The organism is Pseudomonas sp. 05N36, from assembly GCF_056397385.1.
In genome coordinates this window covers 169,474-225,766 of the sequence record NZ_JBFTNH010000007.1, presented here as the reverse complement: position 1 = coordinate 225,766, position 56,293 = coordinate 169,474, and the positions used below count along the sequence as shown (strand labels likewise).

The 56,293-nt window shown below is 60.0% G+C and carries 53 protein-coding genes and 2 pseudogenes (2 of these 55 running past the window's edge); 29 read left to right on the top strand and 26 right to left on the bottom strand.

All coding sequences use genetic code 11. From position 1 onward, the window contains the following. Positions 1-830: the 3' portion of a D-hexose-6-phosphate mutarotase gene (locus tag AC1DIH_RS12475; RefSeq protein WP_477771887.1), read on the top strand. The gene continues 70 nt to the left of window position 1, outside the view; only the last 830 of its 900 coding nucleotides appear in the window; the start codon falls outside the window, past its left edge; the stop codon is at positions 828-830. A 135-nt stretch (positions 831-965) separates the two neighbouring features. Here AC1DIH_RS12475 and AC1DIH_RS12470 read toward each other — a convergent pair whose 3' ends face one another. From AC1DIH_RS12470 to AC1DIH_RS12450, 5 genes are all read right to left on the bottom strand, one after another. After that, a complete protein-coding gene (locus AC1DIH_RS12470; protein WP_216740919.1) occupies positions 966-1,502 on the bottom strand; it encodes a DUF3299 domain-containing protein in 537 nt (178 codons plus the stop codon). A gap of 87 nt (positions 1,503-1,589) precedes the next feature. Beyond that, the gene (locus AC1DIH_RS12465; protein WP_477767272.1) at positions 1,590-1,835 is read right to left on the bottom strand and encodes a GlsB/YeaQ/YmgE family stress response membrane protein; all 246 of its coding nucleotides are present in this window, start codon (positions 1,833-1,835) and stop codon (positions 1,590-1,592) included. Between the two features lie 106 nt (positions 1,836-1,941). Beyond that, the gene (locus tag AC1DIH_RS12460; RefSeq protein ID WP_477771886.1) at positions 1,942-3,024 is read right to left on the bottom strand and encodes a 5-(carboxyamino)imidazole ribonucleotide synthase; all 1,083 of its coding nucleotides are present in this window, start codon (positions 3,022-3,024) and stop codon (positions 1,942-1,944) included. 11 nt (positions 3,025-3,035) lie between these two features. Beyond that, complete coding sequence (gene purE / locus AC1DIH_RS12455; protein ID WP_019694319.1) at positions 3,036-3,527, bottom strand: 5-(carboxyamino)imidazole ribonucleotide mutase; 492 nt, start codon at positions 3,525-3,527, stop codon at positions 3,036-3,038. Positions 3,528-3,856: 329 nt separating this feature from the next. Beyond that, entirely contained in the window at positions 3,857-4,765 is a 909-nt protein-coding gene (locus AC1DIH_RS12450) for a LysR substrate-binding domain-containing protein (RefSeq protein WP_477771885.1), read from the bottom strand. Positions 4,766-4,945: 180 nt separating this feature from the next. Between AC1DIH_RS12450 and AC1DIH_RS12445 the strand changes: the two genes are divergently transcribed. The 6 genes from AC1DIH_RS12445 to AC1DIH_RS12420 all read left to right on the top strand — a co-directional run bounded on the left by AC1DIH_RS12445 (position 4,946) and on the right by AC1DIH_RS12420 (position 12,978). Continuing rightward, positions 4,946-6,370 (top strand): aspartate ammonia-lyase, encoded by a 1,425-nt coding sequence (locus AC1DIH_RS12445; protein ID WP_477771884.1) that lies wholly within the window; start codon positions 4,946-4,948, stop codon positions 6,368-6,370. Between the two features lie 485 nt (positions 6,371-6,855). Beyond that, positions 6,856-8,313, top strand: a complete 1,458-nt coding sequence (locus AC1DIH_RS12440; protein ID WP_477771883.1) for an alanine/glycine:cation symporter family protein — start codon at positions 6,856-6,858, stop codon at positions 8,311-8,313. 57 nt (positions 8,314-8,370) lie between these two features. After that, positions 8,371-9,375, top strand: a complete 1,005-nt coding sequence (locus AC1DIH_RS12435) for an asparaginase (RefSeq protein WP_477771882.1) — start codon at positions 8,371-8,373, stop codon at positions 9,373-9,375. Between the two features lie 163 nt (positions 9,376-9,538). Beyond that, positions 9,539-10,531 carry an AraC family transcriptional regulator gene (locus AC1DIH_RS12430; RefSeq protein ID WP_477771881.1) on the top strand — a complete coding sequence of 331 codons (993 nt, stop codon included), beginning with the start codon at positions 9,539-9,541 and terminating at the stop codon, positions 10,529-10,531. A gap of 302 nt (positions 10,532-10,833) precedes the next feature. Beyond that, positions 10,834-11,865, top strand: coding sequence for a histone deacetylase family protein (locus tag AC1DIH_RS12425; protein ID WP_477771880.1), 1,032 nt, complete (start codon positions 10,834-10,836; stop codon positions 11,863-11,865). A gap of 12 nt (positions 11,866-11,877) precedes the next feature. Beyond that, positions 11,878-12,978, top strand: coding sequence for a polyamine ABC transporter substrate-binding protein (locus tag AC1DIH_RS12420; RefSeq protein ID WP_477771879.1), 1,101 nt, complete (start codon positions 11,878-11,880; stop codon positions 12,976-12,978). A gap of 81 nt (positions 12,979-13,059) precedes the next feature. Here the strand turns inward: AC1DIH_RS12420 and pdxR are convergent, their stop codons facing one another. After that, the gene (gene pdxR, locus AC1DIH_RS12415) at positions 13,060-14,604 is read right to left on the bottom strand and encodes a MocR-like pyridoxine biosynthesis transcription factor PdxR (RefSeq protein ID WP_477771878.1); all 1,545 of its coding nucleotides are present in this window, start codon (positions 14,602-14,604) and stop codon (positions 13,060-13,062) included. A 104-nt stretch (positions 14,605-14,708) separates the two neighbouring features. Here pdxR and AC1DIH_RS12410 point away from each other — a divergent pair, with 104 nt between their 5' ends. From AC1DIH_RS12410 to AC1DIH_RS12400, 3 genes are read left to right on the top strand one after another with little or no spacing between them, the layout of a single operon-like run. Further along, on the top strand, positions 14,709-15,338 hold the full coding sequence (locus AC1DIH_RS12410) for an FMN-binding negative transcriptional regulator (protein WP_477771877.1): 630 nt from the start codon (positions 14,709-14,711) through the stop codon (positions 15,336-15,338). Positions 15,339-15,340: 2 nt separating this feature from the next. After that, on the top strand, positions 15,341-15,787 hold the full coding sequence (locus AC1DIH_RS12405) for an N-acetyltransferase family protein (RefSeq protein ID WP_477771876.1): 447 nt from the start codon (positions 15,341-15,343) through the stop codon (positions 15,785-15,787). 17 nt (positions 15,788-15,804) lie between these two features. Further along, positions 15,805-16,476 carry a GNAT family N-acetyltransferase gene (locus tag AC1DIH_RS12400; RefSeq protein WP_477771875.1) on the top strand — a complete coding sequence of 224 codons (672 nt, stop codon included), beginning with the start codon at positions 15,805-15,807 and terminating at the stop codon, positions 16,474-16,476. Positions 16,477-16,509: 33 nt separating this feature from the next. Here AC1DIH_RS12400 and AC1DIH_RS12395 read toward each other — a convergent pair whose 3' ends face one another. Continuing rightward, positions 16,510-17,409, bottom strand: a complete 900-nt coding sequence (locus AC1DIH_RS12395; RefSeq protein WP_477771874.1) for a homocysteine S-methyltransferase family protein — start codon at positions 17,407-17,409, stop codon at positions 16,510-16,512. Between the two features lie 113 nt (positions 17,410-17,522). Between AC1DIH_RS12395 and AC1DIH_RS12390 the strand changes: the two genes are divergently transcribed. Both AC1DIH_RS12390 and AC1DIH_RS12385 read left to right on the top strand, forming a co-directional pair. Beyond that, positions 17,523-18,344: an ABC transporter substrate-binding protein gene (locus tag AC1DIH_RS12390; RefSeq protein WP_427532884.1), complete on the top strand. Its 822-nt coding sequence runs from the start codon at positions 17,523-17,525 to the stop codon at positions 18,342-18,344. Next, on the top strand, positions 18,341-19,177 hold the full coding sequence (locus AC1DIH_RS12385; protein WP_477771873.1) for an amino acid ABC transporter permease: 837 nt from the start codon (positions 18,341-18,343) through the stop codon (positions 19,175-19,177). Before AC1DIH_RS12390 ends, AC1DIH_RS12385 begins: the two co-directional genes overlap by 4 nt. A 4-nt stretch (positions 19,178-19,181) precedes the next feature. Here the strand turns inward: AC1DIH_RS12385 and AC1DIH_RS12380 are convergent, their stop codons facing one another. After that, entirely contained in the window at positions 19,182-19,460 is a 279-nt protein-coding gene (locus AC1DIH_RS12380) for a helix-turn-helix domain-containing protein (RefSeq protein WP_477771872.1), read from the bottom strand. Beyond that, on the bottom strand, positions 19,457-20,782 hold the full coding sequence (locus tag AC1DIH_RS12375) for a HipA domain-containing protein (protein ID WP_477771871.1): 1,326 nt from the start codon (positions 20,780-20,782) through the stop codon (positions 19,457-19,459). Before AC1DIH_RS12375 ends, AC1DIH_RS12380 begins: the two co-directional genes overlap by 4 nt. A gap of 721 nt (positions 20,783-21,503) precedes the next feature. Between AC1DIH_RS12375 and AC1DIH_RS12370 the strand changes: the two genes are divergently transcribed. Then, positions 21,504-22,685 (top strand): autotransporter outer membrane beta-barrel domain-containing protein, encoded by a 1,182-nt coding sequence (locus tag AC1DIH_RS12370; protein ID WP_477771870.1) that lies wholly within the window; start codon positions 21,504-21,506, stop codon positions 22,683-22,685. A 77-nt stretch (positions 22,686-22,762) separates the two neighbouring features. Here AC1DIH_RS12370 and oadA read toward each other — a convergent pair whose 3' ends face one another. Both oadA and AC1DIH_RS12360 read right to left on the bottom strand, forming a co-directional pair. Further along, positions 22,763-24,571 carry a sodium-extruding oxaloacetate decarboxylase subunit alpha gene (gene oadA / locus AC1DIH_RS12365; RefSeq protein WP_103314812.1) on the bottom strand — a complete coding sequence of 603 codons (1,809 nt, stop codon included), beginning with the start codon at positions 24,569-24,571 and terminating at the stop codon, positions 22,763-22,765. 11 nt (positions 24,572-24,582) lie between these two features. After that, the gene (locus AC1DIH_RS12360; RefSeq protein ID WP_019694334.1) at positions 24,583-25,998 is read right to left on the bottom strand and encodes an acetyl-CoA carboxylase biotin carboxylase subunit; all 1,416 of its coding nucleotides are present in this window, start codon (positions 25,996-25,998) and stop codon (positions 24,583-24,585) included. A gap of 189 nt (positions 25,999-26,187) precedes the next feature. On the opposite strand from AC1DIH_RS12360, the gene AC1DIH_RS12355 reads away from it, so the two are divergent. Continuing rightward, the gene (locus AC1DIH_RS12355; RefSeq protein ID WP_477771869.1) at positions 26,188-27,150 is read left to right on the top strand and encodes a LysR family transcriptional regulator; all 963 of its coding nucleotides are present in this window, start codon (positions 26,188-26,190) and stop codon (positions 27,148-27,150) included. On the opposite strand, the gene AC1DIH_RS12350 is transcribed toward AC1DIH_RS12355, so the two are convergent. From AC1DIH_RS12350 to AC1DIH_RS12340, 3 genes are all read right to left on the bottom strand, one after another. Next, on the bottom strand, positions 27,092-27,301 hold the full coding sequence (locus tag AC1DIH_RS12350; protein ID WP_477771868.1) for a PA3496 family putative envelope integrity protein: 210 nt from the start codon (positions 27,299-27,301) through the stop codon (positions 27,092-27,094). The genes AC1DIH_RS12355 and AC1DIH_RS12350 overlap by 59 nt on opposite strands. A 232-nt stretch (positions 27,302-27,533) precedes the next feature. Continuing rightward, positions 27,534-28,400, bottom strand: coding sequence for a transcriptional regulator HexR (hexR, locus tag AC1DIH_RS12345; protein WP_007954250.1), 867 nt, complete (start codon positions 28,398-28,400; stop codon positions 27,534-27,536). A 235-nt stretch (positions 28,401-28,635) separates the two neighbouring features. Beyond that, a complete protein-coding gene (locus AC1DIH_RS12340) occupies positions 28,636-31,506 on the bottom strand; it encodes a putative bifunctional diguanylate cyclase/phosphodiesterase (RefSeq protein WP_477771867.1) in 2,871 nt (956 codons plus the stop codon). A gap of 261 nt (positions 31,507-31,767) precedes the next feature. Here AC1DIH_RS12340 and uvrD point away from each other — a divergent pair, with 261 nt between their 5' ends. The 4 genes from uvrD (at position 31,768) to AC1DIH_RS12320 (ending at position 36,152) form a co-directional block, all read left to right on the top strand. Continuing rightward, entirely contained in the window at positions 31,768-33,951 is a 2,184-nt protein-coding gene (gene uvrD / locus AC1DIH_RS12335; protein WP_054594789.1) for a DNA helicase II, read from the top strand. 165 nt (positions 33,952-34,116) lie between these two features. Beyond that, a complete protein-coding gene (locus AC1DIH_RS12330) occupies positions 34,117-34,557 on the top strand; it encodes an EamA family transporter (RefSeq protein ID WP_019694338.1) in 441 nt (146 codons plus the stop codon). A 178-nt stretch (positions 34,558-34,735) separates the two neighbouring features. Further along, a complete protein-coding gene (locus AC1DIH_RS12325; protein WP_477771866.1) occupies positions 34,736-35,608 on the top strand; it encodes a Tim44 domain-containing protein in 873 nt (290 codons plus the stop codon). Between the two features lie 136 nt (positions 35,609-35,744). Beyond that, on the top strand, positions 35,745-36,152 hold the full coding sequence (locus AC1DIH_RS12320) for an SMI1/KNR4 family protein (protein ID WP_019694340.1): 408 nt from the start codon (positions 35,745-35,747) through the stop codon (positions 36,150-36,152). 21 nt (positions 36,153-36,173) lie between these two features. Here the strand turns inward: AC1DIH_RS12320 and AC1DIH_RS12315 are convergent, their stop codons facing one another. Then, positions 36,174-37,937, bottom strand: coding sequence for a cation:proton antiporter (locus AC1DIH_RS12315; protein ID WP_477771865.1), 1,764 nt, complete (start codon positions 37,935-37,937; stop codon positions 36,174-36,176). 259 nt (positions 37,938-38,196) lie between these two features. Between AC1DIH_RS12315 and AC1DIH_RS12310 the strand changes: the two genes are divergently transcribed. Further along, positions 38,197-38,679 (top strand): acyl-CoA thioesterase, encoded by a 483-nt coding sequence (locus AC1DIH_RS12310; RefSeq protein ID WP_019694342.1) that lies wholly within the window; start codon positions 38,197-38,199, stop codon positions 38,677-38,679. A 65-nt stretch (positions 38,680-38,744) separates the two neighbouring features. On the opposite strand, the gene pdxY is transcribed toward AC1DIH_RS12310, so the two are convergent. Beyond that, positions 38,745-39,617 (bottom strand): pyridoxal kinase PdxY, encoded by an 873-nt coding sequence (pdxY, locus tag AC1DIH_RS12305; RefSeq protein WP_477771864.1) that lies wholly within the window; start codon positions 39,615-39,617, stop codon positions 38,745-38,747. Positions 39,618-39,732: 115 nt separating this feature from the next. Between pdxY and AC1DIH_RS12300 the strand changes: the two genes are divergently transcribed. Continuing rightward, the gene (locus tag AC1DIH_RS12300; RefSeq protein WP_477771863.1) at positions 39,733-40,131 is read left to right on the top strand and encodes a DUF3301 domain-containing protein; all 399 of its coding nucleotides are present in this window, start codon (positions 39,733-39,735) and stop codon (positions 40,129-40,131) included. A gap of 13 nt (positions 40,132-40,144) precedes the next feature. On the opposite strand, the gene AC1DIH_RS12295 is transcribed toward AC1DIH_RS12300, so the two are convergent. Continuing rightward, on the bottom strand, positions 40,145-41,116 hold the full coding sequence (locus AC1DIH_RS12295; RefSeq protein ID WP_477771862.1) for a CobW family GTP-binding protein: 972 nt from the start codon (positions 41,114-41,116) through the stop codon (positions 40,145-40,147). A 27-nt stretch (positions 41,117-41,143) separates the two neighbouring features. On the opposite strand from AC1DIH_RS12295, the gene AC1DIH_RS12290 reads away from it, so the two are divergent. Continuing rightward, positions 41,144-41,500: an NADH:ubiquinone oxidoreductase gene (locus AC1DIH_RS12290; RefSeq protein ID WP_477767247.1), complete on the top strand. Its 357-nt coding sequence runs from the start codon at positions 41,144-41,146 to the stop codon at positions 41,498-41,500. A 1-nt stretch (position 41,501) separates the two neighbouring features. Here AC1DIH_RS12290 and AC1DIH_RS12285 read toward each other — a convergent pair whose 3' ends face one another. Further along, positions 41,502-42,143, bottom strand: a complete 642-nt coding sequence (locus AC1DIH_RS12285; RefSeq protein WP_477771861.1) for a DUF1826 domain-containing protein — start codon at positions 42,141-42,143, stop codon at positions 41,502-41,504. Beyond that, complete coding sequence (zigA, locus tag AC1DIH_RS12280) at positions 42,143-43,351, bottom strand: zinc metallochaperone GTPase ZigA (RefSeq protein ID WP_477771860.1); 1,209 nt, start codon at positions 43,349-43,351, stop codon at positions 42,143-42,145. The genes AC1DIH_RS12285 and zigA overlap by 1 nt, the downstream gene beginning before the upstream one ends. 136 nt (positions 43,352-43,487) lie before the next feature. On the opposite strand from zigA, the gene AC1DIH_RS12275 reads away from it, so the two are divergent. Then, a complete protein-coding gene (locus AC1DIH_RS12275; protein WP_477771859.1) occupies positions 43,488-43,865 on the top strand; it encodes a glutamine synthetase in 378 nt (125 codons plus the stop codon). On the opposite strand, the gene AC1DIH_RS12270 is transcribed toward AC1DIH_RS12275, so the two are convergent. After that, positions 43,862-45,073 carry an N-acetylmuramoyl-L-alanine amidase gene (locus tag AC1DIH_RS12270; protein WP_477771858.1) on the bottom strand — a complete coding sequence of 404 codons (1,212 nt, stop codon included), beginning with the start codon at positions 45,071-45,073 and terminating at the stop codon, positions 43,862-43,864. The two genes, AC1DIH_RS12275 and AC1DIH_RS12270, sit on opposite strands and share 4 nt — an antisense overlap. Before the next feature lie 85 nt (positions 45,074-45,158). On the opposite strand from AC1DIH_RS12270, the gene folE2 reads away from it, so the two are divergent. The 6 genes and pseudogenes from folE2 (at position 45,159) to AC1DIH_RS12240 (ending at position 49,818) form a co-directional block, all read left to right on the top strand. Next, positions 45,159-46,055, top strand: coding sequence for a GTP cyclohydrolase FolE2 (gene folE2, locus AC1DIH_RS12265; RefSeq protein ID WP_477771899.1), 897 nt, complete (start codon positions 45,159-45,161; stop codon positions 46,053-46,055). Then, entirely contained in the window at positions 46,052-46,720 is a 669-nt protein-coding gene (locus tag AC1DIH_RS12260) for a metal ABC transporter ATP-binding protein (protein WP_477771857.1), read from the top strand. Before folE2 ends, AC1DIH_RS12260 begins: the two co-directional genes overlap by 4 nt. Next, a complete protein-coding gene (locus tag AC1DIH_RS12255) occupies positions 46,720-47,586 on the top strand; it encodes a metal ABC transporter permease (protein ID WP_347928459.1) in 867 nt (288 codons plus the stop codon). Before AC1DIH_RS12260 ends, AC1DIH_RS12255 begins: the two co-directional genes overlap by 1 nt. Before the next feature lie 11 nt (positions 47,587-47,597). Beyond that, the gene (locus AC1DIH_RS12250) at positions 47,598-48,482 is read left to right on the top strand and encodes a metal ABC transporter substrate-binding protein (protein ID WP_477771856.1); all 885 of its coding nucleotides are present in this window, start codon (positions 47,598-47,600) and stop codon (positions 48,480-48,482) included. Then, positions 48,479-49,039 carry a gamma carbonic anhydrase family protein gene (locus tag AC1DIH_RS12245; RefSeq protein ID WP_477771855.1) on the top strand — a complete coding sequence of 187 codons (561 nt, stop codon included), beginning with the start codon at positions 48,479-48,481 and terminating at the stop codon, positions 49,037-49,039. Before AC1DIH_RS12250 ends, AC1DIH_RS12245 begins: the two co-directional genes overlap by 4 nt. Positions 49,040-49,041: 2 nt before the next feature. Next, positions 49,042-49,818 (top strand): annotated as a pseudogene (locus tag AC1DIH_RS12240) (amidohydrolase family protein). On the opposite strand, the gene AC1DIH_RS12235 reads toward AC1DIH_RS12240, so the two are convergent. Next, a complete protein-coding gene (locus tag AC1DIH_RS12235; protein WP_145018267.1) occupies positions 49,815-50,336 on the bottom strand; it encodes a DUF3617 domain-containing protein in 522 nt (173 codons plus the stop codon). The pseudogene AC1DIH_RS12240 and the gene AC1DIH_RS12235 sit on opposite strands and share 4 nt — an antisense overlap. Positions 50,337-50,467: 131 nt before the next feature. Between AC1DIH_RS12235 and cls the strand changes: the two genes are divergently transcribed. Continuing rightward, positions 50,468-51,907 (top strand): cardiolipin synthase, encoded by a 1,440-nt coding sequence (gene cls, locus AC1DIH_RS12230; protein WP_477771854.1) that lies wholly within the window; start codon positions 50,468-50,470, stop codon positions 51,905-51,907. Here the strand turns inward: cls and cfaB are convergent. The 5 genes and pseudogenes from cfaB to hflC form a co-directional block, all read right to left on the bottom strand. Further along, positions 51,904-53,091, bottom strand: a complete 1,188-nt coding sequence (gene cfaB / locus AC1DIH_RS12225) for a C17 cyclopropane fatty acid synthase CfaB (protein ID WP_477771853.1) — start codon at positions 53,089-53,091, stop codon at positions 51,904-51,906. The genes cls and cfaB overlap by 4 nt on opposite strands. Positions 53,092-53,175: 84 nt before the next feature. Continuing rightward, positions 53,176-53,292, bottom strand: a pseudogene (locus AC1DIH_RS12220) (HvfC/BufC N-terminal domain-containing protein); the annotation flags it as partial. A gap of 16 nt (positions 53,293-53,308) precedes the next feature. Then, a complete protein-coding gene (locus AC1DIH_RS12215) occupies positions 53,309-55,219 on the bottom strand; it encodes a cation-translocating P-type ATPase (protein WP_477771852.1) in 1,911 nt (636 codons plus the stop codon). Further along, positions 55,216-56,274: a protease modulator HflK gene (hflK, locus tag AC1DIH_RS12210; RefSeq protein WP_477771851.1), complete on the bottom strand. Its 1,059-nt coding sequence runs from the start codon at positions 56,272-56,274 to the stop codon at positions 55,216-55,218. The genes AC1DIH_RS12215 and hflK overlap by 4 nt, the downstream gene beginning before the upstream one ends. Continuing rightward, on the bottom strand, positions 56,271-56,293 hold the final stretch of the coding sequence (gene hflC, locus AC1DIH_RS12205) for a protease modulator HflC (RefSeq protein WP_477771850.1). 1,027 nt of this gene lie beyond the right edge of the window; only the last 23 of its 1,050 coding nucleotides appear in the window; its start codon lies beyond the right edge, outside the window; its stop codon occupies positions 56,271-56,273. Before hflC ends, hflK begins: the two co-directional genes overlap by 4 nt.

Genomic DNA, 56,293 nt, shown 5'->3' with positions numbered 1-56,293 from the left:
CCGAATTGCTGGTGGCCCAACAAGGCGCACACATCCTCAGTTATCAACTGGCCGGGCAACCGCCGCTGATCTGGCTCAACGATGAGGCGGTGTTCAAAACCGGCAAAAGCATCCGCGCCGGTGTTCCGGTGTGCTGGCCGTGGTTTGGCAACCTGGACCGCAATCCGCCGAGCGTTCAGGCAATGCGCGTCAGCAGCGAACCGCCGACCGCCCACGGTTTAGTGCGGGCGATGGACTGGGAACTGGGCGCCATTGAAGCCGAAGGCGAAAGCCTGAAGGTCGAGTTCCTCCTGCCCTACCTCGAAGGCGGCCTGCCGGGTTGGCCGTATGCGGTGGATCTGAAACTGAGCATTCGCCTGGATGAGCAACTGCATATCAACCTGACCAGCCAAAACCAGGGCAGTACGCCCGTCACCATCAGCCAGGCGCTGCACAGCTACTACGCCGTCAGCGATGTACGCAATGTGCACGTCGAAGGCCTGGACGGGCTGAGCTACATCGAAACCCTGGATAACTGGAAAACCGTGACTCAAACCGGCGACCTGCGTTTTGCCGGGGAGACCGACCGGATCTACCTGAATACACCAGCGCAATTGAGCATCGTCGATCCTGCCTGGGAGCGGCGTATCGAGCTGACCAGCAGCGGCTCACGCTCGGCGGTGATCTGGAACCCGTGGATCGCACGGGCGGCGCAATTCAGTGACATGGCCGACGACGGCTGGCAGCGCATGCTGTGCATCGAAACGGCGAATGTGATGGATGACATCGTGACCCTGGCGCCGGGGGCGAGTCATACGCTGGGCGTGAGCATCGCCAGCAAACCTCTATAAGCAACACCATAAACAACTGTGGGAGCGAGCCTGCTCGCGATGGCGGTGTAACAGTCAACATAGACGTTGGATGTTATGGCCTCATCGCGAGCAGGCTCGCTCCCACATTTGATCAGTGCCAAGCCAGCTGGCGCGTTACAAATCCGACTCTTTGACCACCCGTACTTTCGCCGCATCCAGTGCATAGGCCGCATCGGCCAGGTCGTTGTTGACCTTCTCGATCTTCAGCGTGCCGGTGACCCACAGCGGTGTGTAGATATCGTCCAGCTTCAAGCCCTTCGGATAGCGCACCAGCACCAATTGGTTAGGCGGTGGTGGCGGCACGTGGATGCAGGCGCCTGGGTACGGCACCAGGAAGAACAGCGTGCTGCGACCTTTGGCGTCGGTTTCCAGTGGCACGGGATACCCGCCGATGCGGATGTTCTTGTCGTTCATCGACGCCACGGTCTTGGTCGAATACATCACCGCCGGCAACCCCTTGCTCTGCTTCAAGCCACCCTTGTCGGTAAAGGTGCCGTTGGCTTCGGGCGAGTTGTGGTCGATTTCAGGCATGGCCTCAAGGGCTTTTTGATCCGACTTGGGCATCAGTTCGAGCCAGTCGGTTTCCGGCAGTTCGCCGGCATGGGCCAGGCCAGTGCCCAGCAATAGGAGAGTCAACAGAAGACGGCGCATGAAAATGCTCGGCAAAGGGAAGTCAGTAAGTCGTCGAGCATTCTAGCCCTCTCGGCCCGTGCGGCAGAGAGGGCTTTGTCGCTTGAATCAGCTCTTTTTGACGAAGCCGTAGATCACCAGCAAAACAATCGCGCCCACCAGTGCACCGATGAAGCCCGCACCCTGGCCAGCCTGATAGATACCCAGCGCCTGGCCGCCGTACGTGGCCGCCAGCGAACCGCCGATGCCGAGCAGGATGGTCATGATCCAGCCCATGCTGTCGTCACCTGGCTTCAGGAAACGAGCCAGCAGGCCAACGATCAATCCGATGAAGATGGTTCCAATTATGTGCATGGCGTTTCCCTCTGAATGATGTAGGTATGCCAAAGCCTAGTCGGGCTTTGGCATCCTGCCATCAGAGAACGACGGCGACCGAAGGTTCCGTCGTTGCCAGATGAAACTATTCGGCAATCAGTGCTTCGACCTTGAGGATCTGCTGCGCAAGCGTCTCCCTGTCGGCGCAACGCAGGTTGGCGTGACCGACCTTGCGGCCGACCTTGAACGCCTTGCCGTAGTGGTGCAGATGGCAATCAGCGATGGCGATGACCTTCTCGACCGGCGGGACAACGCCGATGAAGTTGAGCATCGCGCTCTCGCCAACCTTGGCGGTCGAACCCAGCGGCAGGCCGGCGACGGCACGCAGGTGGTTTTCGAACTGGCTGCACTCGGCACCTTCGGTGGTCCAGTGCCCGGAATTGTGGACACGCGGGGCAATTTCGTTGGCCTTGAGGCCACCGTCGACTTCAAAGAATTCGAATGCCATCACGCCGACATAATCCAGCTGCTTGAGCACGCGGCTGGAGTAATCCTCGGCCAGGGCTTGCAGCGGGTGGTCGGTGCTGGCCACGGACAGCTTGAGAATGCCACTGTCGTGGGTGTTGTGGACCAGCGGGTAGAATTTCGTTTCACCATCGCGAGCGCGTACGGCGATCAGCGAGACTTCACCGGTGAACGGCACGAAGCCTTCCAGCAAACAGGCCACGCTGCCCAGCTCGGCGAACGTGCCGTCCACATCGACCGGTGTGCGCAGGACTTTCTGGCCCTTGCCGTCGTAACCCAGGGTGCGGGTTTTCAGCACGGCGGGCAGGCCGATGCTGGCTACCGCGGCTTCCAGGTCGGCTTGCGAGTGGATATCGGCGAAGGCCGGGGTCGGAATGCCCAGGTCCTTGAACATGCTCTTTTCGAACCAGCGATCGCGGGCGATGCGCAGCGCTTCGGCACTCGGGTAAACCGGAACGAATTGCGACAGGAAGGCCACGGTTTCGGCAGGGACGCTTTCGAACTCGAAGGTCACCAGGTCGACTTCATCGGCCAACTGACGCAGGTGGTCCTGATCGCCGTAATCGGCACGCAGGTGTTCACCCAGCGCGGCTGCACAGGCATCCGGCGCGGGGTCCAGAAAAGCGAAGTTCATTCCCAGCGGCGTACCTGCCAGGGCCAACATGCGACCCAACTGGCCGCCACCGATTACACCGATCTTCATCGTCAACAACCTCAGGCGATGCGTGGGTCTGGATTGTCCAGGACGCTGTCTGTCTGCTCAGCACGGAAGGTTTTCAGCACCGCATGGAATTGCGGGTGCTTGGCGCCCAGGATACTCGCCGAGAGCAGGGCTGCGTTGATCGCGCCGGCCTTGCCGATGGCCAGGGTAGCGACCGGGATGCCCGCAGGCATCTGCACGATCGACAGCAGCGAATCGACGCCCGAAAGCATCGACGACTGCACCGGTACGCCCAGCACCGGCAGGTGGGTCTTGGCCGCACACATGCCGGGCAAGTGGGCCGCGCCGCCGGCACCGGCGATAATCACCTCGATGCCACGGGCCTCGGCCTCTTCGGCGTACTGGAACAGCAGGTCCGGGGTGCGGTGGGCAGAGACCACTTTCACCTCGTAAGGGATGCCGAGCTTTTCCAGCATATCGGCGGTGTGGCTAAGGGTGGACCAATCGGACTTGGAGCCCATGATCACGCCAACCAGTGCGCTCATCGTCGTGCCTCTTCTCTCTGGGCGCCCGCAGGCGCGTCAAAAAACAACAAGCCACGCGGAATGCGTGGCTTGATTGTACGAATTATGGCCAGACGAACCGGCCGAAGGCCGCGCAGTATACCTCAATGAAGCAGATAAACAGCCCCCCGCGCGACCATCTGTCATACGGCGCAAAGTACCGGTTTTATTGACTTGAAGGTCAATCCAATACGACACGAATCCCTTGTGGGAGCGAGCCTGCTCGCGATAGCGTCAGGACATTCACTATTGATGTTGAATGTTAGTCCGTCATCGCGAGCAGGCTCGCTCCCACAGGTTGGTCGATGTGCTCAAGAACCCTGCGCCGCGCCACTTTCCAGCTTGCGCCACAACAACCGCACATTCGCCTTGCGCACCAGCGCGCAGCGATACAGGCGAATCTCCAGCGGCACATGCCATTGCGGGCCACCGCAGACCACCAGCTCGCCGCGCGCCAGTTCGGCGCGCACGCTGAGTTGCGGCACCCAGGCGATGCCCAGCCCTTCCAGCGCCATGCTTTTCAGGCTGTCGGCCATGGCGGTTTCATAAATGGTGGTGAAACGCAGCGCGCGCTGGCGCAGCAGCATGTTCACCGAACGCCCGAGAAAAGCCCCGGCGCTGTAGGCCAGCAACGGCACGCTGGCCTCGCCCTCGAGGTCGAATAGCGGCTTGCCGTCGGCATCGGCCGCGCAGACCGGAAGCATCTCGGTATCGCCCAGGTGCAGTGACGGGAAAATCTCCGGATCCATTTGCATGGCCGCATCCGGGTCATAAAACGCCAGCATCAGGTCGCAGCCGCCTTCGCGCAGGGCGTGCACAGCGTCGCCCACGTTGGTCGCTACCAGCCGCGTGGCAATGTTCAGGCCTTCATTGCGCAGTTGCGCAATCCAGCGTGGAAAGAAACCCAGGGCCAGGGAGTGAGCGGCAGCGACTTGCATCACTTCACCCTGCCCGCCTTCAAGGTGATGCAAATGCCGCAGCACTTCGCCGAGCTGCTCGACCACCGTGCGAGCCGTGACCAGAAACAGCTGACCCGCCGCCGTCAATTCGATGGGCGTGCGCGAGCGATTGACCAGGGTCAGCCCCAGCGCGGCTTCCAGGCTGCGGATCCGCCGGCTGAATGCCGGCTGAGTCACAAAGCGCCGTTCGGCGGCCTGCGAAAAGCTGCGGGTGGCGGCCAGGGCACTAAAGTCCTCGAGCCATTTGCTTTCCAGATTCATCACGTCCTCCCGGACACGCACCAATTTAGGTCACACGCTTGCCGTACACACGGCGTCACACGGGCATTATGCCGAATGTGCATAGGGCAGTGCTTAACAGCATTGGCCCAAAATTTTCCACAAGCCTAGCATTCGCAGCGTTCCGGCACAGACCGGGTCCATATCGAGATGATTTCTATCATGTCCTCCGCTGCATCTTTCCGCACAGAAAAAGACCTGCTTGGCGTACTCGAAGTACCGGCTCAAGCGTATTACGGCATCCAGACCCTGCGAGCGGTGAACAACTTCCGTCTCTCCGGCGTTCCGATTTCGCATTACCCGAAGCTGGTTGTGGGTCTGGCAATGGTCAAGCAGGCTGCTGCTGACGCCAACCGCGAGCTGGGTCACCTGAGCGACGTCAAGCACGCTGCCATCAGCGAAGCGTGTGCCCGTCTGATCCGCGGCGATTTCCACGAAGAGTTCGTGGTGGACATGATTCAAGGCGGCGCTGGCACTTCAACCAACATGAATGCCAACGAAGTCATCGCCAACATCGCGCTGGAGGCCATGGGCCACAGCAAGGGCGAATACCAATACCTGCACCCGAACAACGACGTGAACATGGCGCAGTCGACCAACGACGCCTACCCGACGGCCATCCGCCTGGGTCTGCTGTTGGGTCACGACGCCCTGCTCGCCAGCCTCGACAGCCTGATCCAGTCGTTCGCTGCCAAAGGTGAAGAATTCAGCCACGTTCTGAAGATGGGTCGTACCCAGCTGCAAGACGCCGTGCCGATGACCCTTGGCCAGGAATTCCGCGCCTTCGCCACTACCCTGAGCGAAGACCTGGCACGCCTGAAGACACTGGCACCGGAACTGCTGACCGAAGTGAACCTGGGCGGCACCGCGATCGGTACCGGCATCAACGCCGACCCGCGCTACCAGCACCTGGCCGTTGAGCGTCTGGCACTGATCAGCGGTCAACCGCTGGTACCGGCCGCCGACCTGATCGAAGCCACTTCCGACATGGGCGCCTTCGTGCTGTTCTCCGGCATGCTCAAGCGTACCGCGGTCAAGCTGTCGAAGATCTGCAACGACTTGCGTCTGCTGTCCAGCGGCCCACGCACCGGCATCAATGAAATCAACCTGCCAGCGCGTCAGCCAGGCAGCTCGATCATGCCAGGCAAGGTCAACCCGGTTATTCCGGAAGCTGTTAACCAGGTGGCCTTCCAGATCATCGGTAACGACCTGGCACTGACCATCGCGGCCGAAGGCGGTCAACTGCAACTGAACGTGATGGAGCCGTTGATCGCCTTCAAGATCTTCGACTCGATCCGCCTGCTGCAACGCGCCATGGACATGCTGCGCGAGCACTGCATCGTCGGCATCACCGCCAACGAAGCCCGCTGCCGCGAACTGGTCGAACACTCGATCGGCCTGGTCACCGCGCTGAACCCGTACATCGGCTATGAAAACGCCACCCGCATCGCCCGTGTTGCTCTTGAAAGCGGCCGCGGCGTGCTGGAACTGGTGCGCGAAGAAGGCCTGCTCGACGACGCGATGCTCGCCGACATCCTGCGCCCGGAAAACATGATTGCTCCGCGTCTGGTACCACTGAAAGCCTAACGCTGTAGTTACTGCTCACCAGGTCGAGGGACTAGACACCTCTCACCTTTTGAGGGCCTGGAGTTCATTCTCCAGGCCCTTTTTTTTAACTCTTTTGCAGGAAAAAAGACTTCTGTGGGAGCGAGCCTACTCGCGATGAGCAATAACGCGGAGCCTCTGATAAACCGCGGTGTCTGCATCGCGAGCAGGCTCGCTCCCACATGAGCCTGACCCGAAAAAGTCAGGTGTTTCAAAGCTTCGTTTTATCGCTTGCACCACAACTGTGCAGACGGGCGCCGCACTGATCGGTATAGTGCCGCCCCTCTTCGCGTGAGCGGTCGTCGGTAACGAGGCCATAACCCATGCGGAACCCGAACTAATAACAAACCCGCGATTTGCATCCGGGACGAACATCGCCCCATCCGTTGTGCCGTGCACAGGCCGGTGTAACGCGATGTTTCGAACCGCCAACAATCGCCTACACAAAAAACAGCGAGGAATACTCCATGCTCGAAGTCATCAACGACTTCCTCTCAGGGAAAGTACTGATCGTGCTCATTGTCGGGCTCGGTAGCTACTTCACGATCCGCTCGCGTTTCGTCCAATTGCGTCACTTCCTTCACATGTTCTCGGTCTTCAAGGACAGCCTGCGTAGTAGCAGCGAGCAACTCAGCTCGTTCCAGGCCCTGATGCTGAGCCTCGCCGGCCGAGTCGGTGCAGGCAACATCGCGGGTGTCGGCATCGCCGTGACCCTCGGTGGCCCGGGCGCAGTGTTCTGGATGTGGGTAACCGCACTGGTCGGCATGTCCAGCAGCTTCTTCGAATGCTCCCTCGGCCAGCTCTACAAGCGCTGCGACTCCGAAGGCCAGTACCGTGGCGGCCCGTCCTACTACATCCAGCACGGCCTGCAGAAGCGCTGGTTGGGCATGATCATGGCATTCCTGTTGCTGGTGACCTTCGGGTTCGCCTTCAACGGTCTGCAATCCCATGCCGTGACCCACTCGCTCAATAACGCCTTCGGCCTGAACACCACCTACACCGGCCTGGGCCTTGCGGTGCTGTTGGGCCTGGTGTTTATCGGCGGGATCAAGCGGATCGCCAAAGTGGCCGACCTGCTGGTACCGGTGAAGACCCTGGTCTACATCGGCGTGACCATCTACGTGATCGTGCTGCAATTCGACCATGTGCCGGGCATGCTGGTGACCATCGTCAAGAGCGCATTCGGTCTGGACCAGGCCTTCGGCGGCCTGATCGGCAGCGCCATCGTCATGGGCGTGAAGCGCGGCGTGTTCGCCAACGAAGCCGGCCTGGGCAGTGCGCCTAACGTTGCAGCCGTGGCTTCGGTCGAGCACCCGGTCGCACAAGGCGTGGTTCAGGCGTTCAGCGTGTTCCTCGACACCTTCGTGATCTGCACCTGCACTGCATTGCTGATCTTGCTGTCGGGCTTCTACACACCAGGCTTCGAAGGCGACGGCATTGCCCTGACCCAGAACTCCCTGGCTGCCGTAGTCGGTGATTGGGGCCGGATGTTCATCAGCGTAGCGCTGGCGTTGTTCGTGTTCACCTCGATCCTCTACAACTACTACCTGGGCGAGAGCAACCTGCGTTTCCTGGTCGGTGAAAACCGCAAGGTGCTGATCGGCTACCGCGCAATGGTGCTGGCGTTGATCTTCTGGGGTGCCATCGAAAACCTGAGCACCGTGTTCGCCTTCGCCGACATCACCATGACCATGCTCGCGTTCGTGAACCTGATCGCCTTGTTCCTGCTGTTCAACGTTGGCATGCGCATCCTGAATGACTACGACGCTCAACGCCGCGCCGGGATCAAGACCCCAGTGTTCGACTCCAGCAAATTCCCGGACCTGGACCTGGACCTCAAAGCCTGGCCAGCCAACCCGCCAGCCGCCGCTCCGAAAGCCGAAGCCGAGCCGCAGGGCGTGACCAGTCGACATAGTGGTGTCTGACATGCCGCTATCGCGAGCAGGCTCGCTCCCACAGTCATCTCTTGCGGAGACCACCTGATGATTTCCAATTCCTACCCTGCTGCGCAGCATGTCATGGTGCTCTACACCGGTGGCACCATTGGCATGCAAGCCAGCGCCAACGGTCTGGCCCCCGCGTCCGGTTTCGAAGCCCGGATGCGCGACTACCTGCATAGCCAGCCTGATCTGGTGGTGCCGAACTGGCGCTTCCGAGAAATGACCCCGCTGATCGACAGCGCCAACATGACCCCGGCCTACTGGCAGCGCCTGCGCGACGCGGTCATCGAAGCGGTCGACGTCGACGGCTGCGACAGCGTGCTGATCCTGCACGGCACCGACACCCTGGCCTACAGCGCCGCCGCCATGAGCTTCCAATTGCTCGGCCTGCACGCACGGGTGCTGTTTACCGGCTCCATGCTGCCGGCCGGTGTGCCTGACAGCGATGCCTGGGAAAACCTCAGCGGTGCACTGGTCGCCCTCGGCCAAGGCCTGGCACCGGGCGTGCAGTTGTACTTCCACGGCGAGCTGCTGGACCCGACCCGTTGCGCGAAGATTCGCAGCTTCGGCCGGCACCCGTTTGCTCGTTTGAAACGCCAGGGCGCAGGCGTCAAAGCACCTGTTCTGCCGGCAGCGCTTGAGTACCGTCGGCCCAAGCAACTGGCCAAGGTCGGCGTGCTGCCACTGTTCCCCGGCATCGGCGCGCAGCAGCTCGATGGTGTGCTGAACAGCGGCATCCAGGGGCTGGTGCTGGAATGCTTCGGCAGCGGCACCGGGCCGAGCGATAACCCTGAGTTCCTCGCCAGCCTCGCGCGTGCGCGGGATCAGGGGATCGTGGTGGTCGCGATCACCCAGTGCCATGAAGGCGGGATTGAACTGGATGTCTACGAGGCCGGCAGTCGCTTGCGTGGCGTGGGCGTGTTGTCCGGCGGCGGCATGACCCGTGAAGCGGCGTTTGGCAAATTGCATGCGCTGTTGGGTGCAGACCTGGATACGGCAGAGGTTCGGCGGTTCGTTGAGCTGGACCTCTGCGGCGAACTGATCTGACACCACACAAAACCTGTGGGAGCGGGCTTGCTCGCGAATACGGTGGCACATCCAACATTGATGTGACTGACACTCCGCTTTCGCGAGCAAGCCCGCTCCCACAGGATTGTGGCTCGGCATACAACTTGCTCCCCTTTCCGGCACTCTCACGCCGGAATCGCCCATGCTCCACTCCCACCTCACCACCCTCAACGCCGTTTCCCTGGTGCTCAACGCCTTCAAGGCCGACGGGCTTTCAAGTGAGGCGCTGCTGGCCGGCAGCGGCATCAGCGCGGCGGATCTGAGCCGCGCCGACACCCGAATCACCACCAACCAGGAAATGCAGGTCTGTGCCAACGCGGTCGCGCTCAAGCGTGACATTGGCCTGGAACTGGGCCGGCGGATGCACGTTTCGTCCTACGGCATACTCGGTTATGCCCTGCTCACCAGTGCCACCTTCGGTGACGCTTTGCGCCTGGCGCTGCGCTATCCGGCGCTGTTGGGAACACTGTTCGAGCTGAGCCTTGAGGAAGATGGCGAGCGAATCTGGTTCGCCGCCGCCGACTACCGGGAAAATCCGGCACTGGCGGTGTTCAACGCCGAGTTCTGCCTGGTCTCGCTGAAAGTCATCTGCGACGACCTGCTCGGTCATCCCCTGCCGCTGCTGGGTGCCCGTTTCGAACATTCGGCACCGGATTATCAGGCCAGCTATGCGACGCACTTTGATTGCTCCCTGCGCTTCGACAGCTCCGATAACGCCTTCGCCTTCGACAAACACTGGCTGGACCAGCCCTTGCCGCTGGCCGACAGCATCACCCATCAGGCCATGGCCGAACGCTGTCGCAAGCAGAACACCGAATTCACCGGCCGCCAGGCGTGGCTGGGGCGGATCCGCCAACTGCTCACCGCTCAACTCGACGCCGCGCCAGGCCTGGAAGGCCTGGCCGAACAGATGAACTGCTCGGCGCGGACTCTGCGTCGGCACCTGAAGGATCTGGGGTGCAGCTATCAGGAATTGCTCGACGAACTGCGCTTTGAGCGGGCCAAGCAGATGCTGTACGAAGATCAACTGCCGATCTATCGCATCGCCGAGGCGCTGGGCTTCAGCGAGACTGCAAGCTTCCGCCATGCGTTTGTGCGCTGGAGCGGCGTGGCGCCGAGCCAGTTCAGGCCTTGAGTGCTGTGGTTTCCTGGCCACCGTCATCGCGAGCAGGCTCGCTCCCACAGAGGATTTGCGTTGATCACAGATCCAATGTGGGAGCGAGCCTGCTCGCGATAGCGCCCTCAAGAACACTCGGAATCCCGCAGACAGCTCAGCATTCCATGCCCTGAGCCGGGGCACACTCGCGCCAATAAGGGGCGAATTTCGGTCATAGGTTTTGGCCATATTGATCCCCTTTTGGCCTTTCCTGCCGTTCTCTGAATTGCCGCACGCCGCAAGACTGTGTTCAACCGAATCAGCCTGCGGAGAACAAGAAAATGCTGACGATCTACTCGGACGATCACCACCTGCACCACGGACGCTGCGAATTGATGGACGGGCAACTGATGCCCTGCTTCGAAATGCCCTCGCGCGCCGACCACGTTCTGGCACGCGTTCAATCCCGCAACCTGGGGCCGGTGCAAGCGCCGCAGGATTTTGGCCTGGGGCCGATCCAGCGCATCCACAGCGACGACTACCTGACCTTCTTCAAAGGCGCCTGGCAGCGCTGGACCGAGTTCGAACGCGACGGCGATTTGCTGCCGTACACCTGGCCGGCACGCACCCTGCGCACGGTCATCCCGAAAAGCCTGCACGGCCAACTCGGCTATTACAGCTTCGACGGCGGCGCACCGATCACCGCCGGCACCTGGCAAGCAGCGTATAGCGCAGCGCAAGTGGCGCTGACCGCCCAGGCCGCGATTCAACGCGGCGCCCGCAGTGCGTTTGCCCTGTGCCGTCCACCGGGACATCACGCTGCCTGCGACTTGATGGGCGGTTATTGCTACCTCAACAACGCCGCCATCGCCGCCCAGGCATTCCTCGATCAAGGCCACCAGAAAGTCGCGATCCTCGACGTCGACTACCACCACGGCAACGGCACCCAATCGATTTTCTATCAGCGCAGCGATGTGCTGTTCACCTCGATCCACGGCCACCCGGAAGCTGAATTTCCATTCTTCCTCGGTTACGAAGACGAGCGCGGCGAAGGCGCAGGAGAAGGTTTCAACTTCAACTACCCGCTGCCCGCAGGTTCCGGCTGGGACACCTGGAGTGCGGCGCTGGAGCAGGCCTGCAAAGAGATCGAACGCTACGGCGCCGACATCGTGGTCGTGTCCCTGGGCGTGGACACCTTCAAGGACGATCCGATCTCCCAGTTCAAGCTCGACAGCCCGGATTACCTGGCGATGGGCGAACGCATCGGCGCCCTTGGCAAGCCGACCCTGTTCGTGATGGAAGGCGGCTACGCGGTGGAAGAAATCGGCATCAATGCCGTGAACGTTCTCGAAGGTTTCAAAAGCGCCCAATGAGGAATTAGAACAATGAATCAACTCAAGCGTTTTATCATCCCGGCTCTGTGCACAGCAGTTCTCAGCACTGCTGTGCATGCCGAAGAGCGCACCTTGCGGGTCTACAACTGGTTCGACTACATCACCCCCAAAGCCCTGGAAGACTTCAAGGCCGAGAACACCAAGGTCAAACTGGTCTACGACATTTTCGACACCAACGAAGCGCTGGAAGCCAAACTGCTCACCGGCAACTCCGGTTACGACGTGGTGGTGCCGTCCAACGTGTTTCTCGCCAAGCAGATCGAAGCCGGGGTATTCCAGCCGCTGGACCGCAGCAAACTGCCGAACTGGAACCACCTCGATCCCAAGCTGATGAAGCTGATCGAAGCCAACGACCCAGGCAACAAATTCGCCGTGCCGTACATGTACGGCACCATCCTGATCGGCTTCAACCCGGACAAAGTCAAGGCCGCGCTGGGTACCAACGCACCGGTAGACAGCTGGGACCTGATCTTCAAGGAAGAGAACATCAGCAAACTCAAGCAGTGCGGCGTGGCCCTGCTCGACTCGCCGTCGGAGATCCTGCCGCTGGCCCTGCAGCACCTGGGCCTGGACCCGAACAGCAAAAAGCCTGCGGACTACGACAAGGCTGAAGCGTTGCTGATGAAGATTCGCCCGTACATCACCTACTTCCACTCGTCCAAGTACATGGCCGACATCGCCAACGGTGATATCTGTGTCGCCGTCGGTTACTCCGGCAGCTTCTCCCAGGCCGCCAACCGCGCCAAGGAAGCCAAGAACGGAGTGATCGTCGACATGCGGCTGCCGAAGGAAGGCGCGCCGATCTGGTTCGACATGCTTGCGATCCCGAAAGGGGCAAAAGACCCGGAAGACGCCTACACCTTCATGAACTACCTGTTGCAACCGAAAGTCATTGCGCCGGTCAGCGACTTTGTCGGTTATCCGAACCCGAACAAGGACGCTACGGAAATGGTTGACCCGGCGATCCGCACCAACCCGAACCTGTACCCGACCGAAGCGGCCATGAGCATGCTCTACACCCTGCAACCGTTGCCGCGCGATGCGGAACGGGCGCGGACCCGGGCCTGGACCAAGATCAAGTCCGGTACCTGAAACGCTCAATACGCTGAAACCGGAGACCCGCACTCGTGCGGGTCTTTTTGTGACGGAGACTCAACCCTTCAGGCATCAACGTCACCAGACCTTTTTCAACCGCCCGAGCGCTGCCTTGATCGCCTCCTCGGGCACCGCCGCGAAACCCAGCACCAGCCCGGCGCGCTGGTCTGGCGGGGTGCATGACTCCGGCAGCCAATAGCGGCTCAGGCCACTGATCTCGACATCGACACTCGCCGCGGCGTCGATCAATTCACGTTCACGGGCCTGAGAGTCGACCGCCACCGTCAAGTGCAGACCCGCCGCGACACCTGGCAGGCTGCCAACCCCTGGGATATCCACAGGCCAACCCGCCAACAGCGTGTTGCGCCGACTCAAGGCCGCGCGCCGCATACGGCGAATATGCCGCTGAAAATGCCCGGCAGCCATGAACTCGGCCATCACCGCCTGAGTGCTCACCTCGGAATGGCGCACATCCACCGCACGACGCTGGGCAAACGCCTCTACCAGGCCCATCGGCAACACCAGATAACCCAGGCGTAATGCCGGAAACGCGACTTTGCCGAAGGTGCCGACGTAAAGCACCCGGCCCTGTCGATCCAACGCCGCCAAGGGCGCCAGAGGGGCGCCGCTGTAGCGATACTCGCCGTCGTAGTCGTCCTCGATGATCCAGCCGTCAGTGCGTTCAGCCCAGGCGAGCAATTCCAGACGCCGCGCCAGGCTCATGATCACCCCGGTCGGATATTGATGAGACGGCGTGACGTAGGCCAATCGACAGTCGCTCACCTCAGCCAGTTCGGCACAATTGATGCCTTCGTTGTCCACCGAGACCCCATGCAAATGCGCCCCTGCTACGGCAAAGGCATGCCCAGCCGCGCGATAGCCGGGGTTTTCCACAGCCACCCCATCGCCGGGCTCCACCAGCAGCTGTGCACAAAGGCTAATCCCCTGCTGTGCGCCACTGGTGATCACAATTTGCTCAGCACTGCACTGCATGCCGCGCGCGCTGCGCAGATAGGCCGCGATCAATCCGCGCAAGCGTTCGTCACCTTCGGGCGCGCCGTAACACAGCTGCTGTAAATCCGGCTTGCGCCAGAAAGCCGCATTCAGCTTGGCCCAGACCTCGAACGGGAACAGGTCAAAGGCCGGTACACCGACCCGAAAAGCCCTCGGCGGACCACCCGCGGGCCTGGTCAAATGATGCTTCTCGATCCGCTCCAAAGCACCGCTGTGGATAACTTTACTGGATGTAATCACAGGTAAATCCAGCATTTTTGTGGATAACCCTGTGGGTAAGCCTGTTGATAACCCTGTGGATACTTTTGTGGATAATTTTCTCGCGGGCAACGCGGTTTGCGGCAATTGCGCCACGTAGGTGCCATCACCGACCCGCCCCTCGATGAAACCTTCGGCATAGAGCTGATCGTACGCACGGACCACGCTATTGCGCGAAATCGACAACGCCGCAGCCAGATCGCGGCTGGCAGGCAAGCGTGTGCCACTCACCAGCCGACCGTCGAGCACACGCAGGCGCAAGGCCTGATAGAGCTGACGACTCAAGCCCTGACGGCGATCGAGTTCGATACCCGCCGGGTTGAACGACAGGGACAGCAGCGGGTTGTTCATGGCAATGGAGCCTCGCTAATGGACCTACGAAATTGGCCGTTAATGGCTCTTACAACAGACCAATAGCCTGCCTAGGATAAAGGCATTCGCCAAGGAAAATATCCATGTATACCCCCAGCGCATTTGCCATCGAAGACCTTCCCGCCCTGCATCAGCAGATCCTCGACACACGCCTGGCCATCCTCGTCACTCACGGCGAGCAGGGTTTGCAGGCCAGCCATGTACCGCTGTTGTTCAGCCCGGAACAAGGGCCGAATGGCACTCTTTACGGCCACTTGGCCCGAGCCAATCCACAGTGGCAGGAGCTGGAAGCCGGGGCCGAGGCGCTGGTGATTTTTGCCGGGGCCGATGCTTACGTCAGCCCGTCGTACTACCCCAGCAAAGCGGACCATGGCAAAGTCGTGCCCACCTGGAACTATGTGGCGGTACACGCCTATGGCAACGCCGAAGTGTTCAGCGATGCTCATCGCCTGCGCAATGTGGTCAGCGCCCTGACTGATCTCCATGAGCGCGGCCGTGCCAAGCCATGGAAAGTCGACGATGCACCGCCCCACTACATTGATGGCATGCTCAAGGCCATCGTTGGCTTTGCCTTGCCGATCCAGCGCCTGGAAGGCAAGCGCAAGCTCAACCAGAACCGCAGTACCGCAGACATCGCCGGCGTGCGCGAAGGGCTGATCGCCAGCGCCAGCCCGCACGACCAGGCCCTCGCCCATTTGATGCCCAAGGAATGATCATGAGTCAAATCGAGATTCGCCGCGTTACCGCCGATGACCACGCAGCCTGGCTGCCGTTGTGGCAAGCCTACCTGCACTTCTACGACACCGAGCTGCCGGAGGCTGTCAGCCACAGCACCTGGCAACGGTTCCTCGACCCGAGCGAGCCGACTCACGCCGCCCTCGCCTGGGCCGATGGCAAAGCGGTGGGCATGGTGCATTTCATCTATCACCGCTCGAACTGGAGCATCGAAAACTCCTGCTACCTGCAAGACTTGCTGGTGACGCCCGAAACCCGTGGCACCGGCGTCGGACGCAAGCTGATCGAATTCGTCTACGCCACTGCCAAGGCGGACGGTTGCTGCAAGGTTCATTGGCTGACCCACGAAACCAACGCCACCGCGATCCAGCTCTACGAGCGCATCGCCGAACGCCCTGGTTTCATCCAGTTTCGCAAAGCCCTTTAAGGCTCAAGGAGAGCAATATGTCGACTTCACTCGCTGACTGGAAAGGCGCTCCAGCGCCCTCGGTTCAACTGATCGAAGGACGCTTCATTCGCCTGGAAAAACTCGACCCGGCGCGCCACGCCGACGGCTTGTTCAAAGCCCTGCAAGGCCCGGGCGCCGACCCGAAGCTGTGGGATTACTTGCCTTACGGCCCGTTCCCGGAACGCAGCGCGTTCAACGATTGGCTGAACAACCACGCCGCCAACAGCGACCCGTATTTCTTCTGCATCGTCGACCGCACCAGCGGCGATGTGCAGGGCATGCTCAGCCTGATGTCGATCGTCCCGGCCCACGGCCGCATTGAAATCGGCCACGTCACCTTTGGCGCAGCGATGCAGCGCTCACCGAAAAGCACCGAAGCGGTGTACCTGCTGGCCAAGGAATCGTTCGCCCTGGGCTACCGTCGCCTGGAGTGGAAGTGCAACAACGGCAACGCCCGCTCCAAATACGCCGCCGAACGCCTGGGTTTCAGCTTCGAAGGCGTGTTTCGCCAGCACATGGTGGTCAAGGGCCAGAACCGCGACACCGCGTGGTATTCGATCCTGGACTCGGAGTGGCCGGCGATTGGGGCGGGGTTTGAGAAGTGGCTGTCGGATGAGAACCAGACGGATTCGGGTCAGTTGAAAACCCTGGCTGAATGCCGCGCCTGATGACTGTTCCCACGCTCTGCGTGGGAATAATCTTTAGGCCAAATGCTGCGCCAACACCGCTATATGCTCCGGGCCAATCCCGCAGCAACCACCGAGATGGCTGGCGCCGCGCTTCTGCCAATCGGCCGCCCAATGCAGGTAACCAGGCGGATCGAGGTCCTCGCGCAACGGGTCCAGACCATCATTGGCCGTGGCCTCTTTCGGTTGCGGCGGGAAGGCGTTGGCGTACGCGCCGATGTGGACTTTCACACCCAAACGCTCGAAGGTTTCCCGCGCAGCATCAATCGCCGCACCGATTACTTCCGGCTGGCTGCAGTTGAACAGCAGCGTCTCGACCCCCAGCTCTGCGGCCACCGCAGCGGCATCGGCCACGGGTTCACCTGAACGCAAACGCGGTACTTCGTCCGTGTCTTCATCCTTCAGGGTAAACGACAACCAGAACGGCTTACCGTCCTTTGGCAAACCGGCATGAATAGCCCGTGCCTCGACAATCGAACTCTGGGTTTCAGCCAGCCACAGGTCGACATGAGGTGCCAGCCCCGTGACCAATGGCGTCAGCAACTCAGTCACCCGGGCAGCATCAAAAAGGTCCGGGCGATAGGAGCCGAACAGCGGCGGCAATGAACCCGCCACACGCACGGGCTGTTTAGCCGCGTCGGCTGCACGCCGTGCCAGCTCCCCCGCCAATGCGGCGAGCGCCTGACCTTCAGCTGCAAAACGTTCTTCACCGATATGAAACGGCACCACCGCGTAGCTGTTGCTGGTGATCACGTTTGCACCGTTTTCTATATAAGCCGTATGGACGGCCTCAACCGCTTGCGGTGCTTCGCTCAACGCCAGCGCGGACCACTCGGGCTGCCTGAACGGCGCGCCTCGGCGTTGCAGTTCACGACCCATACCGCCATCCAGAATTACCGTGCTTCCTGCGCTCATATGCTTTTTACTCATATGCTTATGAAAATAACTCACTATCAGAGTCGTTCTTATAACTATTAAATACGCACCATTCGGTTAATAACAACTCCTTTTTTAGTCAGGTACTGCCCGTGAAATTTCAACCGCTATTGGCCCTGGGCCTGACAATTCTCGCTGCCTCTTCCCAAGCCTTTGCCGGTGCCACGCTGGATCGTATCGAGCAGAAGAAAGAGTTGGTGGGCGTGCTGATGGAAAGCTATCCGCCGTTCTCGTTCCTCAACGATCAGAACCAGCTCGACGGTTTCGACGTCGACGTGGCCAAGGCCGTGGCGGACAAACTTGGCGTCAAACTGCGTCTCGAAACGCCGTCCTGGGACGTGATCGCTGCCGGGCGCTGGAGCGGTCGCTATGACATCTGCATCTGCTCCATGACCCCGAGCAAGGCCCGCGCCGAAGTCTTCGATTTCCCGGTGGAATACTACGCGTCGCCAGCCGTGATCGTGGTCAATGCCAAAGACGATCGCATCCATGGCGCCAAGGACCTGAGCGGCAAAAAAGTCGGCCTCACCAGCGCGTCCAGCTACGAAAGCTACCTGAACAAGAACCTGGTGATCGAAGGCGCTGAAGACACCCGATTGCAGTACCCGTTCGAGAACGTGCAGATCGCCCCGTATGACACCGACAACGTCGCCTTCCAGGACCTGAGCCTGGGCGCCGGCGTGCGACTGGATGCGGTCCTCACCAACCTTGTAACCGCACAACCGCGCCTGACTGAAGACAAACGCTTCAAGCTTGCCGGCGAGCCGCTGTACTCGGAACCCAACTCCGTGGCCATCGAAAAGGGTGACGCCCAGTGGGATGGCAAAGTGCGCGAAGTCTTTGCCCAGTTGAAACAGGACGGCACCTTGAGCAAGCTCTCGCAAAAATGGATCGGCGCCGATATCAGTAAATGACTTCTTTCCCCAAACCTCCTCAGCCGCCGCAACCGGCGGCTGAGTCATTGCTCAAACGTGTCTTTGGTTTTCGTACGCGCCTGTACCTGACCTGGGCGACGATGCTGGGTCTGTTCGCGAGTTTCTTCCTGAGCTTCGACCTGAAGTTTTCGATCATTCTCGACAAGCTGCCGAACCTGATCGGCCTGCATCTGGCGCCCAACGGCTTCTTGCAAGGCGCAGCGCTGACACTGTTCTTGTGCCTGTGCTCGATCGTCGCCTCGTCGCTGCTGGGCTTCATCACCGCCCTGGCACGGTTGTCGAAGAGTGCCGTGGCGTTCGGCATCGCCAGTTTCTACGCGTCGTTTTTTCGTGGCACACCGTTGCTGATTCAGATCCTGTTGATCTACCTCGGCCTGCCACAGTTGGGCATTGTCCCCGGCGCCATTGCCGCCGGGGTCATTGCGTTATCGCTGAATTACGGTGCGTACCTGAGCGAAATCTTCCGTGCCGGCATCGTCGGCGTACCCCACGGCCAGCGCGAAGCTTCCCTCGCGCTGGGGATGCGCGAGTCGGTGATCTTCTGGCGAGTCACCCTGCCACAGGCCATGCGCACCATCATTCCGCCCACCACCAACCAATTCATCTCGATGCTCAAGGATTCATCACTGATTTCGGTGATGGGCGTCTGGGAAGTGATGTTCCTGGCGCAGTCCTATGGCCGTTCCAGCTACCGCTACATCGAAATGCTGAGCACGGCAGCGATCATTTACTGGCTGTTGTCGATTGGTCTGGAGTTGATTCAGGCGCGGATGGAACGACATTACGGGAAGGCGTACAAGCAGCGGAGCTAAGGGTTCAGCTGATCGTGCGCCGAATCTTCACCACGCCCATTTGCATCCCGAATGGGCGGAATACGGCGTTAAGTGATTTGAGCGTCTGGTTCCCTTCTCCGTGCTCGATGTGCACCAGCGTACGCACGGATATTTTGCACATCTTTGCGAACTGGCTTTGGTGTAAACCGGTCACCTCAACTCGCAATTGGCGCACCGCTTCGCCGATAGCCAATGTGTCATTGGCTAACGCTTGCTGAATTCTTTCGATCAGCAGTGTTCGCTCTGCCACTGTCATGCTCATTGCAGCCCCCACTCCCTTAAACGCTGATCAAGATGTCGCAAAGCAATGCGAGGATGATTCATCGTCACCTCAGGCAGACCGCTTTCGGTCAGTATGTCCGGCAGCGCCCGCAAGCGATTGGCTTGCTCGCGCAACCGCTCGAAGACCACCTGCGAATCGACAATCCCCGTTAACGCAATACAGACGCCACGCCAATCGACATCCCCCGCCACCTCCAGATCCCGTGGCCATTTTGTGGTCCGGGTGATGCCTTCATCGTCCATGACCATCGGTGCCAGGTCGTAGATCGGCGCTAGTTCAAACGAATTGGCATGGCGGATGATCGCGGTGTTACGTCCATGGTTATCTGAGTTGCCGAGTATTTTGTTGAGCAGGTCACGACGCAGGTAGTCCACGACCAGATCCTCAATGTGCGTCGCTTGTCCAGTCGACCGCCAAAGGTCGGCAAGGAGCCGGATCACCTCCAAGTGATCCATGGGACTTCCCGGGGTAGTCACTCCGGCCAGCGAGTAAATCGACTCAACCGCCAGTCGCTCGACGCCCTGCTCACTTATACGACGGTCAAAACGCTGCATCCACAAACTGGGTTTTGTCGCCTCTTCCAAAGCCAGCCCTGCTGTGGCCACGGTGTCGATGCCAAGCATCTGCAGCGCCTTGTAGTAATGGAACTCGCTTCTGAGGATGTCTTTGTCGGTTTGTGTGCCTTGGTTACGAGCGAACTTCACAAACCAGTGCTGCGCCACTTCGGTGTCATCCAGCACTGCATCCGGATACAGCAGGCCTTCACGGTTTTCTGTCAGCAACAGCTTGGGCGCTTCACCACCTGCCCCCGTCGCACCACCAATGGCTGCACCTTGTTCGTAGGCATATTCCAGAAAGCGATTGTCGCGCGAGATCACGTCGTCACGCTGAAAGCCCACTGCCGGTCGGCTGCTCAGTGTTTCAAGCGACTCCTTGATCCGCATATTGCCAATGGGGGCCGGTGTACTGCGTGCCAGTAAAAACAGGTCGGCGCTAATGCCCTCCGGCTTGTCGCGACCAATGTGCGTCATGAGGAACCGTTTGGCTGCCCCTGCTGGCGCAATGTCGTGCAAGAACGCCGGAGCAGTTGAGGTTCGCTGCCCCTCCCAGGCTATCGGGACATTGGCGCTCACAGCCCCAGCGAAAGGACTTGGTATATCGTTGATATTGTCGACCAGATAACCCAATTCGTAGCCAAAATTGCACCGACTGGCGAAGCCTTGCTCCGGGTCATCAAAACTCAGGACCATGGCATCCTGCCATTCCCCAGCCGTATGAATTTGTAGTGTTAGCGTCAGCATTGCTTGCTCCTGCAATTTAATACATTTGCAAAGGCTTAAAACATGAGGTGATTGCAATATAGTGCATAAATTAAGTCCGCATACGGCAAAAATATGCATTTAAATGCATACAAAAGATAATTCCAGACAACTAGATGCATTAAATTGCGTTTTCGCGCGATTGAAGCCCACACATCAATCTGGAAAAAGCCTCTGCATGCTAGAAGCATGGCCTGATTGGACAGTGGCAGACGCGTTTCCGAGCCTTCGCCAATCGACACATCCGATAACGGCGTAAGGCAAAACGTCAGTGCATGGAGGCCAATGATCATATGGCCTGCTGGACGTGCCCATTGCTACAACCGAAGCTCCAGCGCCTTGCACAAGAGCCGGAAATCCCCGGCATCGGGGCATGTGCCCGTCCTTTTAGAGTTCGACCTCCCCAAGGAAGAGGTCGCATTCAATGCCCATTTTGCACACTCATCGTCCACACCATCTCGCTCTGGCAATCGCCCTCGTCTTCGGCTGCAGCGTAATGTCCCATGCTCAGCAAACAGAGCCCTCAGTCACCGAGACCAAGCCTCGTCCGGTCAAAGCCCGAAAACCTGCGAAACCCAAACCCGCCCCTCAGGACTCTGTCGGACAGCACTTACCCGACGTCCCCGTCACCACAGCAGTGGCGTTGATCACCCCCGATAACAGACAAGCCGCTCCTGTTCCTGATCCGCTGCTCGTCGAGGACATGATTGCCCCCAAAGAACCCTCGGCAAGTGAAGGATTGAGCGCTGCACTGACACCTGAACTCCCGGCGGAAGTGATGACCAATGCCCGCCAGGTGGCCAACAGCCTCGACTCCGATAAACCCGGCACAACACAAACGCCGAAGACGGTTGCGAACAATGCCGCCATCAATGCCCTGCTCACCAGCAACACCGCAACGGCCGCCATAGCGCTGGAGCAACTGGCCGGTTGGAGCAACGCCAACCTCGCCAATGCCACCTTGAGCAGTGTCCGGCCGGTCAGCGCGAGCATGCTTTCAACCCTGCGCGAGCTGAGCAACGACGCGAGCCCGCACGATCACTCCGCAACCGTTCACGATACCAATGGCAAGGTCTGGGTCCAGGCGCTGGGCAACTCCGCAACCCTCAATGACAAACAGGACGACAGCGCCCTTCGGCAACGCACTCACGGCGTTGTGGTGGGGGCCGACTGGTCGCTCGACAATGAATGGCGCGCGGGCTTGCTCGGTGGCAAGTCACAGACTCGCCTGGACGGGGTGCTGCTGGACGGCGATCTTGACAGCTGGCACCTCGGGGCCTATGCGCTGCGTCAAAGCGGCCCGCTGGCATTACGACTGGGGGCGACTTACAGCAGTCATGACGGAACCACCAAACGCAATATTGCCTTCGGTCGTTACCGCGACCAGCTCAAAGGCAGCTATGACGCCAGCAGCCAGCAGGTTTTCGCCGAAGTCGGTTACAACCTGAGCAGTAGCACCCTGCAGGTCGAGCCTTTCGCAAGCCTCGGATACGAGCGTTATCAACGCGACAGCTACCGGGAAAAAGGTGGGGATGCTGCGCTGAAAGTCGACAAACAAACCCAACGCAACTTCAACAGTATCTTTGGCCTGCGCCTGGCACACCGCAGCGACCTGGAAAACGGCATGCGCCTGACCCCGCGTATGAGCGCTGGCTGGAAGCACACCTACGGCAATGTCAGCAGCTATGTACTTCAGACTTTTTTGGCGGGTAGCGAGTCGTTCTACGTCGAAAGCATTCCACTGGATCGCAACAGCCTGACACTGGAAGCGGGGTTGGATCTGCGGGTCTCGAAGCAACACTCTCTAAGCATTGCCTACAACGGTGAGATGAGCAGCAACAGCCACGAAAACGGCGTGATGGGTCAGTGGCGGATGAACTTCTAACATCCACAAATCCGGGGCGAAAAAAAAGGGGGGCACATGCCCCCCCGAGGTAAAGCGTTGCAGTCGAGGCTGTTAAATCAGCCTTCGATCTCGATCAGGATTTCGCCAGGATTAACCCGGTCGCCCTTGGCTACGTGGATGGCAGTCACTTTGCCGGCGATGGCCGCTTGCACTTCGGTTTCCATCTTCATCGCTTCGGTGATCAGCACCGCCTGGCCGGCTTTCACGGTGTCGCCTTCCTTGACCAGCACATCGACGATGTTGCCCGGCATGGTGGTGCTGACGTGGCCCGGTGCGCTGGCTTGCTTGCGCTTGCTGCTGCCGCCGCTGACGAATTCGTTGAGTGGCTCGAACACCACTTCTTCCGGCATGCCGTCGATGGACAGGTAGAAGTGACGCTTGCCTTCGGACTTGACGCCCACACCGGTGATGTCGACGCGGTAGGTTTCACCGTGCACATCGATGACGAACTCGGTCGGCACGCCTTCGCCGCCCGCCGAGGTCACGCCACCGGCTTCCGGAATCGGCAACAGCACTTCCGGGGTCAGGGTGCCGGCTTCGCGTTCCTCGAGGAACTTGCGGCCGATGTCCGGGAACATCGCATAGGTCAGCACGTCTTCTTCAGACTTGGCCAACGCACCGATTTCGCCGCGCAGCTTGGTCATTTCCGGCTTGATCAAATCCGCCGGACGGACATCGATGACTTCTTCGCTGCCGATCGCCTGACGGCGCAGCTGCTCGTTAACAACACCCGGCGCTTTGCCGTAACCGCCTTGCAGGTAGAGCTTCACTTCGTTGGTGATGGTCTTGTAGCGCTCACCGGCCAACACGTTGAAGAACGCCTGAGTACCGACGATCTGCGACGTCGGGGTCACCAGCGGTGGGAAGCCGAGGTCTTCGCGAACCCGCGGGATTTCGGCCAATACTTCGCTCATGCGGTTCAGAGCGCCCTGCTCTTTCAACTGGTTGGCCAGGTTGGAAATCATCCCGCCCGGCACCTGGTTGACTTGCACGCGGGTGTCGACGGCGGTGAATTCGCTTTCGAACTGGTGGTACTTCTTGCGCACGGCGTAGAAGTACAACCCGATTTCCTGCAGCAGCTCCAGACTCAGGCCGGTGTCGAACTCGCTGCCTTTAAGGGCGGCGACCATCGACTCGGTGCCCGGGTGACTGGTGCCCCAGGCGAAGCTGGAGATCGCGGTGTCGATATTGTCGGCACCATTTTCGATGCCCTTGAGTTGGCACATCGCGGCCAGGCCAGCGGTATCGTGAGAGTGGATGAACACGGGCAGCGACTGCTCGCTTTTCAGTGCCTTGACCAGTTCGCCAGTGGCGTACGGGGTCAGCAGGCCGGCCATGTCCTTGATCGCCACGGAGTCGCAACCCATGGCTTCCATTTGCCTGGCTTGCTCCACGAACGCCTCGATGGTGTGCACCGGGCTGGTGGTGTAGGCGATGGTGCCCTGGGCGTGTTTGCCGGCCGCTTTCACCGCTTCGATGGCCACCCGCAGGTTACGCACGTCGTTCATCGCATCGAAGATACGGAAGACGTCGATGCCATTCACCGCCGCCTTGGCGACGAAGGCTTTGACCACGTCGTCGCTGTAGTGGCGATAACCCAACAGGTTCTGGCCACGCAGAAGCATTTGCAGACGAGTGTTAGGCAGCGCCGCACGCAGTTTGCGCAGACGCTCCCACGGATCTTCTTTCAGAAAGCGTACGCAGGCATCGAAGGTCGCGCCGCCCCAGACTTCCAGCGACCAGTAGCCAACTTTGTCGAGCTTGTCGCAGATCGGCAGCATGTCGTCGGTGCGCATGCGGGTCGCGAGCAGCGATTGGTGGGCGTCGCGCAGGATTGTGTCGGTTACGTGGATTTTCTTAGTCATTGGAATACTCCTCACAGGCCTGCGTGGGCGGCGATGGCGGCGGCGATGGCCAGGGCCAGCTCTTCGGGTTTGCGCTTGATCGAGTAGTTGGTCAGCTCAGGGTGGCTTTCAACGAAGCTGGTGTTGAACTGACCGCTACGGAATTCCGGGTTACGCAGGATTTCCTGGTAATAGGCGGCGGTGGTCTTGACCCCTTGCAGACGCATGTCGTCGAGGGCGCGCAAGCCACGGTCCATCGCCTCTTCCCAGGTCAACGCCCAGACCACCAGTTTCAGGCACATGGAATCGTAGAACGGTGGAATGGTGTAACCGGTATAGATCGCCGTGTCGGTACGTACGCCGGGACCGCCGGGTGCGTAGTAACGGGTGATCTTGCCGAAGCTCGGCAGGAAATTGTTTTTCGGGTCTTCGGCGTTGATCCGGAACTGCAGCGCGAAACCGCGGTGCTGGATGTCTTCCTGCTTCACCGACAGCGGCAGGCCAGAGGCAATGCGGATCTGCTCACGGACGATGTCGATACCGGTGATTTCTTCGGTGATGGTGTGTTCCACCTGCACCCGGGTGTTCATCTCCATGAAGTACACCTCGCCTTCGGCGAGCAGGAACTCCACGGTGCCGGCGTTCTCATAACCCACGGCCTTGGCCGCACGCACCGACAAGTCGCCGATGTAGGCGCGCTGTTCTGGCGTCAGTTGCGGGCTCGGGGCGATCTCGATCAGCTTCTGGTTACGACGCTGGATCGAGCAATCACGCTCGAACAGGTGCACCACATTGCCGAAGCTGTCGCCGAGGATCTGCGCTTCGATGTGCTTGGGATTGACGATGCATTTTTCGAGGAAGACTTCCGCCGAACCAAAGGCCTTGGTCGCTTCGGAAATCACCCGCGGGAAAGCTTGTTCGAGTTCATCGCGGCTGTTGCAGCGACGAATCCCGCGGCCGCCACCACCGGAGGTGGCCTTGAGCATCACCGGATAACCGATGCGATCGCCTTCGGCCAGGGCTTCGGCGATGTCGGCGACGTTGCCTTCAGTGCCCGGCGTGACCGGCACGCCAGCCTTGATCATGCTGCGACGAGCTTCGGTCTTGTCGCCCATGCGGCGAATGACTTCTGCCGACGGGCCAATGAATTTGATACCGCGCTCGGCGCAGATATCCGCCAGCTCGGCGTTTTCCGAAAGAAAGCCATAACCTGGGTGCAACGCGTCGCAACCGGTTTCCACCGCGAGGTTCACCAGCTTGCGCGGGTTCAGGTAACCGGCCAGTGGCTCGGCACCAATGCTGTGGGCTTCATCGGCGCGTTTGACATGCAACGCATGGCGATCGGCGTCGGAATAGATCGCGACCGAACGAATGCCCATCTCAGCGCAGGCACGTACGATTCGTACGGCAATCTCACCACGGTTGGCAATCAGGATCTTTTTTATCACTTGGAGGTTCCCTTGAGCCGGTTGCTACCCACGACCTTGGACTGGGTCGGCGCGTGACTAAATGTTTCAAGCCAGTCGCACAGTCACACTAGCCCGCTCAAGGGATTAACAAAAATCAATAATTATTGGGTTAGGCATAAGCAAAGGCTTATAGTTGAGAGACCCGACTGCGACCAGAGCCTCTAGATAATGCGTAAGTCCCTGATGCGTATGACATTACGCCAGCTTCAGATCTTCAATGAAGTCTGCGATTTGCGTTCCTACAGCCGCGCAGCCGACGAAATGTCGCTCACACAACCGGCCGTCAGCCTACAGATTCGTCAGCTTGAAGAGCTGATTGGTCAGCCTTTGTTCGATTACGTCGGCAAAAAGCTCTACATGACCGAAGCAGCTGAAGCGTTACAGCGCGCCAGCCGGGACATTTTCGGGCGTCTGGAAAACCTCGATATGCAGCTCTCGGACATGCAAGGTTCATTGCAAGGTCAGCTGAAACTGGCTGTGGAATCCAGCGCCAAGTACTTCGTACCGCACTTGTTTGCCGCCTTCAAGCGCCAGCACCCGGAAGTGAACCTGCAACTGACGGTGGTCAATCGGGGACAGGTCATCCGACGGCTGTCCGACAACCGCGACGACCTGGTGATCATGTCCATGGTGCCGCAGGACATGGGCCTGGAGTTTTTGCCCTTCCTCAACAACCCGATCGTTGCCGTGGCGCCACCGGATCATCCGCTGTGCCACATGGGTCCCTTGCGCTTGCAGGATCTTGAGCCCTACACATTGCTGCTGCGCGAGCCCGGTTCCGGGACACGGCTGGCGTGCGAGGAGTATTTCAAAGAAAAGCGCGTGCACTTCAACCAGACCCAGGAAGTCTCGTCGGCCGAAGCCCAGCGCGAATGCGTGGTGGCGGGTCTGGGCGTAGCCTTGTTGACGCGCCACGCCCTGAACCTGGAGTTGGCGACCGGCGGGCTCAAAGAGCTGCCGGTCGAAGAGCTGCCGTTGTACCGCAGCTGGTGCCTGGTGCAGGCCAAAGCCAAACGCCTGTCACCGGTAGCGCATGCGTTCCTGGGGTTTATCCGCAGTGAACGGGTGCAGATCAGCGCGCTGGTTGAGCGTTTCGACGCGAAACTGCCGGTTTTGCCTGCCAGTAATTGAGTTCCAGATCCGGGTATTCACCGATCTCGGCCAGAAGCTGGCGGTGCTCGCAACGATCTTCAATCGCGCGGCGAAACGCCATGCGACGCTGGTCTTCTTGCTGACGGCGGGTTTTGACTGCGCTGGTGCGTTCTTCGTAGTGCTGGGCCATTTCGAGTCTCCCAAGGCGAGTACGGGAGTTTCAAGATAGGCGTGGGGGATGACGGTTTGGCGGCGCGGGGATGACAGGGATGTGAAAGTTGCCAACTTCGAGGACGCCATCGCGAGCAGGCTCGCTCCCACAGGTTCTGTGGTGCGCACACGATTTGTGCAACACCGACAATCAATTGTGGGAGCGAGCCTGCTCGCGATTAAGGTCGGAACGACCGACCAGCAATCCCGGATCAGTCGTCCAGTGCTTTGACCGACTTGGGCGACAGACGCAAGCTGCGAAGGCTGCGCTTGACGCTCTTGAGGTGGTTGACCAGGCTCGGCCCACGCGCCATGGCCACGCCCATGGCCAGCACGTCGATCACTACCAGGTGTGCGATACGCGAGGTCAGCGGCGTATAGATTTCGGTGTCTTCGTGCACATCGATTGCCAGGTTAACGGTCGACAGCTCGGCCAACGGGGTCTGGCTTGGGCACAACGTGATCAGCGAAGCACCGCTTTCACGCACCAGGTTGGCGGTGATCAACAGGTCCTTGGAACGGCCGGACTGGGAAATGCAGATCGCTACGTCCGTCGGCTTCAGCGTGACCGCCGACATCGCCTGCATGTGCGGGTCGGAATAGGCCGCAGCCGTCAGCAGCAGCCGGAAGAATTTATGCTGGGCATCCGCCGCAACGGCGCCGGACGCTCCAAAACCATAGAACTCGACGCGCTGAGCCTGGGACATGAGCGTCACAGCCCTCTGCAACTCCAACGGATCGAGCTTCTCGCGAACCTCCATCAGGGTGTGCAGGGTGGTGTCGAAAATTTTCAGGCTGTAATCGGCGACCGAATCGTCTTCGTGAATCGCGAACTGCCCGAAACTCGCCCCTGCTGCCAGGCTTTGCGCCAGTTTCAGCTTCAAGTCCTGGAAACCCGAACAACCGATGGCCCGACAGAAGCGCACGATGGTCGGCTCGCTGATGCCGACGCTGTGGGCAAGATCGGCCATGGAACTGTGCATCACAGCCGCAGGGTCAAGCAGCACGTGATCGGCAACCTTGAGCTCCGATTTGCGTAACAGGTGGCGAGACTGGGCGATATGTTGCAACAGGTTCAAAGGGCAGGACTCATTGTTATCGGCTGACGCCGGGGATGTAGCAATTTTGTAGTTATACTACAAGAATCCGCTTTTTGCCTGTTCAATCCGTAACACGATACCCCTGTTTTGGCCGGGCACACCCCATGTAGCAGCCAGGGCAACGTGCGTTGGGTTGCTCAGCAGCCGTAAAACCTGAGCTTGCGTTCGAAGTCACTGCGACCGCTTCGCGCTCGGACACAGCCTTCGGCAATTGCTACACAAAAGGGTTATCGGCACGCAGTAGCTCAGCTACAGCAAGCGCCTCCAGCGGCCGGCTGATCAGGTAGCCCTGCACCTCATCACACGATTCGGCCTCAAGGAATGCCAACTGCTGTGCAGTTTCCACGCCTTCTGCCACCACTTTCAGCGAAAGTCCATGCGCCATGGCAATGATTGCCCGGGTGATCGCAGCATCTTCCCCACCCTCGCCCAACCCACGGATAAACGCCTGATCGATCTTCACGTAGTCCACAGGAATGCGCTTGAGGTAGCTCAGCGACGAATACCCCGTGCCAAAGTCGTCGATCGCCAGTTTCACACCAAGATCACGCAACTGCTGGAAGGTCGCGATGATGTGTTCGACGCTGTCCAGCAATTGGCTTTCCGTCAGCTCCAGTTCGAGGTAGTGCGGCGCCAGGCCGGTTTCTTCAAGCACCTGGCGCACCAGGCTGACCAGTTTGCCTTGACGCAACTGGTGGACCGACAGATTGACCGAAACCCGAATCGGCTCCAGCCCCTGACGCTGCCACTCGCACGCTTGCCAGCAGGCCTGGCGCAGCACGAATTCGCCAATGGCGCCGATCAACCCGACTTCCTCTGCCAGCCCGATAAAATCCCCCGGCGGCACCCGCCCCAACGTCGGATGATCCCAGCGCACCAGCGCTTCAGCGGCGTTCAAGCGGCCAGTCGCGAGGCAGAGTTTCGGCTGGTAAAACACCTTCAACTGCTTTTCTTCGATGGCCTTGCGCAGCTGGTTCTCCAGCTGCAAGCGCTCAAGGGTGCTGGCTTGCAGGCTATCGGTGTAGAACTGGAAGTTGTTCCCGCCCAGATGCTTGGCATGTTGCATGGCCATGTTTGACTGGCTGACCAGCGCGGAAATTTCCCGCGCGTTATCCGGCAACATGCTGATGCCCATCGACGCACTGACCACCAACTCATGGCCTTCAACAGTCAGCGGCAAGCGCAGCTTGGTCGACAATCGAGTGGCGACCCGCGCCAGGCTCGACAGGTTGCCATAAGCATCGAACAGGACCGCGAACTCGTCACCCGACAAACGCGCAATGGTGTCCGCCTCCGGCAGCGCATTGACCAGACGCCGAGCCATTTTCTGCAGCATCTGATCGGCGACTTCATGGCCGAGGCTGTCGTTGAGCAGTTTGAAACGGTCCAGGTTGATGTGCAGCAGCGCCAGACTCCGACCGCCCTGCCGCACCCGTTGATGGGCCTCATGCAGGCGCTCGCGGAACAATGAGCGGTTGGCCAGCCCGGTCAGTTCGTCGTAGTGGGTCAGGTAGCGCATGCGCTCTTCGGATTCGCGCCGGGCTGACAGATCGGCGAAAAAGCCTACGATATGACTGACATTTCCCCGAGAGTCGCGCACCACATTCAGTTGCAACCATTGCGGATAGAGCTCACCGTTTTTGCGCGCCTCCACCAACTCGCCCTGCCAACTGCCCTGTTGCTCCAGCGCCTGATGGATCACCGAGTAATGCCGCCGCGCGTCACGACTGCACGGCAGTTCGACCACATTGCGCCCCAGCAAATCTTCAATCTGATACCCGGTGACCCGACTGAACGCCTGATTGACCGCGATCAGGGCGTAATCCGGGTCGAAAATCACAATGCCTTCGCTGGCGGCTTCAAACACTGTCGCCGCCAATTGTCGCTGCTCTTCAAGCCCTTTACTGACGCTGATGTCACGCCGGGTGCCGACCATCCGGATCACCCGTCCGTTGGCACCCCGTTCCACTGCCCGGCCGCGGTCTTCGATCCAGACCCAGTGGCCATCGCCGTGGCGCACGCGGTATTCGATCTGATAATCCTCGGTGCGGCCCTTCAAATGCTCGACCAGCGCCCGCCGCAGCGGCGGCAAGTCCTGCGGGTGCAGGCGCGGCTTCAAGTGACTGAGCATCGCCGTGACGAATTCCGGCTCAAGGCCGAACAATTCCTTGAGTTGGGTGTGATGCACCTCATCGGTTTGCAGGTTCCAGTCCCAGAGCCCCAGCTCACTGGCCTTCAACGCCAGCGCCAGCCGCGCTTCGCTCTTGCTCAGGGCCTGATTGGCGGCGTCCAGTTCGCGGCTACGCTGGGCGACACGGCTTTCGAGGCCGACCTGGGCTTCACGCAGCTCCTCTTCGGCGTGGCGACGCTGTTCGATTTCCCGCGCCAACTCCTGATTGAGCTGCTCGCTGCGAGTTTGCGCCTGCTGCAAGTGCTCGATCAGTGCCTGATTCTGGAAACGCCGCATCAAGCCGTGCTGGATCAGCCGGTTGACCTGCCACGCGACCACACTCAGAGAGCCCAGCAGAATCAGCCCGAGCCAACCCCAGCCTTGCTGCTGTTCATCGCCGCCCCAGAACAAATAACCGATCGCCGGTAACAGACACGGCAAGGTGAACGACAGGAAAGCCGGCAGGCTCACCGCATAGGCGACACTGGCCGAGAGGGTTGCCGCGCCGATCAGGCCGAATACCCAGGCTTGTTGCAGGAAGCTGTCGGTGGGCACCAGGGCAATACCGGCACCGGCCAGGGTCAGGCCGGTCATGGCCGAACCCAGCAGAAACATTCGACGCCAGACTGGCTGCGCCTGACGACTGGGCATCGCCGAGTCGAAGGCTGCGACCTGAATCACCCGCAGCGCCACCAGCGACAGTAACCAGATCAGCCAGATGCTCACCAGGAAGTAGCGCTGCGGGTTCCAGAGCAACCCGGCGCAGACCAGACCATTGATCAACATGAACAGCGTGGGCAGCAACGAGCCCTGATACAGCAGACGCGTGCGCTCGACCGCCATCTCCATGGCGTACTGTTTGCAGATAACCCGCGGCTCCACAGAAGGGCCCGACAGGCTGGTGCTGAGGGTCATAGGCAATATTCTTGTTCTTATAAGGGTGAGCGTGACGAGCCCGAAACGTCGACGGAGCATACACAAGCAATGGCCCGGACCAAACTGCTCCAGATCAGAAAACCGACAAAACAGATGGCCCGTTGCCAGCGTTCAAAACCACAGAAGTGCGGCCCATCAGGGCTTGCGACGAATGACTGACCGGTCGTCCCCTGCGCTTCTTTCATCGGTTAATGCAAAGCTCGGTTTGCCCGGTGTGGCGCGGCGCCCTAGAATGCCCTGATGCGCGATGATCTCTCCCTTCTGCTGAACTCCCTCAACGATGCCCAACGTCAGGCCGTAGCTGCCTCCGTGGGTCGTCAGTTGGTCCTGGCCGGTGCTGGTTCCGGTAAAACCCGTGTGCTGGTGCACCGTATCGCCTGGTTGATCCAGGTCGAGAACGCCTCGCCACACTCGATCCTGTCGGTGACATTCACCAACAAGGCCGCTGCCGAGATGCGCCATCGCATCGAGCAGCTGATGGGTATCAACCCGGCCGGCATGTGGGTCGGCACCTTCCACGGCCTGGCGCACCGCTTGCTGCGGGCGCACTGGCAGGAAGCCGGCTTGAGCCAGACCTTCCAGATCCTCGACAGCGACGATCAGCAGAGGCTGGTCAAGCGGGTGATCCGTGAGCTGGGCCTCGACGAACAACGCTGGCCGGCCCGCCAGGCCCAATGGTTCATCAACGGGCAGAAAGACGAAGGCCTGCGCCCGCAACATATTCAAGCCAGCGGCGATCTGTTCCTGGCCACCATGCGCAGCATCTATGAAGCCTATGAGGCCGCGTGCCTGCGCGCGGGCGTCATCGACTTCTCCGAACTGCTGCTACGCGCCCTCGACCTGTGGCGCGATCATCCGGGCCTGCTGGCGCATTATCAGAAGCGCTTCCGTCATGTGCTGGTGGACGAATTCCAGGACACCAACGCCGTGCAGTACGCCTGGTTGCGTCTGCTGGCCAAGGGCGGCGACAGCCTGATGGTGGTTGGCGACGACGATCAGTCGATCTACGGCTGGCGCGGCGCGAAAATCGAGAACATTCACCAGTATTCGGCCGACTTCCCGGACGCGGAAGTCATTCGACTGGAACAGAACTACCGCTCCACCGCCGGGATCCTCAAGGCTGCCAACGCCTTGATCGCCAACAACACCGGGCGCCTGGGCAAAGAGCTGTGGACCGACGGCGGCGAAGGCGAAGCGATCAACCTGTACGCCGCGTTCAACGAACATGACGAAGCACGCTACGTGGTGGAAACCATCGAAAGCGCGCTGAAAACCGGCATGGCACGTAGCGATATCGCGATTTTGTACCGCTCCAACGCCCAATCGCGGGTTTTGGAAGAAGCGCTACTGCGCGAACGCATTCCGTACCGCATCTATGGCGGCCAGCGCTTCTTCGAGCGGGCTGAAATCAAGAACGCCATGGCTTACCTGCGGTTGCTCGAAGGTCGCGGCAACGATGCGGCGCTGGAACGGGTGATCAACGTTCCGGCCCGTGGCATCGGTGAAAAAACCGTCGAAGCGATCCGCGATCACGCTCGTCACAGCGATGTGTCGATGTGGGAAGCCATGCGTCAACTGGTGGCCAATAAAGGCCTCACCGGCCGCGCAGCCGGCGCCCTGGGTGCGTTCATCGAGTTGATCGAGCACCTGGCGACCACCACCGCCGAAATGCCGCTGCACCTGATGACTCAGACCGTCATCGAGCAGTCCGGCCTGATCGCTTATCACCAAGCGGAAAAAGGCGAGAAAGGTCAGGCGCGGGTAGAAAACCTTGAGGAACTGGTCAGCGCGGCGCGCAACTTTGAAAGCGCCGAAGAAGACGAAGACCTGACGCCGCTGGCCGCGTTCCTCGGCCACGCTTCGCTGGAGGCTGGCGATACTCAAGCCGATGAACACGAAGACAGCATTCAGCTGATGACCTTGCACAGCGCCAAAGGCCTGGAATTCCCTTACGTGTTCCTGGTGGGCATGGAAGAAGGCCTGTTCCCGCACAAGATGAGCCTGGAAGAGCCCGGCCGCCTTGAAGAGGAACGCCGTCTGGCCTACGTCGGCATTACCCGGGCCATGCAAAACCTGGTGATGACCTACGCCGAAACCCGACGCCTGTATGGCAGCGAAACCTACAACAAGGTTTCACGCTTCGTACGCGAAGTCCCTAAAGGCCTGATCCAGGAAGTGCGACTGTCCAACAGCGTCAGCCGTCCGTTCGGTGGCGGCCAGAAGCAAAGTTCGAGCAGCATGTTCGCCGGTACGGAAATCCCGGAAACCGCGTTCAGCCTCGGTCAGCAAGTGCAACACGCGGTCTTCGGCGAAGGGGTGATCCTCAACTTCGAAGGCGCCGGCGCGCAGGCCCGGGTGCAAGTGAACTTCAGCGAAGGCAGCAAGTGGCTGATGCTCGGCTACGCCAAGCTCGAGGCCATCTAACGGCTATCTGTCTGATAGCTTTCTGTGGGAGCGAGCCTGCTCGCGATGAACGATGACGCGGTGCTCCGCAGTGCCTCCATCGCGAGCAGGCTCGCTCCCACAGGGTCTTGCGCTGCATTCAACTGCAGGCTCCCACAGGTCGATCTGATAGAAGGCGTAATACACATGGGCTCGGGCTTCTTTTCTTCCTGGACATTCTGGGCCCTGTTGTCCGCAGCATTCGCAGCGCTGACGGCGATTTTCGCCAAGGTCGGCATCGAAAACGTCAATTCCGACTTCGCCACGCTGCTGCGCACGATCGTGGTACTGGTCAGCCTGGCCTTGATTTTGTACGCAACGGGCCAATATCAGTCATTGGGATCGATATCCGCCAAGAGCTACCTGTTCCTGCTGCTGTCCGGCCTGGCAACCGGTGCCTCGTGGATTTGCTACTTCCGTGCGCTGAAACTCGGGCCAGCCTCGCTGGTAGCACCCGTCGACAAACTCAGTGTGGTGCTGGTGGCCGTACTGGGCGCAGTGTTGCTGGGTGAGCGGCTCGACCTGCGCCAATGGGGTGGAATCGGTCTGATCACGGCAGGCGTGGTGATGTTGGCATTGCGACGTTAAGCAACGTTCCCGCTCAACCAATCCACTTGTCCTACAGACAAAGATACATGCGCCTACTTGTGCCGACGGAGCTGAACGCAGCCTGTCAGGCAAAAGCCCGAAACACTCTGCCGCTAGCCAGTGTCACTTCACCTGTGCAACATGGCGCGCGTGCCATCCACAAATGGGAATTCCCTTTATGAAACGTTTTCTTAGCATCGCCCTGGCGCTGTGCATCGGCCTGACGATGAGCCTCGACGCCAACGCCAAGCGCTTCGGTGGCGGCAAAAGCGTAGGCGCTGCGCCTACCCACCAGACCAGCCAAATGGCGCCGTCCTCGCCTGGCATGGGTTCTGCTGCCGCGACCGCCGGTGCTGCAGGTGCCGCAGGCGCTGCCGCCAAAACCGGCGGTGCTTCGCGCTGGCTCGGCCCTCTGGCCGGTATCGCCGCCGGTGGCCTGCTGGCCTCCATGTTCATGGGCGGCGGCTTCCAGGGCATGCAGTTCTTCGACATCCTGATCATGGCGGTCATTGCATTCGTGATCTTCCGCTTCATCGCCGCTCGTCGCCGCAAGCAACAAGAGCATATGGCCCCGGCAGGCGCGCCAATGCAGCGTGAAGTGTACGAACAGAAGCCGGCCATGGGTTCGATCTTCGGCGGCTCGGCGGCTCCAGCTGCCGCTCGTCCGGTGATCAACGCTCCGGCCTGGTTCAACGAAGAGCGCTTCGTTGAAGCCGCACGCAACCACTTCCAGTCCCTGCAACAGCACTGGGACGCCAACGAAATGGACAAGATCGCCGAGTTCGTGACCCCGCAAATGCTGGAGTTCCTCAAGCGTGAGCGTGCCGATCTGGGTGACGGCTTCCAGTCCACCTACATCGACAACCTCCACGTTCAGCTGGACGGCGTGGATGATCGGGCCGACAAGACCATCGCCACCCTGACCTTCACAGGCGTGTCGAAAAATTCGCGTTTCGATCAGGGCGAAGTGTTCAGCGAAAGCTGGAACATGGAACGTCCGCAAGGCGAAAACCAGCCTTGGCTGGTGGCCGGTATCCGTCAGAACGGCTAATACCGCCCTCGTTTCGCATGCTGTAATAAAAACCCCGGACTTGTCCGGGGTTTTCTATTTCGCAGTTGCATCTATAGCGAGCTACTGTATAAACCGCCCCAACCAAACCGCGCCATTGAGCAAGAGGATCCCGGACGTGGAAGAAATCATCGAACAACTGCGAGAAGCCAACGAACCGGTACCGGTGCCCTTGGAGCTGCCTGACGAAGACCTGCTGGTGGAAATCGAAGAACAACTGTTCATCGATATCCCGTTCGTCTTCAGAGAATTCCTGCTGACCGTCAGCGACGTCGTGTACGGCAGCCTGGAGCCGGTGACTGTCACCGACCCGCAATCGCACACCTACCTGCCGGACGTTGCCGCCAACGCCTGGGATGCCGGTGTTGATCGCAGCATGATTCCGATCTGCCAGGACGGTGACAACTACTACCTGGTCGAAGAGGACGGCACCGTGGTGCTGTGGCTGGCCGAAGAAGAGCTGTTGGCCGAAGAAACCTGGGAATCGGTGTGGCACTGGGCGCGGGACGTCTGGCTGGAAAGCTGATCCGCCTGACGCTCCGCGGGGTCAATGCCCGGGCGAATCCTTGTGGTTATCCAGGGTTTCCAGCAGGGCAACCTGCATCCGCGTGTGCACGCGGATGAACCAGCGCCAGAGCAAGGCCGCCACTGTGGCGGTCACGACGGCAATCAGCACCAGCAACTTGTTGGTCGGCAAGATACTGGCCGACAAGGCTGCCAGCAGCAGGAAAATCACCAGCAGCGAGAGAATCGGGATCACTTCGGCGATCACCCGACGCACTCGCTGCGTGTGGCGGCCGGCCATCTCCGGCTTCACGCCCATCTCCGCCAGCAACATCGAGAGCGCCTTCAGCTTGCGATAAGCGGCAATCAGGAATGGCAGCGACAGCAACAACGCCGCGCCCCAGATCAACGCCTTCTGCCAGCTCGGATCATTGATCCAGGCATGCAGATAGCTGGAAATCCGCTCGGCAAAAAAACTGCCCGAGAAGAAGATTGCCATCACCAGCGCCAGATTGACCCCGACCTGCAACAAAATCCGCCGAATCATCGACGCCAGCTGCGCACCCTCGCCCTGCGGTTGAATGCTGCGCAGCCACTCCCCATACATTCCCAACACGCGGCCCAAACGCTGCGGGATAACTGCAGCCAGCTTCAACGAAAGCGGATCGGCGGCACGGATCAGGTACGGCGTCAGCAAGGTGGTGATGGCCGAAACAGCGACCGCCACCGGATAAAGGAAATCGCTGGTGACCTGCAAGGTCATGCCCAGCGCCGCGATGATGAAAGAGAACTCGCCAATCTGCGACAGGCCCATGCCGACTCGCAGCGAGGTGCGTCCGTCATTGCCGGCGATAAACGCCCCCAGACCACAGGAGAGCATCTTGCCGAGCACCACCGCGACGGTAATCACCGCAACGGGCCAGGCGTACTGAAGAAGAATCTGCGGATCGATCATCAGGCCAATGGCGACAAAGAATATAGCGCTGAACATGTCGCGAACAGGCTCGATCAGGCGCTCAATTTTCACCAGTTGCCGAGACTCGGCCATGATCGCGCCAATCAGGAACGCCCCGAGTACCATGCTGTACTCAAGCTTGACCACCAGCAGGCAAAAGCCAAAACACAGGCCAAGCACAGTGATCAGCAGCATTTCGTTGCTGTCGAACTTCGCCACATAAGCCAGCAAGCGCGGCACCAGCAGGATCCCGACCACCAGCGCAACGATCATGAACAGCGAGAGTTTGCCGACCGTGGAAAACACCTCTCCGGAGCTCACGGTGCCGCTGACGGCGATACTCGAGAGCAAGGCAATGATGCCGATGCCGAGGATGTCTTCGACGATCAACACGCCAAAGATCAGCTGGGCAAAGCGCTGGTTCTTCATCTTCAGGTCGTTGAGCGCCTTGACGATGATGGTGGTCGAGGAAATCGCCAGGATCGCACCGAGGAACAGTGAATCCATGGTGCTCCAGTCAAACCAGCGACCGATTTCGTAGCCGATCCAGATCATCAGCACGATTTCCAGGAACGCCGCGATAAACGCCGTGGCACCGACCTTGAACAGCTTGCGCAGGCTGAACTCCAGGCCCAGGCAGAACATCAGGAAAATCACCCCGAGTTCGGCAAGGGTCTTGATGGTTTGCTCGTCGTGGATCAACCCGAATGGCGGGGTGTGCGGGCCAATGATGAAACCGGCCACGATGTAGCCTAGGACGACCGGCTGTTTGAGCCGATGAAAAACAATGGTCACCACACCTGCAACCAGCATGATCACTGCCAGGTCCTGAATAAAACTGATGGCATGCATGGCGAGGGCTCCTTGGCGGTTGGATGTGCTGACGTCGTTGGGCGATTACCAGATCGGATGAAAGGGCCCTTGAGGTGGGCTTTTGAAGGGTAACACCGCGACTTCGGGCGCAAAGGCGGTGCAATATATAGAAACAGATCGATTCGGGCGTGACGGCCTTCATTGGCGTGGCGTCCCGTTAACGGTGGTTTTGAAAAACCCGCCAGGCACCCACAGAGGTGCTCCCGCAATCCCAGCCTTGAACCGTGAGTAGTGTGCTATGGAACCCGGAAACGCCCAGCTGTCGATGACGGTATTGATGACCCCCGACATGGCCAACTTCTCTGGCAATGTCCACGGCGGCACCCTGCTCAAATACCTCGACGAAGTCGCCTACGCCTGCGCCAGCCGTTATGCCGGGCGCTACGTGGTAACCCTGTCGGTGGATCAGGTGATCTTTCGCGAACCGATCCATGTCGGTGAGCTGGTGACCTTTCTGGCGTCGGTCAACTACACCGGCAATACCTCGATGGAGGTCGGCATCAAGGTGGTGACCGAGAACATCCGCGAGCGCTCGGTGCGTCACACCAATAGCTGCTTCTTCACCATGGTCGCGGTCGACGATCAGCGTAAGCCGGCGGCCGTCCCACCGTTGCAACCGCAGAACAGCGAAGACAAACGCCGATACGCCCAAGCCAAACAGCGTCGGCAGATTCGTCAGGAACTGGATCAGCGTTATCGCGAAATCAAGGCTGACGCCTGATACGGCGCCGATCGCAGCCTCTGTAGAAACTACTGCAGGCTGCGATCTTTTCTACACCGACGACGTTACAAACTGATCGCCGTCGCCTCGAACTTCACCCGAGGATGCGCAATACGGTCCTGGGCACGCACCAGTTCCAGTTCATAGCTTGCGCTGGCCTGGGTTTCCAGCAGTACTTCATGTACTGCAGACGCCGCGAATTCAAAGGCCGCGACCAGGCTGTCGCCCAACAACACCCGCGCCAGGAACAGGCCCGACGTCAGGTCGCCCACGCCCACCGGCTGACGCGGGAAGGCCAGCAATGGACGACGCAGATGCCAACTGCCTTCGGCCGTCACCAGCAACATCTCGAAGCTGTCCGCCAACTTGCCGGGATAGTCCAGATGCTTGACCAGCACCGCCTTCGGGCCGCGCGCCAGCAGCGCTCGAGCCATCGCCAGGCAATCGAACAATGACTGCGGCTTACGGCCGGAAAAACTGTCCAGTTCCAACTGATTCGGGCACATGAAATCCGCCACCGCCGCCGCTTCATCCAGCAGGAAGTCGCTGACTTCAGCCGGTACGATGCAACCTTTCTCCGCATGCCCCATCACCGGGTCGCACAGGTACAAGGCGCTGGGGTTGATCGCCTTGATCCGCGCCACGCCGCTGAGGATCGCCCGCCCTTGAGCGGCACTGCCCAGATAACCGGACAGCACGGCATCGCAGTTGCCCAGCTCGCCAATCGCCGCAATCCCTTCTACCAGCTCGGGAATCTGCTGCGGCGCCAGCACTTCACCGGCCCACTGGCCGTATTGAGTGTGGTTGGAAAACTGCACGGTATTCAGCGGCCAGACGTTCACCCCGACCCGCTGCATAGGGAAAACGGCGGCGCTGTTGCCGGCGTGACCGAAAACCACGTGGGACTGGATGGCAAGCAGATGAGGAGTACGTTTCATGCGGGATATCCGTAAACCGATTGAAATTCGAGCCGCGCAGTATGCGACTAATCGCGGCCTGTACGACAGACCAGAGACACAGTTAAGCTGACACTAATTTGTTGGAGCACTGTTCATGCTGACCCTTGGAAATATCTTCGTGCTGATGCTGCTGGCGACCGGTGCCGCCTGGCTGTGGCACAACCATGGCTTGCGCGAGCGGGCCCTGGAACGGGTCAAGCGGCATTGCGCCAAACTCGACATCGAATTGCTCGACGGCAATGTGGCGTTGAAAAAAATCGGCTTCGTGAAGGACGCCAACGGGCGGCGACGTCTGGCCCGCGTGTATAACTTTGAGTTCACCGTGACCGGCGAAACGCGTCACATGGGCACCATTACCCAATTCGGTGCCCACAGCGCGCAGATCGAACTGGCCCCCTACCCGATCCCGCTCGAGGAAAAACCCGTGCTGCCCAGCGCCGAGGTGATCGAGCTGAGTCAATGGCGCCAGGACCACAACAAGTTTCGTCACTGAGCCCTGAACCGCGTTAAGTCTGGTTCACCCGGCAACTCGCAAGTTTCCCCTGTAGTGATTCGGCATCCTGCGGCTTATCGAAAATAAGCTCGATGCGCGAGTCCTGACGCCATTCACTGGGTTGCCAGTGCAGCACGGCGTTATCCAGCGAGTTGGCCGACACCCAACCCTCGGCGCTGTGGATAACCAGCTTGGCCCGTCGCCAGTCCAGGGCCGCCAGGCAAGCCTGGACCCGAGAAAGTTCGAACGACTGACTCGGGTGCCAACGCCAACCTATGCTCCAGCCACCTTCCTGCTGCTGACTCAAGCTAATCGGCTGTGTCGGATCAGGCCAGACTGCCGGCATCTGCGCCAGACCTTTAGGCACTTTGAAGTTATCCACACCCTCGACCGCTCGACTGCGCACGCCTGGCAAGTCACTCAATGCCAGGGCGCCCTGCTGCGTCCAATACAGCGGGCATTCCGGCAGCCGCGCGGTGATGCGCTGGCGATCTTCATCGCTCAGGTGCTCGGCCTTGTTCAGCAGCAACAGACCCGCGCTCGGTAGCGCTTGCTGTTGCGCCCCTGGCAGTGGTTTTCCGGCGGCCAGGGCTTGAGCGTCGAGCACCAGAACGCTCGGTTGAATTGCCAGTACACCCTGCCACGGCGCTTCGCTTAATTGCTTGAGCAACTGCGCCGGGTGTCCCAGCCCCGAGGGTTCGATAAACAAGCGGTCCGGCCGTGATTTACGCAGCAACCGCCCGAGGCCAATCTGAAACGGCGCACCATTCACGCAACACAAACAGCCGCCAGCCACTTCCCCCAGTGCGATACCATCAGCGCCCGTGGTCAGCAGTGCGGCGTCGAGACCGATCTGACCAAACTCGTTGATCAGCACCGCCCAGCGCTCGTTCGCCGGCCGCTGCATCAGCAGATGCTTGATCAGGCTGGTCTTGCCGGCGCCTAACGGCCCGGCGATGACGTGAGTAGGAATGTTCTGCAACATGTTCGGCGGCTTCTAGGGAGAAAAAGGATGCGACTGATCGGCTTGTCGTTGCTGTTGGCCCTCGCTTCGGGCGAGGCGTTGGCCCAGGCCTGCGTGGTTCACAGCCAGGCGGAGCGGCTCGACGTCAAAGTCTGTCAGCAGAACCGCAATATCCCGGAAAAAATGTTCCATGACGGTTTCTGTCAGCCAAACCTCGCGGGGCAGAAGGTCGACGTCGCATTCCTCGAGCAATGCCCCAGCGGTGCCTTCGGTGTGTGCAGCAACGCTCAAGTCGCCAATATGCCTTACCGGCAGGATATTCACTATTACGGCGTGGCCACAGACGCCGCGTACCTCAAGCCGTATTGCGAAAGCCAAAGCCAGGGCGCCTGGCTCACGCCTTGAATCAACCGAGCCAGTCGAGCGTCAGGATCAGCCGACGCTCACCCGGTGCGGGTTGCGGTGAACGATGAATCAGCCCGAAACCCTCGTTGCCGTGCCACTTCTCGCCCTTGAGCAGTGCCACTTCACCACAGAGCATTTGCTCACAGCCCTGCGGCTCGGCCTCCGCTCTGGCCAGATTCTTACGCTCCATGGCGCCCTCTCTGAGCCACTGACTGCCAATGCCGGCGTAGGTGGTGATCAGCCGCACCGGCACATGATCGACATGAAAACGCGGGCACATGGCGTTATCCAGCACCCGCAAACGCAAGCCGATACGCGTTGCGCCCAGCAAGCAGGCAAACGCGCTGACCAACCATGAAACATCGGCGATAAACCCTTCGTGGCCCTCCAGGTCACTGTAGCTTTCGGCCAGGCCACGCAGATTGGGTTCAGCGTCGTCAGTCGCCAATTCCACTACTAACGACTCGGCCAGCGGCTCGTTCAGCGATAACAGCAATGCGCCGAAGTCAGCGATATGTGCCGGCAAACGACGCTGCCAGAGCGCCAGGTTGGTGCCGTCTTCAAGTATCTGCGTGAAGACATCAGGGGTTTGCCCCTGTACCTGACGAACCACTGGCCGCGCTTTCAGACTCGGCGCCAACATCAGGCCGCCTCCTCTTCGAGCCATGGACCAAACGGGTCTGCCATCAGGCGCCAGCCTTCGACGCCCAGGGACATTTCGTCATCATTGAGCAGGCAGTTATCGAGGCGTGCGGTGAGTTGGGCAAAGTCGATATTCTGGCCGATGAACACCAGCTCCTGACGGCAATCACCGGTGGCGGAGGTCCAGTTTTCCATGATCGCGGCGGTACTTTCCTGATCCTGTGGCCACTGCGCTTTCGGCACAAAGCGCCACCAGCGGCCGGCAAACCCGTGACGCATCAAACCACCGGCCTGGGACCAGCTACCGGCGTCCTGGTGCTTGCTGGCCAACCAGAAAAAGCCCTTGGAGCGCAGCAGTTTTCCATTCACCCACGGTCGATTGATGAAGCTGAAAAAGCGCTGCGGATGGAACGGTCGACGAGCCCGATAAGCCATTGAAGCAATGCCGTACTCGGTGGTTTCCGGCACATGTTCGCCGCGCAATTCCTGCAGCCAGCCCGGTGCCTGGGAGGCCTTATCAAAGTCGAAGCGGCCGGTGTTGAGGATTTGTTTCAGCGGCACTTCGCCCATGACCATCGGGATAATGTGCGCCTGGGCGTTGAGCCGTTTGAGGATCGCGATCAACTCTTCGCGCTCTGATCTGCTGATCAGATCGATCTTGCTGATCAGCAGCACATCGGCGAACTCGATCTGCTCGATCAACAAATCCGTGATCAAACGCTCGTCTTCTTCGCCAAGGGTTTCACCCCGTGATGCGAGGCTTTCAGCGGCCTGGTAATCGAGCAGAAAGTTCATCCCGTCGACCACCGTGACCATGGTGTCGAGCCGCGCGATGTCGGCCAGGCTTTGGCCTTCCTCGTCGTGAAAGGTGAATGTTTCCGCCACGGGAAGAGGTTCGGAAATACCGGTGGACTCGATCAGCAGGTAATCAAAGCGACCGTCCCTGGCCAGCTTGCCGACCTCTTCCAGCAGGTCTTCGCGCAAGGTGCAGCAAATGCAGCCGTTGCTCATTTCGACGAGTTTTTCTTCGGCGCGGTTCAAGGTGACATCGCGCTGGACTTCGCTGCCGTCGATGTTGATTTCGCTCATGTCATTGACGATTACCGCGACCCGAAGATTCTCGCGGTTGCGCAGTACGTAGTTGAGCAGCGTGCTTTTGCCGGCGCCGAGAAAGCCGGACAGCACGGTAACGGGGAGACGATTGGGCATCAGGTGTTCCTCATCAGGAGTGGCCGGTCGGGCGATTTTTAATGTTATAGTATAACAACATAAAGACGCCAATCCCCTCTTGCTCCCTGCGACGAAGGACGCAATGCTTGAGCCCGTTCGCACAACGAGAAAACCCATGCACAACGCCTTGAAATGCACACTGTTGAGCCTTTCGCTGTTGGTCGCGGCAGACGCCTGCGCGCAGGCGTCGAGCCAGGCGAAGTGCACGCGCAGCGCCAATCTGCTGGTCTGCGTAGACCCAGACGGAAACTCTTACAGCGTCGCCACGGCGGGCAGCACGACCTACATGCGAGGGTTTGAAGTGAGCGGTAATCGCTATTGGGCGCAGACCAGCAGCCGTTATGGCCAACTGACGTTCTTCACCGGCTTGGCGTCGGATGGCGAAGCCTGGGTCGGTTACAGCCGCCGCGTTGGCTGGACCACCCTCAATCGGTTTTCCAGCTCTGGCGGTTCCAGCGGCAAGTTCACCTGTAGCCGACTGACGGGCTGCTAGACCTGCGATTTTTGCTGCGACTGTTGCCAGGCCATGTAACTGTTCAGCGGCGGATTCTTCTGAAAATAGCGCTGCAAACCTTCAAAAAGTCCGTCGGCTACCGCCTTTTGATGCCGCGCCGTCACCAGCCGTTGGCTGTCACGGGCGTTGGAAATGAAGCCGGTTTCGACCAGGATCGATGGCACATCCGGTGATTTCAGTACCGCAAAACCTGCCTGTTCCACACGCTTCTGATGCAACGTGGTAATGCCTGCCAGGCTGCCGAGCACTGTGCTACCGAGCTGCAAACTGGCGGCGATAGTGGCGTTCATCGACATGTCGAGGATTACTCCGGCGAGCATCGGATCCTTGTCCTTCAAGTTGAGCAGACTGCTCGCCCCCAGCAAATCGGCACCGTTTTCCCGTTGCGCCATGAAGCGCGCCGTGGCCGAAGTCGCGCCACCTTCGGACAATGCGTAAACCGAAGCGCCAGAAGCCGTGAGCCGTGGCGCCGCGTCAGCGTGCACCGAGATGAACATGTCGGCCTTGTGCGTACGGGCGATCTCCACGCGCTTGCGTAGCGGCACGAAGAAGTCATCGTTGCGCACCAATTTCACATCAAACCCTTTTTCGCGCTTCAAGCGCTTGGCCAGCAATTGCGCGATGGACAGCACCACATCTTTTTCGCGCTCGCCTTTGGCGCCAATTGCGCCGGGGTCCTTGCCGCCATGGCCTGGGTCGACCACGACGATGATGTCGCGCTTGGGGTGGGCCTTGTCAGCCGGTGTTTCACGCTGGACCAAAGGTGCCGCCGCAGCGATCTGCACGGGCGCGGCGTTGAGCAGGTCGAGCACCAGACGATGACCCTGCCCGTCCTGTGGCGGCAGTTGAAAACTATTGAGCCGCACCGGACCGGTAAGGTCGAGCACGATCCGCGTATCGCCTTGCCCGAAGTGCCCGGAACGGATCGAACGAATCACCGTGTTGGTGAGCGTCAATTGGCTGAAGTCACCGCTGAGCTGCGCACCGCTCAAGTCGATGATCAGTCGCTCGGGCGTGCTCAACGAGAAGGTTTTGTACTGCACCGGTCCRCTCAGATCGAGTACCAGGCGAAGCTTGTCATCCGAACGCCAGAGCCGTGCATTGCGGATCTGCGTCGCCGACACGCCGAAGGGTAAAACCAGCGCAGCGCTGGCCAACAACAGGTTGAGCAATTGTCGCCTGTGCATAGTGAAGACCGCTCGAGAAAAAGGCATCGTCGATTTGATTGTTATAATATAACATGGCAAAACATTTCCAACGATGGACCTGCTCATGAATGCGCTGACTTTGCCGGATATCGCCGCGCAGGCCTCACGCCAAGCCTTGCCACTCGAATGGGTGGGCATGTGCGGCATTGCTCTTCCTGTTGTATTCGACGGCCAGCGATTAAGTGCGAAAGCCGACGCGGGCGTCAGTCTCGATGATGGCGAAGCGCGTGGCATTCATATGTCGCGGCTGTATCTGGCGCTGGAAATGCTTGAGCGGGAAAGCCTCACCCCGGCGTTGTTGCGGCAAGTTCTGCAACGTTTCCTCGACAGCCACGAGGGTTTATCCAATGCCGCTTTCCTGCGCATTCACGCTGATTTACTGCTCAAACGCCCAGCCTTGATCAGCCCTTTGGCCGGCTGGAAAAGCTATCCGATCAGCATCGAAGCGCGTTTGGAAAACACAGTGTTCCACGTGGAACTTAAAATTGATGTTCCTTATTCGTCCACGTGCCCCTGTTCAGCCGCACTGTCGAGACAACTTATTCAGCAGCAATTCATCGATGATTTTGCCAACAAGCCGTTGCAGCACGCCGACGTTTTGACTTGGCTCGGATCATCAAAAGGCATCGTCGCGACGCCCCACAGCCAACGCAGCAGTGCGCAATTGCGGCTACGACTGAATGACTATCTGGACGATCTGCCCTTGATCGCAGCGATCAATGACGCCGAAGCCGCGCTCGGCACCGCCGTTCAAACCGCAGTAAAGCGTGCCGACGAACAGGCCTTCGCTCTCGCAAATGGTCAGAACCTGATGTTCTGCGAAGACGCTGCACGACGTTTAAATCTGGCGTTGAAACGCTCGCCTGGCATCAAGGCTTTTCAGTTGCGCGTAGTTCACGCCGAAAGTCTGCACGCCCACGATGCGGTCGCTGAAAGTCGTTGGAACTGGGAGGCCGCATGATTCGCTGCCAAGGATTGCGCTGGGGCGCACCTGGCCAACCACTCACTCCCGCCCTCGATTTCAATTTACCCAGCGGCAGCCTGACGGCAGTCATTGGCGCCAATGGCTCGGGCAAAAGCAGCTTGCTGAAAGTCATCGCCGGTCTGCAAAAGCCGCTGGCTGGCAAAGTTGTTCTCGACGTTTCACCACGGGGTGGCTTGTCCTTTTTGCCACAACAACAGCACCTCGACCGACAGTTCCCCATCACCCTGCAAGAGCTGGTAAGCGCCGGGTTCTGGGGTAGCAAGCAAACGCCGGACGTTCGCCGCCAACGCCTCGACAATGTACTGAATGACTGGTGTCTGAGCGGCCTGGAGCAACGCCCATTGATGGCATTGTCGGGTGGCGAATTGCAACGCGCCCTGCTCGCTCGTCTGAGCCTCGCCGAAGCGCCACTGTTGCTGCTCGACGAACCTCACGCCGCACTGGACGAACTCGGCCAGGCGCTGCTGTGGCAACACATCCACACTTGGCACAACGAGGACCGAACGCTGGTCGTGGTGTGTCATGACCTGGCTGCGGTTCGCCAACATATTCCTCAAGCATTGCTGATCAAAAATACGGGCTGCGTCCTGGCGCCGAGCCATGAACTGATCCTCCAGCAACCTCTCACGCAGGTGGCGTAATGCTCGTCGCTGCGCAACTTTGGCAACCGTTTCACGAATTCGTGTTCATGCGCCGGGCCCTCATCGGTGGTCTGGTATTGGCTTGCAGCACTGCACCGCTTGGGGTGTTTCTGATCCTGAGGCGCATGAGCCTGATCGGCGATGCCGTGGCTCACGGCATCTTGCCTGGCGCCGCGTTAGGGTTTTGGTTCGCCGGTTTGAGCTTGCCAGCACTGACCATCGGTGGCCTCGGCGCTGGCCTGAGCATGGCCGGATTAGCGGCATGGATTACCCGCCGCACCGGCCTTCGGGAAGACGCCAGCCTGGCGGCGATCTACCCCATCTCGCTGGCCAGCGGCGTGCTGATCCTGGGGATCGCCGGCAAACGCCTCGACTTGCTCCACTTGCTGTTCGGCTCGGCATTGGCCGTCGACGGCCCGACATTGACCGGCATGCTCTGGGTCTCGGGGATCAGCCTGATCGCCATGGCACTGATCTATCGGCCACTGCTGCTGGACACCCTCGACCCACTGTTTCTGCAAACCGTCAGCCGTCTCGGCCCTTTGGCACACGGCGTGTTTTTGACCCTGGTGGTGCTGAATCTGGTGATCGGTTTCCAGGCCATTGGCGCGCTGATGGTGGTCGGTTTGATGATGTTGCCGGCCGCCGCTTCACGCTTCTGGAGCCGTCACTTGCCGATGCTGATGGCCATCGCCGGGCTGCTCGGCTGCCTCTCGGTATGGTTCGGTCTGTTGCTGTCGTTCTACTACTCGCTGCCCAGCGGCCCCGCCATCGTGCTGGTAGCCGGCGCGTTGTACCTGCTGTCCGTGGTGTTCGGTCCGGTGCACGGATTGCTGCGGCGCCCGCCTTTGCTCACATCCCAATGAGGTGTTTCCCGATGCGCGCTCTACTTGTGCTGTTCAGTGTGTGGTTGTCGATGTCGTTATCAATGGCATCGGCAGCAGAAAAACTGCCGGTGGTCACCAGCTTCAGCATCCTGGCCGACATGGTTCATCAGGTCGGCGGCGAGCACATCCAGATCACCAACATGGTCGGCCCGGACGCTGACGCTCACACCTACGAGCCCACTCCGGACGACGCCAAGGCCCTGCTCAAGGCCAAGCTGATCTTCAAGAACGGCCTCGGTTTCGAGCCATGGCTGGACCGCATGGTTGCCAGCACCGCCACCAAAACCCCGGTGATCACCACCAGTCGCGGCGTGATCCCCAGGACCATGGACGAGGACGGCGAGACCATCCCCGACCCGCATGCCTGGCACAATCTGGCGAATACCGAACTCTATGTGAACAACATCACCAAGGCGCTGATCGCCGCAGACCCGGCGAACAAATCCGACTACGAACACAACAGCCAGACCTACCTGAAACAGATCTACCGTCTGCTGGCTGAAGCCAAAGCCAAGCTCGGCGCATTGCCGCCGGGCAACCGCAAGATCGTTACCTCTCATGACGCCTTCGGCTATCTGGGTCAGGCGTACGGCATCGACTTCATGGCGCCTCAAGGCCTGTCCACCGAACGCGAACCGTCTGCCGCCGAAGTGGCCGCATTGATCACGCAGATCCGTCAGGCCAAGGTCAAAGCGGTGTTCATGGAAAACATCAAGGACGCCCGCCTGCTCAAGCAAATCGCCGATGAAAGCGGCGCGCATATTGGCGGCACCCTGTACTCGGATGCACTCGCCACCGAAGGTCCGGCCAGTACCTTTGCCGGGCTGTTTGAATACAACCTCAACACGCTATACGAGGCCTTGAGCACGCCATGATCCGCAAGAACCCGTCCGGCGATTTGCCGCGGATTGCCGAGTCCGCCTACGTCGATAAAACCGCGATCATCTGCGGCAAGGTAGTGATTGGCGAGAACGTCTTCGTCGGTCCCTACGCGGTGATCCGCGCCGATGAAGTCGACGATTCGGGCGAGATGGAACCGATCACCATCGGCGCCAACTCGAACATTCAGGATGGTGTGGTGATCCACTCCAAATCCGGTGCCGCTGTAACCATCGGCGAGTTCAGTTCCATCGCTCACCGCTCCATCGTCCATGGCCCCTGCACCGTCGGGAACCGGGTGTTCATCGGGTTCAACAGCGTGCTGTTCAACTGTGCGGTCGGCGACGGTTGCGTGGTGCGGCACAACTCGGTGGTCGACGGGCGAGACTTGCCGGCCGACTTCTACGTGCCGTCCACCACACGCATCGGTCCCAAAACCGACTTGTCGCAGTTCCCGCCGGTCAGCGTCAGCGCCTCGGAGTTTTCGGAGGACGTGGCGCGCACCAACGTCGATCTGGTGCGCGGCTACAAAGCCCTGCAGAACGAGTTTTGAGCATGAGCAGCGTGCTGATACGCAACGCCCGACTGGTCAATGAGGGCCGCAAGTTCGACGCGGATCTGCTGGTGGATCACGGGCGCATAGCGAAGATCGCCAGCAGCATCGAAGGTGAAAACGCGACGCTGGAAATCGACGCCAATGGCCAATGGTTGCTACCGGGAATGATCGACGACCAGGTGCACTTTCGTGATCCGGGTGCACCGAACAAAGGCAGCATCCATACCGAATCGCGGGCGGCCGTAGCGGGTGGCATCACCAGTTTCATGGACATGCCCAACACCCGACCGGCAACCCTGACGCTCGATGCACTGGCCGAAAAAAAGCGCCGGGCAGCGACCACGCGCCCTACACCTGGGCTGAAAAACAGTTGCCCCACCGACAGGCACCTTCCGGGTTGCCGCTGGTACAACACCGCCCTCCCCGCGCTGCTGGAACTGGTGGCCGATCAGTTGATTCCACTGACCACCCTGGTGGCCAAAACCAGCCATCGCGTGGCGGACCTGTTTGCCATACCGGATCGCGGCTACCTGCGTGAAGGCTATTGGGCCGACCTCGTGTTGATCAAACCCGAGCCTGCCGGCAAAGCTGTTTCCCGGCAGCCGATTCTCGCTCAATGCGGTTGGACACCGTTCGCCGGGCAGCGCTTTCGACACAGCGTGAGTACGACATTGGTTTCGGGGCAAATTGCCTGGCACGCCGCAAGTCTTTATGACAACTGCCGGGGGTTGCCTCTGGGTTCATGCGCTAAATCGCGTTTTACACAATGGCTTTAGGCGCGAGGTTTGACCGTCCCGCAATCCTGTCCCAGCCACACGGCGCGTGTATCCATGCTGCCCTTTTGCTGAATGCCGGTGGCGTTGAATGTGCCGTTGACCGTGGTGTTGAACTCACGGTCGCTCAGGAACGTAGCAACACCGGCGCCCTGGGCTTTCGGGCAGCTGAAGCGGAATTTCCACTGGTTGCCGCTGCGGTCGGTGACCTGCTGCGTGCAGCCTGACTGCGGGTCTTGCAGGGGAATGGTATCGGATTGAACCTGTGCCTGGGTCAGGCACACACGAATCCCTTTACCGCCCATGGTGATGCCTTGTTTCTCCAGCGCGGCCTTTTGTGCCGGCGTCATCTGGCTGCCCAACTGGCTAAGGATCAACTGCAGATCCGGGAGGTTCTGGTCATCGACCTTCATGTTGCTTGAGGTCAACTCCCACAAACCCGGTTGCAGCATCTGCGCCTGAGCGACCACAGGAAGCGACAAGCCAACAGCCATGGCCAAACCCAGCAGACGTACGTTCATCGAGTAACTCCTAGACAATAGTGCCCGTTAGACGTCGCCAATCTACTTCGGTTGCATGTCTAATTAAATAGCGACATTCACCGTGGAACATGGTCTGTTAAGCATTGAATTGTCAGGAGCATGATTGCCCCATGGATTTTTTTGGACCCCATCTTCTCGCGTATCTGATCGCGCTCATCCACTCACTGGGCACGATCGCCGCCATTCACGCCGTATTGACCGTCAGGACCGCTCAAGGCTCGATTGCCTGGGCCTTGTCACTGGTCTTCATACCTTACCTGACGCTTGTCCCTTATCTGGTCTTCGGTCGCAGCACCTTCGATGCTTATATCAAGGCTCGTCGACAGGCCAACGAAGAAATGCACAAGGCCATCGCCGACCTGAACTGGCGTCCGTGGATCGAGGAAGCGCTGACCGCACGCGCCTCCAAGGCCTACACCTCGTTGCGGGCGATGCCGAAGCTGGGGCGGATGCCGTGCCTGGCAAACAATCAGGTACGGCTGTTGATCAACGGCCAGGCAACCTTTGATGCGATTTTCGAAGCGATCCGTGCCGCTCGCGAAGCCGTGTTGATTCAGTTTTTTATCGTCCATGACGACCAGCTCGGCCGACGCCTGCAAACACTGCTAATGGAAAAATCCGCTGAAGGCGTCGCTATTTACCTGCTCTACGATCGGATCGGTAGCCACTCCCTGCCCCACAGCTATGTTCAACCCTTGCGTGATGCCGGGGTGCAGGTCGAAGCGTTTGCCACACGCAGTGGCTGGCTCAATCGATTCCAGGTGAACTTCCGTAACCATCGCAAGATAGTCGTGGTCGACGGCGTGCAGGGATTTGTCGGCGGGCATAACGTCGGTGACGAATACATGGGCCAGAAACCACCGCTGGCACCGTGGCGCGATACGCACATCGCCGTCAGCGGCCCCGTGGTTGCGTGCATGCAGGAGTCTTTCGCGGAAGACTGGTTCTGGGCCTCCCGAAAATTGCCACCGCTGATACTGCCACAGAGCTACCCCGATGACGGCGTGCTCTGCCAACTACTGGCCAGCGGACCGGCGGACCCTTACGAAACCTGCTCACTGTTTTTCGTTGAAGCCATCCACTCCGCGACCGAACGCGTGTGGATCACCAGCCCGTATTTCATTCCCGATGAAGCGGTGTTTGCCGCGCTACGCCTGGCGGTGCTGCGCGGTGTCGATGTGCGGCTCCTGTTGCCATCTCGGCCGGACCACCGGATCGTCTATGCCGCCTCCAGCCTGTACGCTTTCGAAGCGGTACGCGCCGGGGTTCGGGTATTCCGTTACCAGCCGGGCTTCCTGCATCAGAAGGTCGTGCTGATCGACAGCGAAATCACTGCCATCGGCAGCGCGAATCTGGACAACCGTTCGTTCAGGCTCAACTTCGAAGTCATGCTACTGACCGTCGACAGCGAATTCGCAGGTTTGGTGGAACACATGCTCAACGACGACTTTGCCCAGGCCCACGAAATTGCCAAAGGCGAAAGCCGAAAGACCCACCGCCTGCAACAGCTTGGCATGCGGGTCGCCCGGCTTATCTCGCCGATCCTTTAAGGGTTGTAGATATCGTCACGCGTCCACGGTAGCTCATGGCTGCCGTCGGGGTGGGTCTTGACCGCGAGGATCTGGTGCAAGTTGATCCAGCCCCGCGCGAACGCGTAGGCGCAGCCTGCCAGATACAGTCTCCAGATCCGCAACGCCTGGTCCGGCACCTCTTTGGAGGCGGCTTCAAGGTTGTCCTCCAGCCGCTCGCTCCAGTGATCCAGCGTGCGGGCGTAATGCAGACGCAGGCTTTCGACGTCGACGATCTCCAGCCCCGCTTCACTGATCTCGGCCGAAATCATCGACAGGTGTGGTAACTCACCGTTAGGGAATACGTAGCGCTCGATGAAATCACCCGCTCCGCGTCCGACCGGCCGGCCATCCGTGTGCTTGGCGGTAATGCCATGGTTCATCACCAGGCCGCCTTCACGCACGGCACCGAACAATGTCTTGCAGTACTCCGCCAGGTTGGCGTGCCCGACGTGTTCGAACATGCCGACACTCACGATCTTATCGAACCGCCCATCCTGAGGCAGATCGCGGTAATCGAGCAGTTGTAGCTCAACCTGATCCTGCAAACCTTCAGCGATCACCCGCTCCCGGGCCAATGCCAACTGTTCCTTGCTCAGGGTGATGCCAAATACTTTCGCCCCGAACTCCCGCGCCGCATAACGCGCCAACCCTCCCCAGCCGCAGCCGACATCCAGCAGGTATTCGCCGGGTTGTAGCCGTAGTTTGCGACACAGGTGGCGGAATTTTGCTTGTTGGGCCTGTTCCAGGGTTTCGCTGCCGGTTTCGAAGTACGCGCAGGAATACGCCATGTCACTGTCGAGCCAGAGCTGATAGAACGCATTCGAGAGGTCGTAGTGATAGGAAATCGCCGCTGCGTCGGCGGCTTTGTCATGGACAGAGCGCACTGGCTGCTTGCCGTCGGCATCATCCAGCAACGCTTGGCTCCACTCATCACATACCCGGATCACATCGCTGATCTGGCCTTCAAGTTCGAGTTTGCCCTCAACGAAAGCGGCGCCCAGCAGGTCGAGGCTTGGGCGGGTGAATTGAGACACCATTTGTGGGTCCTTGACCACAATCGTGACGCTGGGCGCAGGGCCCAGATTGAATTCATGGCCGTCCCAGAGTCGCAAGCGAAGCGGTAATTGCAGATTCTGTAAGGCCGGTGGCAGTTGCGCGAGCATGAATAGTCCCCCTTGTTTCAGACGTCTGATTTGAGGGTAGACCATTGTGGAAAATTAGCTGGCTATCGATTTAATAGCCTTTTCCTATGAGTCACGATAGAGCAACAAGCTGTCGTAAACCCACTGTTTCAGCCATGTAACGGCCTGAAGAGGTACGCCCTCTTCACAGTTGACTGTCAATTGTGCGCACAGTTCGGCGAACCGACCGGCCAGGCCCTCAACCCTCTTCTTTCAGCTTCAGCAGCGGCTCCTGGAACCGCAACAAACGCCCGGCATTGCCCAACACCAGCAACGTGCTCAGGTTATGCAGGACCGCAGCAATCATCGCCCCCGCCGCTCCCAGCCAGCCAAACGCGGCGAACGCGACGATCGCCAGCGTCCAGCCCAGACCGATGATCACATTGACCTGCAAGGTCTGTCGGCACTGGCGGCTCAAGCGCACGCAGGTGCCGAGTCGACGCAGATCGCTGCCGATCAACACGATGTCGGCCGAGGCCAGGGCTATGTCTGCCCCGCCTGCGCCCATCGCCACTCCGACCACGCCAGCCTTGAGCGCCAACGAATCATTGATGCCATCGCCGACCACCATCGGCCGGAAGCCATTGTCGATTTCAGTCAGGACGCGATTGAGTTTGTCTTCCGGCAAGGCTTGCGCCTCGACATCGCTAATGCCGACTTCATGGGCCAGTCTGTGGGCGACGCTTTGCCGATCGCCGGTCAACAACAACTGCCGGCCAAGGCCCAGCTCGCGCAGCTCTCTCATGGCAAAACGCGCTTCCGGTTTGATGCTGTCCGCCAACAACAGCCACGCGAGGAAACGCCCATCCAATGCCAGACCGGCAATCGGCCCATCGTGCACCGGCACCGTCGAGGTGGCGATGCCCAACTGCGCAAACAATTCAGGCCGGCCGAGCGCCGCTTCGCCCTGTTCGGTCATCGCCACCACGCCCAGGCCCTGACGTTCACGAATGTCCGACAGCAGCAGGAAATGCTCCTGAGTGACCAACCCCGCCAACGCCCGACTGACCGGGTGGCTGCTGGCCGAGCCAAGGCTGGCGGCCAGTTTCAGCAACGTGCTGCGGTCCTCGACCGGGCTGTCGATCGACTGCAAACGCAACGTGCCGAACGTCAGGGTGCCGGTCTTGTCGACCACCAACGACGTCAGGTCCGCCAACTCTTCAAGGAACGCCGAGCTGCGAATCAGGATGCCGTGGCGCGCAGCCACCGCGATCCCGGCAATCGCCGTGGCCGGGGCCGACAGCACCAACGCACACGGGCACGCGGCAACCAGTACCGCGAGCATCGCTTGCGCATCATTAGTCACGAACCAAGTCACCGCAGCCAACAACAACACCAGCACCATGTAGCTGCCGGCATAGCGTTCCAGCAAACGGGTGATCGGTGGCTTGGAGCGCTCGGCACTTTGCATCAGCGCAATGACTTTGCCGAGGGTCGATTCGTTGCCGGTGCGGGTCACTTCCAACCGCAGCAAACCATCGAGGTTGATCGCCCCGCCGAACACTTGCATGCCGACGATGGCCTCAAGCGGCACCGATTCACCGGTAATCGGCGCAGTGTCCAGGCTCGCTTGACCGGACAGCACCCGCCCATCGGCCGGCACTCGATCGCCTGCGCGCACTTCGACGATGTCTCCAGCCTTCAGCGCAGCGTTGTCGATTTCGATAATCGAGCCATCGGCCTGAACCTTGCGCGCGTGGCTGCGCGTCAGACGGCCCAGCGCGTGAATCGCTTCCTGAGAGCCAATCACGCTGCGCTCTTCCAGCACGTGACCGAAGATCATGATGATCGGCAACAAGGCCGCGGTCAGCAGATCGCCTGTTGCCCAGGCGCCCATCATCGCCAAGGCGATCAGTTGATCGGTGATCCCGTGCAGGCTCGGATAACGCAGGCTGTACCAGGCCGAACGCATGACCGGAACGGCCACCAGCAACGAAGCCAGCCCGAGCAATAACTGACTGACACCGGTTTGCTCCGGCGACAACCAGCGCCAGACCAGCCCCAGGCCGAGCAAGCCCAAAGCAAGCATCGCCAGGGTCAACTGGCGTGCGGCGCTGCGTTGTTCAGCCGTGCTCAACATGCTTGGCGCGGCGGTGGTTTGAGCGGTCATTGTTCGGCTCCCTGAATGATCAGGCGGGAATCGTCTTTAGGGTTGACCGTCGTAACCGAACCGGCCTGACCGAGAATTTTCGGCATACGCTCGCGGTAGATCCGCAGGAGCATTTCCGGGTCGCTGCCCTTCTGTTGCGCCTGCGCCAGGCTGAGCACCGTGGCGGTGTCAGCCGACGCTTTGGCCAGGCGTTCGCTGGCTTGAGCGTGAGCCACTTGCAGTGTGCGATCAGCTTGTTGGGTCGCGGTCTGAGTGAGCTTTTCGGCCTCAGTACGTGCGTTCGCCACGGCCTTATCTGCCTGCTGACTGGCGGTCAGTACCGCGTTGAAAGCATTGACCGCAGGTTCGGGCAGACTCGATTGCACGTCGACCCGGGCGACTTCGATCCCCAGTCCCAACCCCGTCGCGGCCAACTCGGCCAAGCGTTGATTGATTCCTTGCACCAGATCACCGCGCAAACGCTCGCGACGTTCGGCGGCCTGATTGTCAGCACCGATCAACTCCGGCCGAGCGACCAAAATGGTGTCCAGGTCTCGCGCAGCCGTCAGCGCCACCGCACTGCGAGTCACCAAACGGTCCAGCGCCGGCAACACATGTTCACCCTGCAGGACGAAGGCGTAAGGCTCGGTCACTTTGTAAAACACCCGAACGTCCAGTTGCACCACGCCCGAATCGCCAGTGAGCAAATACCCAGAGCCGGCCAGCGCATCGCTCAGTGGATTGGCGAAACTCGCCATACGCTCACCTTGCAGCGCAGCATCAGAGCGCAGCAGATTTTCTACCCGCCGTTCGATCACCCGATCCGCTGCCGGCAACAAAATCACCTGCTCGAACGGACGCGGCCATGCCAACAGTAAGCCGGCGTTCTGGATGCGATCCAGTGCTCCGAAGTGCAACACCACGGCGCGATCCTGCGGATCTATCTGCCGGACATTGGAGAAAGCCCAGGCCAACGCGGCCAACACCGTTACCGCATAAAGCGCGAGAAATGCCAGACGCCCCGCCTGAATCCACGGGCTGTCGAGTTCATTTGTTCCACGTGGAACCACACTCATGGCTGCGACCCAGACTTGT

Coding starts and splice junctions, on each gene's coding strand:
- AC1DIH_RS12470 (WP_216740919.1), bottom strand. CDS start 1,502: ATGCGCCGTCTTCTGTTGACTCTCCTATTGCTGGGCACTGGCCTGGCC.
- AC1DIH_RS12465 (WP_477767272.1), bottom strand. CDS start 1,835: ATGCACATAATTGGAACCATCTTCATCGGATTGATCGTTGGCCTGCTG.
- AC1DIH_RS12460 (WP_477771886.1), bottom strand. CDS start 3,024: ATGAAGATCGGTGTAATCGGTGGCGGCCAGTTGGGTCGCATGTTGGCC.
- purE (WP_019694319.1), bottom strand. CDS start 3,527: ATGAGCGCACTGGTTGGCGTGATCATGGGCTCCAAGTCCGATTGGTCC.
- AC1DIH_RS12450 (WP_477771885.1), bottom strand. CDS start 4,765: ATGAATCTGGAAAGCAAATGGCTCGAGGACTTTAGTGCCCTGGCCGCC.
- AC1DIH_RS12445 (WP_477771884.1), top strand. CDS start 4,946: ATGTCCTCCGCTGCATCTTTCCGCACAGAAAAAGACCTGCTTGGCGTA.
- AC1DIH_RS12440 (WP_477771883.1), top strand. CDS start 6,856: ATGCTCGAAGTCATCAACGACTTCCTCTCAGGGAAAGTACTGATCGTG.
- AC1DIH_RS12435 (WP_477771882.1), top strand. CDS start 8,371: ATGATTTCCAATTCCTACCCTGCTGCGCAGCATGTCATGGTGCTCTAC.
- AC1DIH_RS12430 (WP_477771881.1), top strand. CDS start 9,539: ATGCTCCACTCCCACCTCACCACCCTCAACGCCGTTTCCCTGGTGCTC.
- AC1DIH_RS12425 (WP_477771880.1), top strand. CDS start 10,834: ATGCTGACGATCTACTCGGACGATCACCACCTGCACCACGGACGCTGC.
- AC1DIH_RS12420 (WP_477771879.1), top strand. CDS start 11,878: ATGAATCAACTCAAGCGTTTTATCATCCCGGCTCTGTGCACAGCAGTT.
- pdxR (WP_477771878.1), bottom strand. CDS start 14,604: ATGAACAACCCGCTGCTGTCCCTGTCGTTCAACCCGGCGGGTATCGAA.
- AC1DIH_RS12410 (WP_477771877.1), top strand. CDS start 14,709: ATGTATACCCCCAGCGCATTTGCCATCGAAGACCTTCCCGCCCTGCAT.
- AC1DIH_RS12405 (WP_477771876.1), top strand. CDS start 15,341: ATGAGTCAAATCGAGATTCGCCGCGTTACCGCCGATGACCACGCAGCC.
- AC1DIH_RS12400 (WP_477771875.1), top strand. CDS start 15,805: ATGTCGACTTCACTCGCTGACTGGAAAGGCGCTCCAGCGCCCTCGGTT.
- AC1DIH_RS12395 (WP_477771874.1), bottom strand. CDS start 17,409: ATGAGCGCAGGAAGCACGGTAATTCTGGATGGCGGTATGGGTCGTGAA.
- AC1DIH_RS12385 (WP_477771873.1), top strand. CDS start 18,341: ATGACTTCTTTCCCCAAACCTCCTCAGCCGCCGCAACCGGCGGCTGAG.
- AC1DIH_RS12380 (WP_477771872.1), bottom strand. CDS start 19,460: ATGAGCATGACAGTGGCAGAGCGAACACTGCTGATCGAAAGAATTCAG.
- AC1DIH_RS12375 (WP_477771871.1), bottom strand. CDS start 20,782: ATGCTGACGCTAACACTACAAATTCATACGGCTGGGGAATGGCAGGAT.
- AC1DIH_RS12370 (WP_477771870.1), top strand. CDS start 21,504: ATGATTGCCCCCAAAGAACCCTCGGCAAGTGAAGGATTGAGCGCTGCA.
- oadA (WP_103314812.1), bottom strand. CDS start 24,571: ATGACTAAGAAAATCCACGTAACCGACACAATCCTGCGCGACGCCCAC.
- AC1DIH_RS12355 (WP_477771869.1), top strand. CDS start 26,188: ATGCGTAAGTCCCTGATGCGTATGACATTACGCCAGCTTCAGATCTTC.
- AC1DIH_RS12350 (WP_477771868.1), bottom strand. CDS start 27,301: ATGGCCCAGCACTACGAAGAACGCACCAGCGCAGTCAAAACCCGCCGT.
- AC1DIH_RS12340 (WP_477771867.1), bottom strand. CDS start 31,506: ATGACCCTCAGCACCAGCCTGTCGGGCCCTTCTGTGGAGCCGCGGGTT.
- uvrD (WP_054594789.1), top strand. CDS start 31,768: ATGCGCGATGATCTCTCCCTTCTGCTGAACTCCCTCAACGATGCCCAA.
- AC1DIH_RS12330 (WP_019694338.1), top strand. CDS start 34,117: ATGGGCTCGGGCTTCTTTTCTTCCTGGACATTCTGGGCCCTGTTGTCC.
- AC1DIH_RS12325 (WP_477771866.1), top strand. CDS start 34,736: ATGAAACGTTTTCTTAGCATCGCCCTGGCGCTGTGCATCGGCCTGACG.
- AC1DIH_RS12315 (WP_477771865.1), bottom strand. CDS start 37,937: ATGCATGCCATCAGTTTTATTCAGGACCTGGCAGTGATCATGCTGGTT.
- AC1DIH_RS12310 (WP_019694342.1), top strand. CDS start 38,197: ATGGAACCCGGAAACGCCCAGCTGTCGATGACGGTATTGATGACCCCC.
- pdxY (WP_477771864.1), bottom strand. CDS start 39,617: ATGAAACGTACTCCTCATCTGCTTGCCATCCAGTCCCACGTGGTTTTC.
- AC1DIH_RS12300 (WP_477771863.1), top strand. CDS start 39,733: ATGCTGACCCTTGGAAATATCTTCGTGCTGATGCTGCTGGCGACCGGT.
- AC1DIH_RS12295 (WP_477771862.1), bottom strand. CDS start 41,116: ATGTTGCAGAACATTCCTACTCACGTCATCGCCGGGCCGTTAGGCGCC.
- AC1DIH_RS12290 (WP_477767247.1), top strand. CDS start 41,144: ATGCGACTGATCGGCTTGTCGTTGCTGTTGGCCCTCGCTTCGGGCGAG.
- AC1DIH_RS12285 (WP_477771861.1), bottom strand. CDS start 42,143: ATGTTGGCGCCGAGTCTGAAAGCGCGGCCAGTGGTTCGTCAGGTACAG.
- zigA (WP_477771860.1), bottom strand. CDS start 43,351: ATGCCCAATCGTCTCCCCGTTACCGTGCTGTCCGGCTTTCTCGGCGCC.
- AC1DIH_RS12275 (WP_477771859.1), top strand. CDS start 43,488: ATGCACAACGCCTTGAAATGCACACTGTTGAGCCTTTCGCTGTTGGTC.
- folE2 (WP_477771899.1), top strand. CDS start 45,159: ATGAATGCGCTGACTTTGCCGGATATCGCCGCGCAGGCCTCACGCCAA.
- AC1DIH_RS12260 (WP_477771857.1), top strand. CDS start 46,052: ATGATTCGCTGCCAAGGATTGCGCTGGGGCGCACCTGGCCAACCACTC.
- AC1DIH_RS12255 (WP_347928459.1), top strand. CDS start 46,720: ATGCTCGTCGCTGCGCAACTTTGGCAACCGTTTCACGAATTCGTGTTC.
- AC1DIH_RS12250 (WP_477771856.1), top strand. CDS start 47,598: ATGCGCGCTCTACTTGTGCTGTTCAGTGTGTGGTTGTCGATGTCGTTA.
- AC1DIH_RS12245 (WP_477771855.1), top strand. CDS start 48,479: ATGATCCGCAAGAACCCGTCCGGCGATTTGCCGCGGATTGCCGAGTCC.
- AC1DIH_RS12235 (WP_145018267.1), bottom strand. CDS start 50,336: ATGAACGTACGTCTGCTGGGTTTGGCCATGGCTGTTGGCTTGTCGCTT.
- cls (WP_477771854.1), top strand. CDS start 50,468: ATGGATTTTTTTGGACCCCATCTTCTCGCGTATCTGATCGCGCTCATC.
- cfaB (WP_477771853.1), bottom strand. CDS start 53,091: ATGCTCGCGCAACTGCCACCGGCCTTACAGAATCTGCAATTACCGCTT.
- AC1DIH_RS12215 (WP_477771852.1), bottom strand. CDS start 55,219: ATGACCGCTCAAACCACCGCCGCGCCAAGCATGTTGAGCACGGCTGAA.
- hflK (WP_477771851.1), bottom strand. CDS start 56,274: ATGAGTGTGGTTCCACGTGGAACAAATGAACTCGACAGCCCGTGGATT.